At 62.5% G+C, this 57213-nt stretch carries 52 protein-coding genes (2 of these 52 only partly in view); 16 read left to right on the plus strand and 36 right to left on the minus strand.

The window, feature by feature from the left end:
- The 8 genes in view from cptA to AC07W0_RS12250 are tightly spaced (at most 32 nt apart) and all read right to left on the minus strand, a layout consistent with a single transcriptional unit that may run on beyond the window.
- A protein-coding gene (cptA, locus tag AC07W0_RS12215; RefSeq protein WP_017845650.1) for a phosphoethanolamine transferase CptA crosses the window boundary here: on the minus strand, nt 1-1646 show its 5' portion. The gene continues 88 nt to the left of window position 1, outside the view; the window shows 1646 of its 1734 coding nt (coding positions 1-1646); its start codon is at nt 1644-1646; the stop codon falls past the left edge of the window.
- Nucleotides 1647-1650: 4 nt separating this feature from the next.
- On the minus strand, nt 1651-2394 hold the full coding sequence (locus AC07W0_RS12220; protein ID WP_017845649.1) for a nucleoside/nucleotide kinase family protein: 744 nt from the start codon (nt 2392-2394) through the stop codon (nt 1651-1653).
- Nucleotides 2394-3128, minus strand: coding sequence for a nucleoside/nucleotide kinase family protein (locus AC07W0_RS12225; protein ID WP_026139859.1), 735 nt, complete (start codon nt 3126-3128; stop codon nt 2394-2396). Before AC07W0_RS12225 ends, AC07W0_RS12220 begins: the two co-directional genes overlap by 1 nt.
- Before the next feature lies 1 nt (nt 3129).
- Nucleotides 3130-4869: an ABC transporter ATP-binding protein gene (locus AC07W0_RS12230; protein WP_102617488.1), complete on the minus strand. Its 1740-nt coding sequence runs from the start codon at nt 4867-4869 to the stop codon at nt 3130-3132.
- Nucleotides 4866-6065, minus strand: coding sequence for a serine palmitoyltransferase (spt, locus tag AC07W0_RS12235; protein ID WP_046383325.1), 1200 nt, complete (start codon nt 6063-6065; stop codon nt 4866-4868). Before spt ends, AC07W0_RS12230 begins: the two co-directional genes overlap by 4 nt.
- Nucleotides 6052-6315, minus strand: coding sequence for an acyl carrier protein (locus AC07W0_RS12240; RefSeq protein ID WP_017845645.1), 264 nt, complete (start codon nt 6313-6315; stop codon nt 6052-6054). Before AC07W0_RS12240 ends, spt begins: the two co-directional genes overlap by 14 nt.
- Before the next feature lie 32 nt (nt 6316-6347).
- Nucleotides 6348-7256 carry an NAD-dependent epimerase/dehydratase family protein gene (locus tag AC07W0_RS12245; protein WP_017845644.1) on the minus strand — a complete coding sequence of 303 codons (909 nt, stop codon included), beginning with the start codon at nt 7254-7256 and terminating at the stop codon, nt 6348-6350.
- Nucleotides 7256-9046 carry a fatty acyl-AMP ligase gene (locus AC07W0_RS12250; protein WP_307847414.1) on the minus strand — a complete coding sequence of 597 codons (1791 nt, stop codon included), beginning with the start codon at nt 9044-9046 and terminating at the stop codon, nt 7256-7258. Before AC07W0_RS12250 ends, AC07W0_RS12245 begins: the two co-directional genes overlap by 1 nt.
- A gap of 312 nt (nt 9047-9358) precedes the next feature.
- Between AC07W0_RS12250 and AC07W0_RS12255 the strand changes: the two genes are divergently transcribed.
- The 7 genes from AC07W0_RS12255 (at nt 9359) to AC07W0_RS12285 (ending at nt 16256) form a co-directional block, all read left to right on the plus strand.
- Entirely contained in the window at nt 9359-10483 is a 1125-nt protein-coding gene (locus AC07W0_RS12255; protein WP_017845642.1) for a hypothetical protein, read from the plus strand.
- Complete coding sequence (locus AC07W0_RS12260) at nt 10467-11297, plus strand: nucleotidyltransferase family protein (RefSeq protein ID WP_046383321.1); 831 nt, start codon at nt 10467-10469, stop codon at nt 11295-11297. Before AC07W0_RS12255 ends, AC07W0_RS12260 begins: the two co-directional genes overlap by 17 nt.
- A 67-nt stretch (nt 11298-11364) precedes the next feature.
- The gene (gene lptF, locus AC07W0_RS12265; protein ID WP_017845640.1) at nt 11365-12438 is read left to right on the plus strand and encodes an LPS export ABC transporter permease LptF; all 1074 of its coding nucleotides are present in this window, start codon (nt 11365-11367) and stop codon (nt 12436-12438) included.
- On the plus strand, nt 12435-13514 hold the full coding sequence (lptG, locus tag AC07W0_RS12270) for an LPS export ABC transporter permease LptG (protein ID WP_046484133.1): 1080 nt from the start codon (nt 12435-12437) through the stop codon (nt 13512-13514). Before lptF ends, lptG begins: the two co-directional genes overlap by 4 nt.
- 56 nt (nt 13515-13570) lie before the next feature.
- Nucleotides 13571-14500: a diacylglycerol/lipid kinase family protein gene (locus AC07W0_RS12275; RefSeq protein ID WP_158243610.1), complete on the plus strand. Its 930-nt coding sequence runs from the start codon at nt 13571-13573 to the stop codon at nt 14498-14500.
- A gap of 9 nt (nt 14501-14509) precedes the next feature.
- A complete protein-coding gene (locus AC07W0_RS12280) occupies nt 14510-15475 on the plus strand; it encodes a hypothetical protein (RefSeq protein ID WP_102617490.1) in 966 nt (321 codons plus the stop codon).
- A 19-nt stretch (nt 15476-15494) separates the two neighbouring features.
- Nucleotides 15495-16256: an aspartyl/asparaginyl beta-hydroxylase domain-containing protein gene (locus AC07W0_RS12285; RefSeq protein WP_017845636.1), complete on the plus strand. Its 762-nt coding sequence runs from the start codon at nt 15495-15497 to the stop codon at nt 16254-16256.
- A 51-nt stretch (nt 16257-16307) separates the two neighbouring features.
- On the opposite strand, the gene AC07W0_RS12290 is transcribed toward AC07W0_RS12285, so the two are convergent.
- Nucleotides 16308-16802 carry a putative ATP-dependent zinc protease gene (locus AC07W0_RS12290; RefSeq protein ID WP_026139856.1) on the minus strand — a complete coding sequence of 165 codons (495 nt, stop codon included), beginning with the start codon at nt 16800-16802 and terminating at the stop codon, nt 16308-16310.
- 300 nt (nt 16803-17102) lie between these two features.
- Here AC07W0_RS12290 and AC07W0_RS12295 point away from each other — a divergent pair, with 300 nt between their 5' ends.
- Entirely contained in the window at nt 17103-17594 is a 492-nt protein-coding gene (locus AC07W0_RS12295; protein WP_017845634.1) for an acyl-CoA thioesterase, read from the plus strand.
- 315 nt (nt 17595-17909) lie between these two features.
- Nucleotides 17910-22559: a hypothetical protein gene (locus AC07W0_RS12300; RefSeq protein WP_256580855.1), complete on the plus strand. Its 4650-nt coding sequence runs from the start codon at nt 17910-17912 to the stop codon at nt 22557-22559.
- A 166-nt stretch (nt 22560-22725) separates the two neighbouring features.
- Here the strand turns inward: AC07W0_RS12300 and hypE are convergent, their stop codons facing one another.
- The 26 genes from hypE to AC07W0_RS12430 all read right to left on the minus strand — a co-directional run bounded on the left by hypE (nt 22726) and on the right by AC07W0_RS12430 (nt 48226).
- The gene (gene hypE / locus AC07W0_RS12305) at nt 22726-23793 is read right to left on the minus strand and encodes a hydrogenase expression/formation protein HypE (protein WP_046484092.1); all 1068 of its coding nucleotides are present in this window, start codon (nt 23791-23793) and stop codon (nt 22726-22728) included.
- On the minus strand, nt 23790-24926 hold the full coding sequence (hypD, locus tag AC07W0_RS12310) for a hydrogenase formation protein HypD (protein ID WP_079443710.1): 1137 nt from the start codon (nt 24924-24926) through the stop codon (nt 23790-23792). Before hypD ends, hypE begins: the two co-directional genes overlap by 4 nt.
- The gene (locus AC07W0_RS12315; RefSeq protein ID WP_017845603.1) at nt 24923-25156 is read right to left on the minus strand and encodes a HypC/HybG/HupF family hydrogenase formation chaperone; all 234 of its coding nucleotides are present in this window, start codon (nt 25154-25156) and stop codon (nt 24923-24925) included. Before AC07W0_RS12315 ends, hypD begins: the two co-directional genes overlap by 4 nt.
- On the minus strand, nt 25147-26310 hold the full coding sequence (locus AC07W0_RS12320) for a Kae1-like domain-containing protein (protein WP_017845602.1): 1164 nt from the start codon (nt 26308-26310) through the stop codon (nt 25147-25149). The genes AC07W0_RS12315 and AC07W0_RS12320 overlap by 10 nt, the downstream gene beginning before the upstream one ends.
- A complete protein-coding gene (gene hypB / locus AC07W0_RS12325; protein ID WP_046383286.1) occupies nt 26303-27316 on the minus strand; it encodes a hydrogenase nickel incorporation protein HypB in 1014 nt (337 codons plus the stop codon). Before hypB ends, AC07W0_RS12320 begins: the two co-directional genes overlap by 8 nt.
- Before the next feature lie 23 nt (nt 27317-27339).
- A complete protein-coding gene (locus AC07W0_RS12330; RefSeq protein ID WP_046383285.1) occupies nt 27340-27687 on the minus strand; it encodes a hydrogenase maturation nickel metallochaperone HypA/HybF in 348 nt (115 codons plus the stop codon).
- Nucleotides 27680-28762, minus strand: a complete 1083-nt coding sequence (locus AC07W0_RS12335; protein WP_102617491.1) for a HoxV — start codon at nt 28760-28762, stop codon at nt 27680-27682. Before AC07W0_RS12335 ends, AC07W0_RS12330 begins: the two co-directional genes overlap by 8 nt.
- Nucleotides 28759-29262, minus strand: a complete 504-nt coding sequence (hybE, locus tag AC07W0_RS12340; protein ID WP_102617492.1) for a [NiFe]-hydrogenase assembly chaperone HybE — start codon at nt 29260-29262, stop codon at nt 28759-28761. The genes AC07W0_RS12335 and hybE overlap by 4 nt, the downstream gene beginning before the upstream one ends.
- Entirely contained in the window at nt 29249-29479 is a 231-nt protein-coding gene (locus AC07W0_RS12345) for a rubredoxin (RefSeq protein ID WP_017845597.1), read from the minus strand. The genes hybE and AC07W0_RS12345 overlap by 14 nt, the downstream gene beginning before the upstream one ends.
- A 7-nt stretch (nt 29480-29486) precedes the next feature.
- Nucleotides 29487-30380 carry a hydrogenase expression/formation protein gene (locus AC07W0_RS12350; RefSeq protein WP_052743351.1) on the minus strand — a complete coding sequence of 298 codons (894 nt, stop codon included), beginning with the start codon at nt 30378-30380 and terminating at the stop codon, nt 29487-29489.
- Nucleotides 30377-30859 (minus strand): thioredoxin domain-containing protein, encoded by a 483-nt coding sequence (locus tag AC07W0_RS12355; RefSeq protein WP_017845595.1) that lies wholly within the window; start codon nt 30857-30859, stop codon nt 30377-30379. The genes AC07W0_RS12350 and AC07W0_RS12355 overlap by 4 nt, the downstream gene beginning before the upstream one ends.
- A complete protein-coding gene (locus AC07W0_RS12360) occupies nt 30856-31230 on the minus strand; it encodes a HypC/HybG/HupF family hydrogenase formation chaperone (protein WP_017845594.1) in 375 nt (124 codons plus the stop codon). The genes AC07W0_RS12355 and AC07W0_RS12360 overlap by 4 nt, the downstream gene beginning before the upstream one ends.
- 1 nt (nt 31231) lies before the next feature.
- A complete protein-coding gene (locus tag AC07W0_RS12365; RefSeq protein WP_026139853.1) occupies nt 31232-31867 on the minus strand; it encodes a HyaD/HybD family hydrogenase maturation endopeptidase in 636 nt (211 codons plus the stop codon).
- 20 nt (nt 31868-31887) lie between these two features.
- Nucleotides 31888-32571, minus strand: a complete 684-nt coding sequence (gene cybH, locus AC07W0_RS12370; protein ID WP_017845592.1) for a Ni/Fe-hydrogenase, b-type cytochrome subunit — start codon at nt 32569-32571, stop codon at nt 31888-31890.
- A gap of 61 nt (nt 32572-32632) precedes the next feature.
- Nucleotides 32633-34489, minus strand: a complete 1857-nt coding sequence (locus AC07W0_RS12375) for a nickel-dependent hydrogenase large subunit (RefSeq protein ID WP_017845591.1) — start codon at nt 34487-34489, stop codon at nt 32633-32635.
- 6 nt (nt 34490-34495) lie between these two features.
- The gene (locus tag AC07W0_RS12380) at nt 34496-35596 is read right to left on the minus strand and encodes a hydrogenase small subunit (RefSeq protein WP_102617493.1); all 1101 of its coding nucleotides are present in this window, start codon (nt 35594-35596) and stop codon (nt 34496-34498) included.
- A 435-nt stretch (nt 35597-36031) separates the two neighbouring features.
- A complete protein-coding gene (locus AC07W0_RS12385; RefSeq protein ID WP_017845589.1) occupies nt 36032-37087 on the minus strand; it encodes a HoxN/HupN/NixA family nickel/cobalt transporter in 1056 nt (351 codons plus the stop codon).
- Nucleotides 37088-37277: 190 nt separating this feature from the next.
- Nucleotides 37278-38603: a PAS domain-containing sensor histidine kinase gene (locus AC07W0_RS12390; protein WP_102617494.1), complete on the minus strand. Its 1326-nt coding sequence runs from the start codon at nt 38601-38603 to the stop codon at nt 37278-37280.
- 5 nt (nt 38604-38608) lie between these two features.
- The gene (gene nikR / locus AC07W0_RS12395; RefSeq protein WP_046383278.1) at nt 38609-39064 is read right to left on the minus strand and encodes a nickel-responsive transcriptional regulator NikR; all 456 of its coding nucleotides are present in this window, start codon (nt 39062-39064) and stop codon (nt 38609-38611) included.
- Nucleotides 39065-39076: 12 nt separating this feature from the next.
- Nucleotides 39077-40534 (minus strand): nickel-dependent hydrogenase large subunit, encoded by a 1458-nt coding sequence (locus AC07W0_RS12400; protein ID WP_102617495.1) that lies wholly within the window; start codon nt 40532-40534, stop codon nt 39077-39079.
- Nucleotides 40535-40542: 8 nt separating this feature from the next.
- Nucleotides 40543-41547: an NADH-quinone oxidoreductase subunit B family protein gene (locus tag AC07W0_RS12405; protein WP_017845585.1), complete on the minus strand. Its 1005-nt coding sequence runs from the start codon at nt 41545-41547 to the stop codon at nt 40543-40545.
- On the minus strand, nt 41544-42968 hold the full coding sequence (locus AC07W0_RS12410; RefSeq protein ID WP_226926216.1) for a sigma-54-dependent transcriptional regulator: 1425 nt from the start codon (nt 42966-42968) through the stop codon (nt 41544-41546). The genes AC07W0_RS12405 and AC07W0_RS12410 overlap by 4 nt, the downstream gene beginning before the upstream one ends.
- Nucleotides 42969-43175: 207 nt before the next feature.
- Nucleotides 43176-43724 (minus strand): cupin domain-containing protein, encoded by a 549-nt coding sequence (locus tag AC07W0_RS12415; protein ID WP_046486974.1) that lies wholly within the window; start codon nt 43722-43724, stop codon nt 43176-43178.
- Between the two features lie 261 nt (nt 43725-43985).
- On the minus strand, nt 43986-45266 hold the full coding sequence (locus tag AC07W0_RS12420; protein ID WP_102617496.1) for an NAD(P)/FAD-dependent oxidoreductase: 1281 nt from the start codon (nt 45264-45266) through the stop codon (nt 43986-43988).
- 59 nt (nt 45267-45325) lie between these two features.
- Complete coding sequence (locus AC07W0_RS12425; RefSeq protein WP_102617497.1) at nt 45326-46816, minus strand: aldehyde dehydrogenase; 1491 nt, start codon at nt 46814-46816, stop codon at nt 45326-45328.
- Between the two features lie 33 nt (nt 46817-46849).
- Nucleotides 46850-48226: a glutamine synthetase family protein gene (locus AC07W0_RS12430; RefSeq protein WP_017845581.1), complete on the minus strand. Its 1377-nt coding sequence runs from the start codon at nt 48224-48226 to the stop codon at nt 46850-46852.
- A gap of 265 nt (nt 48227-48491) precedes the next feature.
- Here AC07W0_RS12430 and AC07W0_RS12435 point away from each other — a divergent pair, with 265 nt between their 5' ends.
- The 5 genes from AC07W0_RS12435 to AC07W0_RS12455 all read left to right on the plus strand — a co-directional run bounded on the left by AC07W0_RS12435 (nt 48492) and on the right by AC07W0_RS12455 (nt 54297).
- Entirely contained in the window at nt 48492-49253 is a 762-nt protein-coding gene (locus AC07W0_RS12435; RefSeq protein ID WP_046486965.1) for a gamma-glutamyl-gamma-aminobutyrate hydrolase family protein, read from the plus strand.
- A 245-nt stretch (nt 49254-49498) separates the two neighbouring features.
- Entirely contained in the window at nt 49499-50641 is a 1143-nt protein-coding gene (locus AC07W0_RS12440) for an ABC transporter ATP-binding protein (RefSeq protein ID WP_017845579.1), read from the plus strand.
- Between the two features lie 44 nt (nt 50642-50685).
- Nucleotides 50686-51567, plus strand: a complete 882-nt coding sequence (locus tag AC07W0_RS12445) for an ABC transporter permease subunit (protein WP_162231507.1) — start codon at nt 50686-50688, stop codon at nt 51565-51567.
- On the plus strand, nt 51564-52439 hold the full coding sequence (locus AC07W0_RS12450; RefSeq protein ID WP_017845577.1) for an ABC transporter permease subunit: 876 nt from the start codon (nt 51564-51566) through the stop codon (nt 52437-52439). The genes AC07W0_RS12445 and AC07W0_RS12450 overlap by 4 nt, the downstream gene beginning before the upstream one ends.
- 580 nt (nt 52440-53019) lie before the next feature.
- Complete coding sequence (locus AC07W0_RS12455; RefSeq protein WP_102617498.1) at nt 53020-54297, plus strand: DUF2254 domain-containing protein; 1278 nt, start codon at nt 53020-53022, stop codon at nt 54295-54297.
- A 6-nt stretch (nt 54298-54303) separates the two neighbouring features.
- On the opposite strand, the gene AC07W0_RS12460 is transcribed toward AC07W0_RS12455, so the two are convergent.
- Nucleotides 54304-55626 carry a chloride channel protein gene (locus AC07W0_RS12460; RefSeq protein WP_102617499.1) on the minus strand — a complete coding sequence of 441 codons (1323 nt, stop codon included), beginning with the start codon at nt 55624-55626 and terminating at the stop codon, nt 54304-54306.
- A gap of 241 nt (nt 55627-55867) precedes the next feature.
- Here AC07W0_RS12460 and AC07W0_RS12465 point away from each other — a divergent pair, with 241 nt between their 5' ends.
- Complete coding sequence (locus AC07W0_RS12465) at nt 55868-56821, plus strand: TAXI family TRAP transporter solute-binding subunit (RefSeq protein ID WP_102617500.1); 954 nt, start codon at nt 55868-55870, stop codon at nt 56819-56821.
- Nucleotides 56822-56896: 75 nt separating this feature from the next.
- On the plus strand, nt 56897-57213 hold the start of the coding sequence (locus AC07W0_RS12470; protein WP_046486953.1) for a TRAP transporter permease. Its footprint extends 1711 nt past the window's final position; the window shows 317 of its 2028 coding nt (coding positions 1-317); it begins with the start codon at nt 56897-56899; its stop codon lies beyond the right edge, outside the window.

Genomic DNA, 57213 nt, shown 5'->3' on the forward strand with positions numbered 1-57213 from the left:
GGGTTGACGATGCTTTTCCACGGCTCGAACGTGTCGAAGCGCAGCCCTGCCAGATCCGCCCACGTGTGGATGAAGTGCGACGTGGTCCACTCGCGATGTAATGCATCGCGCAGATCGAGTGGGTTGTCCTCTTTCCAGCTCGGCGAGCGCCATACCAGGAAAGGCACGGTGTACATTGGCCGTGTCGGCGCCTCTTCATTGCGCCCCAGCATGTGCGGGGCCACCGGGTCGTACACCGACTCACCATGATCTGACAGATACACCAGGAAGCCATGCGGGTTGGAGCGCTTGAAGCGATCAATCAACGAGCTGACCACGTAATCGTTGTAGAACACGGCATTGTCATAGTCGTTGTATTTGCGCAGCGTCTTGTCCGTGATATAGCGCGGTACCTCGGCGCTGTCCTGGAACCGCGCGTAGCCGCTGGGAAACCGGTAGCGGTAGTTCATGTGGGTGCCCAGCAGATGCACGACGATCAGCTTTCGCGGCGCCTTGTCCTTGAGAACCTGGCTAAACGGCTCCAGCACGTCTTCGTCGTATTGGCTGGTGGAATTCTGATTCCGGTTGTTGTTCAGGTAGACCTGCTCGTCCGCCTGCTTGGAAAAGGTGGTGAGCATGGTATTGCGCTGGGTCATGGTCTGCTGATTGGTGATCCAGAACGTTTTGTAACCAACCTGCTTCATCATGCTGATCAACGAAGGTGTCGTCAGGTACAGGTCCGGGTGCTCCTGGTCGGCAAAAGTCAACACCTGCTGCAGCACTTCGATGGTATACGGCCGCGGCGCCACTACCTGATCAAACACGTCGAGTTCGGGCCGCAAGGCATCCAGCTGTGGCGTGGTCTGGCGAGTGTAGCCGTACAGACTCATGCGCTGGCGATCAGTCGACTCGCCGATAACCAACACCATTGTCGCTGGCTGCCCGGCATGGGCATCCACTTGATGCTGCAAGGGCGCAATGGCTTTCCAGCCCTCGAACATATTCGCCATATCGGCCAATTGCTGACGGTACTGCGTGTAGCCAATGACCATCTGCCAAGGCGATGCCGACTGCAGATTCTGCTGAAACTTACCGATGCGCATGTCCAGGTCGCCACGCTTGCGGTACTCATGGAGGGCTGAGTAGCCCACCGATGCAAAGGCAATCAGCAGGCACAACACCACCTTGGCACGCCCCGAGAACGCAACGGGGCGAACCCTGAACCATAACCCCAGCGCGATGACGGTATAGGCCACCAGCACGGCCAATTTAGACCAGGAGAAATACTGGGAAATATACTCACTGGACTCACTCATGTTGGACTCGAACATGATAAAGATCGCGCTTTGCGAAAACTCCTGGCCATAGATCAGGAAGTAAGCCAGCGCAGTCAGCGAGCACATCCACAACACCAGCCCTATCAACCCGACGATGGGCCGCGTCCAGCGCGGAAACAGCAATGGTGGGATCAGCCACAGCAGGCTTGCCGCGCTGGCTTGCCAGAAGCCGTCAAGGCCGGCGACATCGGCATGGTAGATCAACCATTGCAGGGGGCCGGAAAAATACCAGAAAAACAGGTACATGACGGCCAGCGAGCGGGCACTGGAACGGCGCAGGAGCGGCGTGCCAGAGGCATTCGCAAAGGGCTGGGCGCCGAGATGGGGCATAGATTTATTCAACGCGTGTAACCTGCGGTTCAAGAGATGAGGAAAAGCCCGGGGTCTCACTGACCAGTGTTTCGATGAGCTGACGGCAAATGGCATGCACCTGGGCCTGCGGCAAGCCCGCATCGACCTCGACCACCCGCGCCCCGGGGAACGTCAAGGCCGCGGTGGCGGCCACCTTGCGCTCGATCAGGGCTAGGTCATGGTCGGGCTTGCGCGCCCAGGCCGTGTGGGCGTCCACATTGAGCCGGATGACCAGCGTGGGCGGTATCTGGGCCATCTCGATGTAGAGGTCGCGCTCACGCCGGGCCAGCAACGCGGTTAACCAACCAGTGGCATGGGCGGCCGACAAGCCAGGGCCATCGTTGAGCCCGGCGATCTGCGCCTGCGGGTAGCGGTCACAGATCACCAGCCGCCCGCTCTCGCGCACGTGCAGCATGTGCAGGAAACGACGCCAGCGCAGCCTGCCGAACAGGTAGATGACCGCAGCCGTGACAGGCCCGGGAATACGCTCGCCGGGCGTTCGAGCCCGACTGGCCTTGGCGGACAGATGCCGCTCCAGCATCGCGCCTATCCACGGCAACTGCCGAATCTTCAACCCCAGCGCCCCGGAGCCCAGCCCCAGGTAGGCATATTGGCTATTGGCAATGACGGAGCACAGGTAGTGCGCCGTGGTGGTCTTCCCGGCACCGTCCGGGCCGATGATGGCGACCAACGGCGCCAGGCGCCGGAAGGCGCTACGGCTGGCCATTACACGGCGCGCTGGCGGGCCAGGCATGCGTTGATGGCATGCTTGGCCTGGTCGATGACGGTATCCAGGGGCTGGGTACTGTCCAGATCAATGATCGGACTGCCCTGGTATTCCAGCTGCGGCACCAACGCGATTTTGGTGGCCAACGACGCGTAGCGGTGGTCCGGTTTGCGCTTGTAGGCCGTTTCCAGATCGACATTGAGCCGAATCACCACGTCAGGGCGATAGCTCACCATGTAGCAGTACAGCAAGCGCTCGCAACGTGCCAGGCAGCGCACCAGCGCATTGCGATGCGGTACGCCACTGAGGCCCGGGCCATCGATCTTCATTTTGGCCACGGCAATTTGCGGAAAGCGATCGGCGATCACCGCAACACCCTGGCGTCGCAGCGACATCATCTTCTGATAGCGCCGCCAACGCCGTACGGACAGCAGAAAAATCGCGGCCGCCGCCAGGGTACTCGGCGCCTCGATCGAGGTTCGCGACGCTTCGCCTGGCGAGACTGTTTTCGGCGAGTTTTTGGCAATCAGACGCTTGAGTACGCCCCCCACCATCGGCAAGCCCACCAGTTTCTCGCCCAAGGCCTTGGATTGGATGCCCAGATGGCAGCTTTCAACCTGTCCGGACTCGCGCATCCACGCCAGGATAGCGTCGGAAACAGTGGTCTTGCCCGCACCATCGCAGCCTACAAAGGCGATCACCGGTGCTAGTTCGTTCTCATGGTTCATCGACATCTCAGCGGCCTCCCGTGCCATGGCTCAGAGCGGGACGCGGCAGCGGCGCATGCCCACCTGTCACGACCTTGAATTTACCCTCGACCAACTCGACAACCTTGTCCGCCACCTCGATCAGGCGCGGACGGTGCGACACGGCGATAATGGTGATGTTCGGCGTCAACGCCTTGAGCGTGGCGCAGATGTCGGCTTCGGATTCGGCGTCCAGCGCACTGGTGGCCTCGTCCAGGATCAGCAGGCGGGGCCGGTGCGCGAGCGCGCGGGCGATAATGATTCGCTGGCGCTGACCACCGGACAGTTGGCCGCCCCGCTCCCCAACCCGCGTGTGCAGGCCGTAATCCAGGCCCTGCACGAATTCCCAGGCGCCGGCCTGACGCAACGCATGCTCGGCATCGGCTTCGGTCAATGACGGTTCACCGAGGGTGACGTTGGCCAGCACACTGTCGTGTAGCAGCAGGGTTTCCTGGGTCACGTAGCCGATCATCCGGCGCCAACTGCGCCGTTGCAGATCGCCCAACGCCCGGCCATCCACGCGGATGCTGCCGTCTTGAGCCACCAGCAAAGCGCACAGCAGGTCAAGAACCGTGGTTTTGCCGGTGCCCGACGGGCCAACCAGCGTTGTCATGGTGCCCACCTCGAAACTCACGCTGGCCTCGTCGAGGACGCGTCGACCGCCGTAGGTAAACGAAACCTGATCGAACACAATGTTCCGGGCCAACGTTGGCTGGAGGCTGCCGCCAGCGGGTTCGCGCTGGGCCTCGGCTTCTTCCACCGCCTCGCGCAGGGCCCAGAACGCGCTCTCCTGCCCGACCATGCGGTGATAGCGCTGCTGCGCCTTGTGCATCAGCCCAAGCACGCGCACGACCATGAATATCAGCACCATCACCGAGGACATCGGCAGCTTCCAGATCACCAGGCCGGCGTACAGACCGCCTGCGGCCAGCAGCGCCAGCAGCGGCTCCTGCAGGGCGCGCAGGGTCTCGCGGCTGGTGACTTCCTTTTCCATGGCAATGTTGAGCTCGGTCGCCTGGCTGCGCAGCAGCGAATCGGCGATGTCCTCGCGGGCCATCGCCTTCAGCGGTTTGACCGAACCCAGGGTGTCGCTCAGGTTGATCAGCAGTTCGCGCATCAGCCCGGTCTGGCTTTTGCCGGCCTTGCGCGAGGTTTTCACCAGGCCTCGCAAGGCCAGTAAAATGGTCAGGCCCAGGGCAATACACACCAGGGCGGCCTGCCAGGACACCACGAAGGCAATGATGGCGTAGGCAATGGCCTGAATCGTCAGGGCCACCATGTTGGCGGCGTGCTCGTAGGCCGTCGAGGCACGGAACGCCTCGGTGGCCACGGCGTTGGCCAGGGCCCCGCCCGGCTGACGCAGGTAATGCTCCCATCGGCTGCCCAGCGTGGCATTGATCAGGTCGACACGCAGGTCCGTGGCTACGTGTGCCACGGTGTAGCCCACCTGACGATTGGCCAGCAGAATCAGCAGGCTGGTCAAGGACATGCCGACCACGATGATAATCAACAGTACGGTGATGGAGGGCTCCAGCCCTACACTGTGCAGCACGCCGGCAACATGGCCGGCCACCATGCTTGAGTGGCCGCTGTCACCCAGCATGACCGACACCAGGGGCAGCATGGTGGTCAGGCTCGCGCCCTCCACCACACCGGCGACCACCAGGCTGAGCAGCATCAAGATTGTGCGAAGGGGGTAGGATTTGCCGAATGCCAGGATGATTCTCATGCCACCGACTCCAGGATATCGCTGTCACGCAGGGCGGCGAAGGCCTCCACCATGACGTCGATTTCCTGTTCCGAATGGGCCGCGCTGACACTGCACCGCACCAGCGTGATGCCCGCAGGCGCGGCCGGCGGCAGCACCAGGTTCACATACACCCCGTGCTCGATCAACGCTCGCCAGAAGCGCACGCCCTGCTCCTTGGTGCCGATCATCACCGGCACCACCGGGCTGGCATGCGGGCCCACCTGGTAACCCAATGCTGCCAGGCCGTCATACAGGCGATGGGCGTTTTGCCACAGCTTTTCGCGCAACTCAGGGGCTTGTGCAATGGTCTGCAGCGCCGAACGCACGGAGGCAATGGCCGATGGCGACGGCGAGGCGGTGAAAATATAAGGACGACTGGCATAGCGCAGCACTTCCATGCCGCGGTCATTACCCACCGCGAAGCCGCCAATGGCCGCGAGGCTCTTGCTGAACGTCCCGAGGATGATATCGACGTCCTGCTCCACATCCAGCGCCTGGGCCAGGCCACGGCCAGTCGCGCCCATCACGCCGAAGGAGTGCGCCTCGTCCAGCAGCAGGTAACCACCCAGGCGGCGCTTGATCTCGACGATTTCCTGCAGCGGAGCCACGTCACCGAGCATGCTGTAGATGCCTTCGACGATGATCAGCGCATGCTTGGCCTGTTCGCCGAGGCGCACCATGCGTCGCTCAAGGTCCGCGGCGTCGTTGTGACGAAAACGGATGATCTGCGCCCCTCCCAGGGCGCATGCATCGTAGATACTGGCGTGGCAATCGGCATCGAGCAGCACCACGGCCTTGGGCGTCGCCAGGGCGCTGATGATGCCCAGGTTGGCGACATAACCGGTGGAGAAGACAATGGCGGATGGCCGCTCGAAGAACGCCGCCAACTCCTGCTCCAGTGCCACGTGCCCGCCGTAACTGCCGTTGGCCATGCGCGAACCGGTAGTGCCAGTGCCCTGCTCGACCAGGGCAGCCTGGGCGGCGGCAATGGCCTGAGGGTCAAACGTCAGGCCCAGGTAGTTGTTGGTACCGGCCAAAATGACGCGACGATTGCCGATGCGTCCCTGGGTGGCGCAATGGACCTCATCGATGCAGGTGCCAAAAGGGTTGAGGCCGTCGTCCTGGAACGCTTCGCGCTCCTGTGCCAGGCGGGAAAAACTGTCATACAACCCCATGATGCTCCTCCAGGTAGATCATCAGTGCGTCGGTGAGATCGGCGGGTGTGCTGACATCGATCAGGATATTGATTGGGATAGACAGGTCGAACTGGTCTTCCAGCATCATCAGCAAGTCCATGATCTTGATGGACTCAAGGCCCAGGTCTTCGATCAGGTTGCTGTGCAGGCCTACTGGCCGTTGCTTGTCGGCGGTCAAGCCGCTCAGGCATTCCAGGATGTAGTCGGTGACGACTTCGCGCTTCAACATAAAAAGAGTCTGATATCTGTATGAAAGTGGGATCAAAACAACCGTTCACGCAACGCGTGTTCAAGCTCGATGGCCGGGTACCAGCCCAGGTCCTTCGAGATAAGGCGGTTGCTGGATGACCAGTCGGGATGGATAAGCTCGTTGACCTTGCTCGGCGTCAGCATGGGCTCGCCACCTGCCAGGCGATGCCAGGCCAGGTTCAGGCGTGACAGCTGCAAGAGTAAGGCTGTGGGAACACCGATCAGACGCACCGGCCCGCCGCGTATCAGCGCCCCCATGGCGGCCAGTTGCTTCCAACCGTAGCCATCCTTGGCACCGTCATTGATTTCGTAGCGCACGGCATGAATGGCCTCCACGTCTAGCCAGCGCAGGGTGGCCTGGACCAGGTCTTCCACATGCAGAAAAGACAGCCGTGCATCGGCATGGCCAAGCCGGGGCAGCCAGCCACGCAGCAGTGCCGACAGTACCGGCTGCAATTCGCTGTCGCCTGGCCCATAGACGGCCGTAGGCCGGAAAATGCTGATGGGCATGTCGGCGGCCGCCTGGAGGGCAGCGACTTCGGCATCGAACTTGGACTCGGCGTACCACGACAGGTGCGGGTACCTGGCAGCCAGCGAAGAAAACAACAGGAAACGCTCGCAACCGGCAGCCTTGGCTGCCTGCACCAGGCGCCGGGTGCCCTCGACGTTACAGCGCTGAAACACTACGCGGCTGCGACCACGCACCTGGCCAGCACAATGGATGACTGCACTGGCGCCGCTGACCAGCCTGGCCAGCGATGCCTCATCTTCCAGCGACCCGCGCACCCACGTCACGGCGTCCAGGCTCGCCACCGATCGGCGGGTCAACGCACGCACGGCGATACCGCGCGCCAACAGGGCCTGCAGAATGCGCCGGCCGATAAAGCCGGTGGCCCCCGTGATTGCCACGGTCAGGCTCATCAGGCGATGGCCGCGGCAGGCAACGCAAGAGCGTCGAGCATGCTCAGGTAGCGACGTTTGGCCTCAGCACGTGCCGGTTTGCCGGATGAGGTACGCGGAATGCTTTGCGGCGGTACCAACTGAATGTCGACGCTGACGCCGAACTCACTCTGGATGCGCCCCGACAGCGAGCGGACCATTTGCTCGCGCGATGCGGGCGAGGCCACCCGGCACTGGATCTGCATCACCACCACTGACTCATCACCGCGCGACGTCACGAAGGCGATCGCATCGCCCGGCCGCACGCCAGGCTCGCCCTCGGCCACGTGCTCGATATCCTGAGGCCAGATGTTGCGCCCGCGAATGATAATGAGGTCTTTCTTGCGGCCGGTGACATGTAGATTGCCCTCGAACAAATAACCCAGGTCGCCGGTGCCCAGCCATTGGGAGGCCTGCAGTTGCGAGTCAGGGTCGCGGAAATAGCCACTCATCAGGCTGGGGCCGGCAATGAAGATCTGCCCCACCTCGCGCTCACCGAGCACCTCACCCTGGGCGTTGCGAATTTCCAGCCGGTGCCCGGGCAGGACCGCCCCGCAGTTCACGAACGTGCTGACGGCACGTGTGCGTGACGTGGGCGGTACGGCCTTGCCGCTGTGCTCCAGTACATCGCGATCGATCACATCGGCCCGCAGGCCTTTGGGGGTGTCGGCAAAGCTGACCGCCAGGGTGCTTTCCGCCAGACCGAAGCACGGCATGAACGCCTCTGTCGCGAAACCTGTTGCCGCAAAACGTTCGGCAAATTGCGTCAGTGCCTCGAACGGGACCGGCTCTGCGCCCACACCAGCAACCCGCCAACTTCTCAGGTCAAGCTCGGCCAGGTCCTTGTCACTGCAACGCCGCAGGCACAGGTTGTAACCGAACGGTGGCGCCACGGACACCGTGCCACGATTGCGGCTGATCAGCTTCAACCATTGCAAGGGGCGCATGGCGAAGTCCTGCGTGCGCAGGTAGTCGACCGACAGTTGAGTGGCGACGGGTGTGAGGACGAACCCCACCAGGCCCATGTCGTGATAGAAAGGCAGCCATGAAACGCAGCGGTCGCCTTCGCGCAGCTTGATGCCGTCACGACTGATAACCTGCAAGTTGGCCATGACCGCGCGCTGGGTAATCACCACGCCTCGAGGAAAGCGGGTGCTGCCCGAGGTGTACTGAAGGTACGCCACATCGTCCGCGCCAGGCGCCTGCAATTCGACCTCGGCCTCTGGCAGCGCGTCGATGTCGACACCACTGAGCAAGGGCATCGGCGGCATATCGGCAGCGGCCTCTCGCACCAGCGGCAGCCATTCCTCGCCACCGCACACCGCAGCCGGGCTGCAACTGTTCAGCAACCCACGCAGCTTGTCCACGTAGGATGAATGCTGGCCAACCCCCATGGGAATGGGCAACGGCACGGGGATCAGCCCCGCGTATTGGCAGGCGAAGAACACTTCGACGAACGTGGCATTGGTGTCGGCGATCAGTGCCACCCGGTCGCCCCGCACCAGCCCCAAGCCGAGCAGGCGACGTGCGCCCATCAGGGCGCGCCGTTTCAGCATGCGGTACTCGAACGAACTGACCAACTGACTGCGTCGGTCATAGAAGTTCATGCCGGTTTGACCGGTGGCGGCATAATCCAATGCCTCTACCAGACTTTCAAAGTCTGCGTGACGCATGGGTATGGAATGATTTGAGCTTGTTTCTGACATATACAGCACAGCCATTAGATGAGAACCTTCGGCCTGATCGCATGACGGCAAATCCACCCGCAACATTTCATTTGGCCGATGCATTTATCAGGCGACAATAAGATAGGAAACAGCGCATCTGCGCCGCAGCCAGCAAGCGATTGTTACCTGCGCAGTGTTCAAATTCTGATTGAATCAAATTCGGCGCGAAGATTAACAGGAGTTGTTTTCTGAACGACTATTCATTTATCAGATACCCGCCATCTGAAACAGCGATGAAGATTTTATATACAAACTTAGTTAATAGCGGTTTCATTTACGCCGCATTTGCGGTGATCAACCGTGCGTTACGTTAATTAAGTTAACACCCCCTCGAAGTTAGTTGGATTTAGGTCAGCCATGATTTCCATAGAACAGGTCAGCGACAAGGCTGGTTTAAAAGCCTTCATCTCCCTGCCCTCCCACTTGTACGCAGACGATCCCCACTGGGTCCAACCCCTGCATGTGGAACGTATCGAGCATCTGTCGGCGAAGAACCCGGCATCGGACCATATTCACTGGCAGGCCTGGATTGCGCGACGCGGCGGTGAAGTGGTGGGCCGCATTACCGCTCAGGTGGATTCACTGCATCGTGATCTGCACGGCATGGACACCGGCCATTTCGGCATGCTCGACGCCATCGATGACGAGGCAGTGTTCAGCCTGTTGACTCATACGGCGGAGACCTGGCTGCGCAAACAGGGCGCCCACCGAATCACCGGCCCGTTTGGCTTGAACATCAATCAGGAAAGCGGCCTGCTGGTCGACGGGTTCGATACACCGCCGTCGGCGCTGATGGAGCATGGCAAGCCCTACTACGCCGCGCGCCTGGAGCAGCAGGGCTACGCCAAGGGCATGGACCTGCTGGCTTACTGGATGCGACGCACCGACCTGTCCTTCACCCCGGCGCTGACATCACTGATGGACTGCATGCGCGGTAGAGTCACCATCCGGCAGCTTGACCGCAAGCATTTCGCACGGGAAATGCAGGTACTACGCGCCGTGTTCAACGATGCCTGGCAGAAAAACTGGGGGTTTGTACCGTTCACCGAACGTGAGTTCGACGAGATGGGCGCGCAACTGAAATTCCTGGTGCCCGAAGACATGATCTATATCGCCGAGGTCGACGGTGAGCCCTGTGCCTTCATCGTTGCCCTGCCCAACATCAACGAAGCCATCGCCGACCTGGATGGGCGCCTGCTGCCATTGGGCTGGGCCAAATTATTGTGGCGTCTGAAAGTCAGTGGCGTACGCACCGCGCGGGTACCGCTGATGGGTGTGCGACAGCAGTACCAGTTCAGCCGAATGGGGCCGATCATCGCACTGTTGCTGATCGAAGCCTTGAAGGCGCCGTTCGAGAAACGTGACATCGAAGCACTGGAAATGTCCTGGATCCTGGAAACCAACACCGGTATGCGGACGATTCTGGATCGCATCGGTGCCGCCCCCTACAAACGGTATCGCCTGTATGAAAAAGCAATTTGAACCACCGCGTTTCGACGCGCTGGTGCTGGGTGCGGATCGCCATGGCCATGACCCGGTGGCTGCGCTGGGCTCGGCGGGTTGCAAGGCGCTGACGCCAATCGCAGGGGTGCCGATGCTGCACCGTGTGCTGGGCGCTTTGCACGACAGCGCCCAGGTTGGCCGGGTAACGTTGATCGGGCCTTCGCTGGCGCTGCTGGAGAAGGACCTCCATGTACGGTCGATGATCCTCAGCGAGCAGTTGAGCTTTCTGCAACCCCAGGCAACCCCGGCTGCAAGCGTCGCCCATGGCCTGGCCAGGCGACAACACTGGCCATTGTTGGTGACGACCGCCGACCATGCCTTGCTGCGCGGCGACATGGTCGACTACTTCCTCACCCAGGCAGCCGCCCTGGATTGTGACGTGGCGGTTGCCGTGACGCCCCTGGAGACAGTGCTGCAACGATTCCCCGGCACGGCCAGAACGGCCATCCGGCTCAAGGGTGGCCCGTATTGCGGCAGCAACCTGTTCGCCTTCCTCACCCCACAGGGTGCCAAGGTGGCGCAGTACTGGCGTGGCATGGAAGAAGCGCGCAAGCGTCCCCGACAAGTTGTGGCCCGTGCGCTGGGCCCGCTGGCTACCGTGCGCTACCTGCTGGGCGAACTGTCCCTCAAGCATGCGCTGAACCAGCTTTCCCGGGTGCTCGGCGCACGCGTGGGTGCTGTGGTCATGCCCTTCCCGGAAGCGGCGGTGGATGTGGATTCAGCCAACGACTTCGCGCTGGTGGAACGCACCCTGCGCGAGATGGCCAAGGACCACGGGCGCCCAGCGGCCTGACCGACTCACCCGCTTCATTCCCCTTTTTACTGTGCACGGCTGATGCCGCGTTGAAGGCTTGCGGTACATGCTTACGATCGAGCGCTACATCATTTCCGAAGTACGCCGTCCTGTGACGATGATGGTTGGCTTCCTGACCTTTGTTTTCGCCAGTTACTCGGCCGAACGCTACCTGACGGAGGCCGCCAACGGCACCCTGGCGCTGGGGGTGGTCCTCGACATCGTTTTCTACAAAGTGCTGATCGCGCTGGAGATGCTGCTGCCCGTCGGGCTGTATGCCTCGGTGGCCATCGCGCTGGGTCGGCTATACAACGACTCGGAAATCACCGCCATCCTGGCGTCCGGTGCCAGCCCGTTGCGTATCTACCGGGCCATTCTGATCATCGCCACACCGCTGGCCCTGGCGGTGGCTGCGCTGTCGTTCTACGGCCGGCCCTGGGCCTATACGCAAACCTATCAACTGGAACAGCAATCGCGCTCCGACCTCGACGTCAGTCACCTGCAGGCCCAACGCTTCAACCTCAACGATGACAACGGCCGGATGATCCTGGCCCAGCACATCGACCCGGACACCAACCAGCTCACCGACGCGCTGATCTACGACCCGACCGAAGGCAAAAGCCGCGTGCTGCGCGCCAACGTGGCGACCATCACCGATCCCGACCCCACGACGCCGGCGCTGACCCTGCAACAGGGCACCAGTTATACGCTGGAGCATCGCGGCAGCAAGGACAGCACACTGAATTACAAAGCGTTGCTGCTACACCTCAAGCCGGTGGAACCGACCGATGAGTCAAAGCGCAAATCCACCCCCAGCGCGACGCTGGCCATGTCGGCCATGCCCCAGGACAAAGCCGAACTGCAATGGCGTGAAAGCCGCGGCCTGAATGCCATTCTCATGGCCCTGCTGGCCGTGCCGCTGAGCCGGACCGCACCACGCAAAGGCCGGTTCTCAACCCTGCTGCCGATCGCGATCCTGTTTACGGTGATCTTCTATGCCGGCAACCTGTGCCGCACCCTGGTAGCCAATACCGCCCTGCCCCTGATCCCGGGCCTGTGGCTGGTCCCCCTGCTGATGCTGGTTGGTCTGGGGGCCTTGATGGCTCGTGACCTGCGGCTGCTGCCGAGGTTTTCGCGATGAGCCTTTGGGGTCGCTACCTGGTCAGGAACGTGTTCGTGGGTTTCGGTGCTGCCGCTGCGCTGCTGATTCCGTTGTTCACGACTTTTGATCTGATCAGCGAACTCGACAATGTCAGCGCTGGCGGCTACCGCTGGACCCAGGCGGTGGCGGTGGTGCTGATGACGCTGCCCCGTCGCCTGATCGACCTGGGGCCCTTCATCGCCCTGTTGGGCGGCATCGTCGGCCTGGGCCAACTGGCGGTCAGCCAGGAGCTCACGGCCCTGCGCGCCGCTGGTGTGTCCATCGTGCGTATTGCCCTGGCGGCCGTCACCGCAGGCGTGCTGCTGACCGCCAGCCTGGCAGCACTGGATGAATGGGTGGCCTCACCGTTGCAGCAACGCGGCCTGCAGATGCGCAACGCCGCCATCACCAGTTCCGATGAGGCAGTCAATGCCAAGGGGACGCTGTGGGCCAGGCGCGGCAATGAAATCGCCAGGATCGACAGCGTGGCCGCGCACAACCGGCCCATGGGCATCGAGATATTCCACTACAACCCGGACAACACCCTGGTCAGTTACATTCACGCCGACAATGCCAGCGTATCCCAGGACGGCAGCTGGACGCTCAACCAAGTCAACTTCAAGCAATGGAGCAACGGCGAAGAAACGGTCCGCGAGTTGGATAGCCTGCAATGGACGTCGATCTTTTCCAGTATTCATCTCAAGGAGCTGACCCTGCCCAGCGACAGTTTTTCCATCAAGCAGTTGAGCCGCTACATCCACTTTCTCAAGGCCACCGATCAACCGGTCGATCAGTACAGCATCGCCCTGTGGCAGAAGTTCGGCCGGCCGATCCTGACGCTGGCGATGATCCTGCTGGCGGTACCCTTCACCTTCGTGCAACAGCGCGACCCCGGGATGGGCAGCCGCCTGGCGGTGGGCGCTGTCGTCGGTCTGCTGACCTATGTGGGTAATCAGATCATCGTCAACCTGGGGCTGCTGTTTGCCCTGAATCCGCTGTTGACCACCTTGTTGCCACCGCTGTTTATTCTGGGCGCGGCATTGATGCTGGTCTATCGCTTCGACCGAAACGCCTAGGCAACGTCATGAACATCAACCCACCTTCAATTGCTAAGCCACGATGCATCGGCGTTTTGATCAACCCCCTCAGCGGCCGCGTCCGTCGCCAGCAGGCACGCATGTGCCGCCTGATCCATAGATTGCCCCGCGCCCGCGTCGCGCAGGTGCGCACCCCGGCCGAGGTCGAGACTGCCATCGCCAGCTGGGCGCTGATGGAAAACGACTTGTTGGTCGTAGTGGGCGGGGATGGCACGCTGCAGGCGGCGCTCACCAGCCTGCTGCAAACCCCGGGGGCGAAAGTCCCCAAGGTGTTCATCGTCCCCGCAGGCACCACCAACATGAGTGCCAATGCCATCGGGTTGCGTGGCAGCCCACTCAGGGCAATCAAGGCGCTGACGCGCTGGCTGACCCATGACGACCACACCGCGCGGGAGAAACCCACGGCTGTACTGCAAGTGTCTGACTCGCACACCCGGCGAGCACAATGCGGCCTGTTCTTTGGCGCGGGTTCAATCGTCACCGGCGTTCGCTATTTTCATGAACGGGTTCGCCCCACCGGCCTCAAGGGGCTGGCAGGGCCATTGACCGCCTTCGTGCGTATGCTGCTGGCGTTGTTTTCCCGCACGGCCAGCCATCTGCTGCCGACCGTCAACGCCCCTATCACGGTGAACGGCACGACACGCGAGGCGCCATGGCTGCTGGTATTGGCCACCACCCTCGACAAATTGCTGCTGGGCAGCACGCCATTTTGGGGCGCCGAGCACCAGCCCATGCGCCTGACCGCCATTGCCCAGGCCCCTGCCCGCCTGTGCCGGGCCTTGCCCGCCGTACTGCGCGGGCGACCCAGCGCGGCCATGCGCCAGGATCCGGGCTACCTGAGCCACAACGCCCAGCACGCCAGCATTGACCACCTGCACGAATACCTACTGGACGGCGAGATATTCCCGGTGACCGGAACACTGGAAATCAAGGCCAGCCCGCCCGTGCGCTTCATCACCTTGTAAGGACATTCCATGATCGAGATTGAACGGGACCCGACGACACTCCCCCTGTTCGAGTTGGTGAGCCGTGAACTGGCGCGCCCGGTGGACCAAGACCTGCACGCACTGACTGAAGCGCTGATGGCGCGGTTCGGCGCAGGCATCTCGGCGATCCTGTTCTACGGTTCTTGCCTGCGTACACGCACCACCGATGAGGGGTTGATCGACCTGTACGTCCTGGTGGATCACTACCAGGACATCCACACCTCCCGGCTCAGTCAATGGGCCAACGCCCTGCTGCCGCCCACGGTGTTTCTGTTCACGGCCACTGATACCGCTGGCAAAACCCTGCGCGCCAAGTGCGCCATTCTTTCGGTGACCGACTTTGAACAAGGCACCCATAGCTGGTTTCAAAGCTACCTGTGGGCGCGTTTTGCCCAGCCTAGCCGCCTGGTGTTCAGCCGCACGCCCGCCATCCAACGGCGCGTGGAGCGAGCGGTGTGCCGCGCGGCCTTGCGCATGATCAGCGAAACGGTCTCCCTGCAAGCTCCCTTGTTCAACAGCGACACGTTCTGGACCCGCGCTTTGAGCTTTACCTACGGCAGCGAACTGCGGCCCGAAAGCAGCAACCGCCCGGCACTGATTACCCAGCAGAATCAAGGCTACCTCGCCGCCCTCCTGGTCGCGGCCGCCCAGGTCGATGGCGTTGGCTTTGCCGGGTCGATGACCGACGAGCTGTATATCAACCACAGCACCGCTGAACAGCAGCGACGGCAGGCGCGGCACTGGCGGACCCGGCGCATTCAGGGCCGGGCATTGAACCTGGTGCGTCTGATCAAATCGCTGTTTACCGTCAAGGGCGCAGTGGATTACGCCATCTGGAAACTGGAGCGCCATTGGGGCGAGCCGATCAAACAGCCGGAACGGTTGCGCCGCTATCCGCTGGTGTTCTGCTGGCCGCTGCTGTGGAAGCTGTTGAAACAACGACCTCATACATGAAACCGACAGGATATTTCCCATGAGCACCAGGAAGACGGCTTTGACCCCCAAGAAAAAACGCAAACATCGTCCCAGCGTCGCCATCGGCCTGTGGATCATCAAACGCCTTGAAAATCTGATACGGCGCAGCTCTACGGTGGGTAACACGCCGTTCTTTGACCCGGCCATCTTCGCCTGGACCCGGGAGCTGGAATCCCGGTCGGCGGTGATTCGCGCCGAGCTCGATGCCGTGCTGCGCAACAGCGATGCCATTCCCAGTTTTCAGCAGATATCCAAAGACCAGGCCAGACTGACCCAGGACGACCGCTGGAAGACATTCTTCCTCTACGGCTATGGCTACAAGATCGACGGCAATTGCGCCCAGTGCCCACAAACGACCCAGGCCATCGAGGCCATCCCGGGCATGTACACCGCGTTTTTCTCGATTCTCAGCCCCGGCAAGCACATTCCGCCCCACCGCGGGCCTTACAACGGATTGCTGCGGGTGCATCTGGGGTTGATCATCCCGCAACAGGCCGAACAGTGTCGTATAGAGGTGGGTGATGAGGTCCACCATTGGCAGCAGGACAGTTGCCTGGTATTCGACGACACTTACAAGCATCAGGTCTGGAACGACACTGACGAGCGGCGCGTGGTGCTGTTCCTGGATGTGCAGCGGCCCCTGACATTACCAGGCCGCTTGCTGAACCGGGTGGTGCTCAAGCTGATCCAGTGGTCGCCGTTCATACAGGACGCGCGCAGGAATCAGCAGAACTGGGATCGCGGGATCCTCAACCAGTAAATCATCGCCAATCAGGCTCCGGGGCTCCCCCGACGCCTGATTGGCGCGGTATCACGGCTTGCAATCAGGCTTGAGGGTGTCGAATCGCGACGCATCAACCAAGCCCAGGTGCGCAAGCACATCACGCCCCAGCTTGACCGGCGAACCACCTTTGCTGTGGGTTTTCAGCATAAGGTCCTCGGCGTATACCTTGTCACCCAGGCACAGCGACATCCGCACCAACTGATGCTGAGTGCTGCCAAAGGCGCTTTTGGTTTTTTCGGTGCGCAGTACTTTCCTCTCCAGCGTCAAATCGGTCGTGCCCGTCAATGCGTGCATCACCGGTACACTGAAACGCGCCCAATTCTCGCCATTTTTCTGGAATAGAACGAGGTCATGAACTTCAATGGAAGACTTCGGCGAAGTGGGACTAAGTTCGACCTCCACACTCCCTTGCTCAGGTTGAATCAGTGCCTTTTCCTGCCAACCGAAAACGGCGGCCTGGGTCAATTGCGGAATAATCAATGCCAACATAAAGCTGCTTAAAACTGTGGTATAGCGACGCATTATTTCACCCGACGCAAATAGTAATTTCAGATAATGCAACAATAAAGCCCAATAACAGGCGCCCTGTGTTCAGCGCACTTTATCATCCGCTCTTATTTTACAAAATTAAATTATACCTAGCGCTAAAATATACACGCACTGCGGTAAATTATTAACTTATTCGAAATACACTCTTTCACTTCGTTACATAGCTACTTCCATCGGCTGGCTGTTAACGTCATGCGCCCCAGGCAAAGCCTCAAGCGCCAGACCTACATGGCGACAAGGGCCCCTGACAATGCCTACCGTGATGAGGAAACTATGGAACCCGGCAGCTACCAACTGAGCATGAGTGTGCTCATGACCCCCGACAAAGCCAACTTCTCCGGCAACGTGCATGGCGGCGCGTTGTTGAAAATGCTCGACGAAGTGGCGTTCGCCTGCGCCAAGCGCTATGCAGGCCGTTACGTGGTCACCCTTTCGGTTGACCAGGTGATTTTCAAGGAGCCGATCCACGTCGGCGAACTGGTCACCTTCCTGGCGTCAGTCAACTACACCGGACGCACTTCGCTCGAGATCGGCGTGAAGGTCATGACCGAGAATATCCATGAGCGTACCGTGCGCCACACCAACAGTTGCTACTTCACCATGGTCGCCGTCGACGCCGCTGGGCGCCCCAGCCCCGTGCGCCCCTTGCTGCCTGACACGCTGACCGAGCGCCGTCGCTACGCCCAGGGCCAGTTACGCAGGCAACAGCGTCAGGAACTGCAGGCTCGCTACGACGAGATACGCGAACTGGGCACGCCCCGTTAGGCCCTTCGCTCACCCGCAACCCCGCCCGGAACACCAAGGATCAACTATGAAAATATCGCTCCTGAGTCGGAGCGGCCCCGAGATCCTCCAGTCCATGCTGGAAGGTGATGAAGAACACGCAGCGCTCCATCGTCTAACAGCGGGTTAAAACAAGGCGGGTTCCACCGTGCGGCCGAGGGCTGGTCATCGTGCCCGGCACACCAGGTGGCCACCGCGCCGATCAAAACTTTCGACGTGATGCCCATCGGCGCCCAAGGCAAGTCCTTGAGGCGCTTGGTGATCGCCGCCGCCACGGCGTAGAAAAAGGCCGAAGCCATGGCCAGGCAGACGCCGATCAAGTACTCGGCGCCGGTGGCCTGTCCACTGCCCTTGGCGGACACGATCAGCATCAGCCCGCCGAAGTTCGGTTGTCTCAGCCTCACCCAACGGGATGCGTACTGGCTGTATGAGCAGATCCTGCCGCTGTACCGCTTCGCCACACCGTCGCCACTGCCGCGTGTGCTCGGCCTGCCGAGCCCGGACGACGACCCGTATCGCGGCTTCGGCTGGGCCACAAGCCTGCCCTCGGCCCTGGTCGAGCTGAACTTGCAGGACATCTTCGGCAACCAGACCGGCGCCAACCCCGCTGGCCAGGGCCAGGTCAGCCTGCCCAGCGGCTATACCGATCCATTGCTGGGCGTCGGTGACTGGCCGGCGCAGGTCAGTGCCTGGGCGGTCAGCATCAGCGATGCCCAGGTGACCCTGAGCATCAGCCTGGAGGCGCGCCCGGCCACGGTGATGCCGTCGCCAAGCCAGCCCGGCGATGCAGCCGCGCAAACCGCCGAGCGCCAGGCCGAAGCCTACGCCAAGGCCTACTACCAACTCGGCCAGCCGCTGAGCGCGGCGGTGGAAACCAGCCTCGACATCAGCGCCGCCCACGGTATCGACCAGCAACCGCTGTGGCGCTTCGCCGCCGCGTCCCAGGCCTTCAGCGCCAGCGCATCGCGCCTGGGTGCCGCCCGTGCCCCGGCCAATGCCACCCTCGCCTCGCTGGCCGAGGACTACAGCCTGCGCTACGCGGAAATGGCCCTGGCCAACGCGCAAGTGCCAATGCAGGCCCTGTTCGGTGTCGGTGCCCTGCTGAAGGTCCCGGCCTATGCGCTGTTCGCCGAAAACGACACGGCGCAGAGCATCGCCGCTATCACCCGCCCCAGCGGCTGGCCGAGCATCACTGCCGAGGCGTTGCTCGCTGCCCGCGAGAACGGCGAGCTGCCGCTGCGCAGCGGCGCGGTACTCAAGGTGTCGCCCGCACTGACCCGCAATACCGCCGACGGCAGCGCCAACCTGGCGACCCTGGCCAATCTCCTCGGCACCCTGCCGGGGTTGCTGGCCGGGGATAACGCCAGCCTGACCATCCTCACCCCGGGCATCACCTTCTCGGTCGCGGTGTCCGAGGCCGAGCAGGTGTCGGTCACGGTCACCGAGGCCGATGCACCGGCGCCGATCCGCTCGCTGGCGCAGGTCTGCACCACCTTCGCCGCCCTCGGGGTGAATATCAGCGTCACCGACCTGGGCCAGAGCCATCAGGCGCTGCCGGCGATCTTCCAGGCCAACCAGCTGATTTCCAGCACGGTCTGGGTCGCGGGCAACGACGACAGCCTGGGGCGCAACGGCAGCGGTCTGGACCAGGCAGCCCTGGCGGCGCTGAATACCCGCTCGGTCAATCTGTTCGAGATGGGCACGCTGTTGTATCTGGGCGACTTCAACGCCGGTGCGGGGATCAGCGCCGACGGCACACAGACGCTGCACCAGTTCGCCGATGCCCACGCCTGCCCGGCGGAACTGCTGCTGGGTGCCAACCCGGATCTCGCGGTGCCGGCGGACGGCGCCTTCGCCCTGCCAGGCCGGGTGAGCTGGCCGAGCGACGCGGCACAGGTGCGGGTGCCCTACACGATCCAGGGCGGCGACAGCCTCGACACCATCGCCCCGCGTTTCGCCCAGAACACCCTGGACCTGGCCACGGCCAACCTGGAGATGCCAGTGGTCGTGGCCGGTGGCGTGACCCTGAGCATCCGCGTCGGCGGCCAGTCCTACAGCCTGACCACCGCCGCCAGCGGGCAAAGCCTGGCCGTCACCCTGAGCCAGCTGCAACAGCTGGCGCCTGCGGCGACCCTGGCGGATCTGCTGGCAAGCATGGGCGACGATAGCCAGGCGCTGAACCCGGGCGCCCTGCTGATCTGCGCCCCCGCGCAATTCGCCAGCGCCACCGCACCATCGGCGATTGCCGGGCTGCTGGGGGTCAGCGCCGGAGCCTTCGCCCTGGCCAACGTCGGTACGCCAAACCTGATCGCCAGCGGTATCCGCCTGGATGCCCCGCAAGGCCAGGCCAGCGTGGTCACCCAGGCCAACGACTGCCTGAACAGCCTGATCGTGCGCTTCGCCGAAGCCGGGGTGCAGGTCAATGCCCAGGAAATCGTCGAAACCCCGGCGAACGCCGACAAACCGTTGTTCGCCGCCGCGGCACCGGCCCTGGTACCGCCAAGCGGGATGCGTATCCGCCTGCCGATCGGTGCCAGCGGGCCTTATCCGGGGCCGGCCTTCCCGCTCAATGTGAGCCTGACCCTGAGCCGGCCGACGGCGCTGATCAACCCGGACTTCGCCGCCGATAACAGCGCAGGCGTGTCGCGCAGCAGCAGCCCGATCCCGGCGCCGCTAGTACCTGCGGCTGAGGACCAGGGCGGCGGCCTGGCCTTCAATGCCTTTATCGCCGCCATGCGTGCAGCCCTGCCCGACCTGCGTATCGCCACCGGCCGCGCCCTGGAGGACAGCCGCGATCTGTGGGCGGTGAACTTCGGCGACACTGGGATCCGCTCCCTGAGCATCGCCGGGGCCACCACGGTGCCCGGTGCTCCGGGTCCGCAGCCACGCTTCTTTGCCCTGACCCCGCTGTACAAGAGCCTGGTCAGTCGCCAGGGCGTCGGCCTCAACGTTTTGCTGCCCGACGGCACGCTGTCGCAAGCCAGCAGCCAGCACGACTTCCAGGGCATCGACGTGGAGCCCTGGGCGGGGCGTTTCCTCTCGGACATGGACCGCATCCTCGGCGCCAGCAACGTCGCCGCGCTGTACCGTACCCCGGATACCCGTCAGACCCTCAGCGACCTGGTGGCGGTCAAGCGCCAACTGGCCGGAGCTATTCCCGAGGGGCTGGAGCCGGTCCTGGCAATCAGCGACCCGGATGCCGTCGCCGGCCAGGCGGCTGCGGCCACCACCCTGCAACAGCAACTGGGCGTCAACCTGTCCCGGGCCTGGAGTGCCTCGACCCTGGTGCAACTGAACCGCGAGGTCGCGTCGGCCTGGCAAGATCCGCACAGTGCATTGCTGCCAGCGGACATGTACGGCGGCATCGAAGTCACCAGCGGCGGCGAGGAACGCTCCTGGAGCATGAGCGCAGGCAAGTGCTGGCTGACTGACTTCTCGCCGTTCATCACCCTGCTGCTGACCGAGTCCGATCCCGCCAGCCACCGCGCGGTCACCGCCAACATGGCCTTCGGCATCACCGACCTGGAGCGCAATATCACCAGCGCCGGCCTGCCCGACGGCTATGCTGCGTCGCAATGGCTGACCTTCGTCCCGCCGCTGGGCGGCAGCGACCTTCCAGCGGCGTTGAGCGTCGACCTGGGTGAAGTCTCGGTGCCGATTGCGCTGCGGGATTTCCCGGCGCTGCCGGTGATCGTCGAGCAACGCGCCAGTGCCACCGCGCTGAACGCCGAACTGCGCCAGCGCCTGCGCAGCGGCCGCGCCCTCAGTACCCTGCGCGCAGACAGCGAGGTCAGCCTCGCCAGCCTGGCGCTGTGGGACCACCGCTTCACCTACTCCCACGAGCATGCCGAGCAGGACGACGTCAGCCTGACCCTGAGCTACAACCTGCGCCCCGACCCGATGATGCGACTGGCCGTCAGCGACGTGGATCTGTTCGTCGAGTTGGCGCGCTATATCGCTGTGGCCGATGGTCTCTGGGACATCCTCGGCGACCTGCCGCAAAGCGGCGCCCTGACACCGGTGCAGAGCAATGCGGCGAATACGCTACGCGATCTGGCCCGTGCGGTCGCCGGCAGCTGGAACGTGCGCCTGGTCGACAGCCGCCCGGATGCGCGCCTGCAGGCCCCGGAGCCCGATCAGTTCAGCTTCCAGGCGCGGGTCACCGACCGGGGTGGGCCGCAGACCAGTCGCGAAGCCGCCAGTCTCGGCTTGACGGCACTGAGCGCTGGCGTCGGTCCCGACGGGCAATGGCCGCAGGTCTGGGCATTGACCGCAGCGGGCTTGATGGTGCAATTGGAGCGCACAAGCGTCTCGGCCAGCGAGTCCCGTTACGAGGTGGCGCCGGGTGTCCATGTCCCGGCGTCGTGGCCGACCTTCAGCCTGGTCTTCGCGGGGCTCAACGTCGCCCGCTGGCAGAACGCGACGGGCTCGATCCTGGTCCAGCGCAACCAGAAACTGCTGGGTGTCGACGGGCCCTCGACCAATCCGGCGTTCGTGTTCCAGACCGATCGGGTCGAAGCCGCCAGCGTGGCCACCCCACTCAATGCCTGGGACCAGCGTGTGCCGCTGGCGACTGCCCCTACCACGATCAGCGCAGCCCTGCAGTCGGCCTTCGACAGCCTGTTCGGCGACGCTGCGGAAAATGGCGAGCTACGCATCACCGTCGGGGTGGCCTATGCCTACGAGCTGGCCACCGACCCACTCGAACCGAACCATGGATTGGTCGGGGAAACGCCGGTGTATCTGTATCCCAACCAGACGCTCGACAGCAGTACGGCAGGCAATCTGCAAACGGCGGTGGATGCCTGGCGCGAGCAGGCCAATCCGCAGCGGGATGGCGGGGAATGGGTGTTTTCGTTGACCCTGTATTCGTCGCTGGTGGAGGACCGGCGACCGTTGCTGGTGATCGGGAATATGTATCTGCCGATGCTGCTGGAGCAACGTTGACGCCGCTTAGAGGATGATGTGCGGCGTAACGGCCGCACATCCGAGGGGGTTCTCACCGTCCTGCCGTTTGTCAGCCTTACCCCCCTGCCGACTTGGCAGGGTTGCGGAACGCATGGCGGCAACTGGAGGATGCCGCCGTTGGTTGCTGACTCAAGGCTTCAGGGCCTCAGCAGATTCTCGGCAGTTGTTCGCCCGACAACCAGTCCACCACCCTGCGCCCGCCGAATCGGGTCTGCATCTGCACAAAACCGTGAGCATCCTCAAGGACCGTGCCGATACGCACCGCATGTTCGCCCAACGGGTTGAGGCGCATACAGTCGAGCAGCGGCTGGGCGTCTTCTTCGGCGCAGATTGCGATCAGCTTACCCTCGTTGGCGATGTACAGCGGGTCCAGGCCCAACAGTTCGCAGGCGGCTTCAACCTGCGGCAGCACGGGAATCGCCGCTTCGTCCAACAGCATGCCGACTCCGGACTGACCGGCAATTTCGTTCAGCGTGGTCGCCAAACCGCCTCGGGTCGGGTCGCGCAGTACGCGCAGGCCGGGAGCGACCGCGAGCATCTGCGCCACCAAGCCATGCAGCGCCGCACTGTCAGACAGGATTTCGGTCTCGAACGTCAGCCCTTCTCGCTTGGACATGATCGCCACACCGTGTTCGCCGATGCTGCCGGACACCAAAATCGCATCACCGGGGCGTGCGCGATGCCCGCCCGTGTCGACCCCGTTGGGGATAATACCGATGCCGGTGGTGCTGATGAACACGCCGTCGCCACTGCCGCGTTCCACGACTTTGGTGTCGCCGGTGATGATCGGCACCCCGGCATCGCGGGAGGCGCGGCCCATCGACTCAACGATGCGCTTGAGGTCAGCGAGGGCAAAGCCTTCCTCGATGATGAAGCTGGCTGAGAGATAAAGCGGCCGCGCGCCGCCCATGGCGACGTCGTTGAGGGTGCCATGCACAGACAAGCTGCCAATGTCGCCACCGGGGAAAAACAGCGGCGACACCACGTGCGCGTCGGTGGCCATGACCATGCGTTCGCCGGGTTTGAGTTCCGGGCTGAAGGCGGCGCCATCGTTGCCCTGGCGCAACCACGGGTTGTCGAAGGCGGCGACGAATAGCTCTTCGATCAACTGCGCCGAAGCGCGCCCGCCAGCACCGTGGCCCATATCGACCACGCCGTCGCGAAAATTGAGGGGGCGTACATAACCGCGTTTTACGGGGGAACGGCCGGTCATACTGCAACAACCTCGATGTCTTTATAGCGCCCGTAGGCGTAATGAGCGGCGCAGGCGCCTTCGTTGGAGACCATGCACGAGCCCATGGGGTTTTCCGGGGTACATACGCTGCCGAACAGGCGGCAGTCGGTGGGCTTTTTCTGGCCGCGCAGGATCGGCCCGCATTCGCAGGCTTTGTTATCGGCCACGGCGCGGTAATGCAGGTCGAAGCGTTTTTCTGCATCGAAGGCGGCGAATTTCGCGCGAATGCGCAAGGCGCTGAACGGCACCTCGCCAAGCCCGCGCCATTCGAAGCTCTCACGCAGTTCGAAGATCTCGTCCATCAAGGTCTGGGCGGCGCTGTTGCCATTGCGGCCGACGGCGCGGACGAATTCGTTTTCGACCTCGGCGCGCCCGTCGTTGACCTGGCGCACCAGCATCAAAATTGCCTGTATCACGTCCAGCGGTTCGAAACCGGCAATCACCACCGGCTTGCGGTATCGGCGGGCGAACTCGGCGTAGGGTTCGGAGCCAATGATGATGCTCACATGCGCCGGGCCGACGAAGCCATCCAGTTCCACCGCCGCCGGATCTTGCCCGGGGGCGGCAAGGATATGCTCGATGGCCGCCGGGGTCAGGACATGGCAGCACAGCACGCTGAAGTTTTTCAGGCCGCGAGCGGCGGCGTCGCGGATCACCAGGGCAGTCGGCGGCGTGGTGGTTTCGAAGCCAATGGCCAGGAACACCACTTCACGCTCGGGGTTGGCCTCGGCGATTTTCAGCGCATCGCTGGGCGAGTAGATCATGCGGATATCCGCGCCTTGTGCCTTGGCGCGCAGCAGCGAGAGGCCACCGGACGCCGGCACGCGCAGGGTGTCGCCATAGCTGCAGAGGATCGCTCCGTCCTCCAGCGCCAGCTTCACCGCCAGGTCGATACGCCCAATCGGCAAGACACACACCGGACAGCCGGGGCCGTGGATCATGCGGACATTGGCGGGCAGCAAATCGCTCACGCCGTAACGCGATATCGCATGGGTGTGGCCGCCACAGAATTCCATGAAGCGGTATTGGCGTTCCGGCCGGACTTCGTCGCGGATGCGCTCGGCAATGCGTTGTGCCAGTTCGCCGTCGCGGTATTCATCGATGTACTTCATAGGGCTTCCGGTTGCAGGCGGTCCAGCTCTTCGAACATGGCCAGGGTCCGCTGGGCTTCTTCGGGATCGATCAGGCCGAGGGCGTAACCGACGTGGACGATCACGTAGTCGTCGACCTGGGCTTGCGGCACCAGCGCCAGGGAGATTTCCTTGCGGATACCGCCCAAGTCGACGAGTGCGTTATCGCCGGCGCGCAATTCGATCACGCGTGCGGGAATGGCTAGGCACATGCTTGGGATTCCTTCAATGGCAAAGCGGGTTGGCGCTGCGGGTCGCGCCAGTGCGCGGCAACCCAGGCTTGACCCAGGGCCAGCCCGGCATCGCCGCAAGACACAGCCTGCGCGCTGAAAACCGGCAAGCCCCTGGCGCTCAATCGTTGCGTGAGCCGGGCACTGAGCAGGCGATTGGCGAAGCATCCGCCCCCGAGCAGCACCGGCAGCGTGGTGGATTGGTGCTCGACCCAGTCGGCGAGAGCGGCGGCCAGCGTCAGGTGAAACAGCGCCGCGCCTTCTGCGCTGCGTGCGCTGTCGGCGAGTTCGAACAGGCGGGTCAGCAGCGGGAGCAGATCGAGCACGCCGTCAGCGCGGAGGTGCCACAGGCCGTCGATGGCAGGCTCGGCGTGGGTTGCCAGGTATTCAGCGGCCAGACGCTCCAGGGCAATGGCCGCCTCGGCCTCGAATTGTTGACGCACGCTGATGCCGAGAATCCCCGCAGCGGCATCGAACCAACGGCCGGCGCCACTGCTCGGCGGGCAGTTGAGATTGCGCGCGAGCATCTGCGCGACAGTGTTCGCGCTTTGTTCGCCGACCAGCGGCCCGAGCCGCCTGAGGATTTCATCGTCGCGCCCCAGCAGGTGCAGCGCCGCGGCGGCCAGGCGCCAGGGTTCGCGGGCGGCCACATCGCCACCGGGCAGCGGCAGTGGCAATAGATAGCCAAGTCGGCGCCAGGCATCGCTGGCCACCCAGAGCAACTCGCCGCCCCAGGCTGCGCCATCGCTGCCAAGGCCCACGCCGTCCAGCGCCAGGCCGAGTACCGGGCCGTCGAGGCCATGTTCGGCCATCAGCGCGGCAATGTGCGCGTGGTGATGCTGCACGGCTACAGCGGGCACGTTGAGTTTTTCCGCCAGCGTCACCGCCAGTTGCGAGCTATAGAAATCCGGGTGCAAGTCATGGGCGATGGCTTGCGGCGTGACTTCAGCGCACGCCAACAGAGCGTCCAACGACGCCGCCAGGTCCAGGCAGCTTTGCGGGTCGCCCAAGTCACCGTGGAGTGGCGACCACAGCACCTGATCGCCCTGCAACAGGCAGGCGGTGTTCTTCAGCCACGCGCCACAGGCCAGCACCGGCGGCCAGACCTGCGCGCCAGGCAGTTTTTCGCTACGCATGCGGGGCCTCCACCTGAGCTTTGAGACGGGCCAGTTCAGCTTCCAGCTCGGCGATGCGCGCGGCGCGTCGGTCAACCGCGGGGGCGCCGGCCAGCAACCAGTCGAGCCAGGCATCCAGCCCGGTGCCGTCGCGGGCGCTGAGCTGGATGATCTGGATCTGCGGGTTGACCTGTCGCGCATAGTCCAGGCAGCGCTGCACGTCGAAATCCAGGTGCGGCAACAGGTCGATCTTGTTGAGGATCATCAGGCGCGCTGCGGCGAACATGTCCGGGTACTTGAGGGGTTTGTCTTCGCCCTCGGTCACCGACAGGATCGCCACTTTGCCCGCCTCGCCCAGATCCCAGAGCGCGGGGCAGACCAGATTGCCGACGTTCTCGATGAACAGCATGCCGGCCGGCTCACCGCCGTCATGGGCGTGATGGCTGTGTTGATGCTGTTGAGTCTGTACGTGGGCGTGCGGCTGCTGATCAACGTGGCTATGCATAGGCGACTGATGCGTGTGACCGGCCGCGTGCAGCGCGTCGTGCAGCGGCAGGCGGCTGTAGGCTTCGGTGATCATCCGGGCATCGAGGTGGCAGCCTTTGCCGGTGTTGATCTGGATCGCGGGTACGCCGGTTTCGCGGATGCGCTCGGCGTCGTGACGGGTTTGCTGATCGCCCTCGATCACCGCCAGCGGCAAGTCGGCGCGGCGTTGGCGCAGGGCCATGAGGGTGCTGCACAACAGGGTGGTCTTGCCGGAACCGGGGCTGGACACCAGATTGAGGGCCAGTACGCCGTGGGCGGTGAAGTTTTCCCGGTTACGCGCGGCGTGCCGGTCGTTTTCGCCGAGGATGTCTTGCTCCAGGCGGATGGTGCGGGCCTGGCTCATGCCGGGCACTGAAACCCGCGCCTGACCCGCGCCGTAATGCAGGTCGCCGGTAGCGTCGACCTGCACATCGCTATCGGTGGCCGGAGCTTCGGTCTTGTCGTGTGAATGCCCGGTTCCGCAACCGCAGACGACGCACATGGTGTACCTCCAAAATCAAACGATTAATGATCCTCGACCTGCAGGTCGAGGATGCGCAATTCAGTCCCGCCGGTGGGTTGCAGCCAAAAGCCGCCGCATTGCGGGCAGCCGGCACCGCGCTCGATCAGCGGCACGCTGATGGCGCAATCCAGGCACCAGGCCTGGCCCGGGGGTTGTTCAATGTCGATTTGCGCGCCGGCCAGCAAGGTGCCGGGCGCCAGTGCTTCAAGGGCGAAACGCAGCGCCTCGATTTCAACGCCGGCCAGCTTGCCGGCCTCCAGGCGCAGGCGGCTGACCCGCACGAACGGATCGCGCCTGGCCGCCGCCTCGACGGCGCTGAGAATGCCGCCCGCCAGACTCACTTCATGCATGAATAATGTCCTCGCTCGGTACGGCTTCAAGCTCAAGGGTGAAGCCGATGCACGGGTCGAAAGCCGCGATCAACAGCTCAGCGCGACGTCGCGTGGCCGGATCGCCGGCTGACATCGTCGCCAAACCCTGGGCCAGCGCGCCGTGGGGATGAAGGTTCCATTCGGTCGGCGCGATGACCTGATAGTCGCGGATCAACACACCGGCATTCATTCGCTCCAGACAGACCCGGTGCAACAACAGGCCGCGCGACGTTTCGCTCCAGGCCAACGCCTCGTCGGGCCCCAGCGCCAATGCGCCGAGTGCCAAGCCAGCGGGCTGTGGCAGCGAGAGCCGCGCCAGTTCGGCGAGGCGCGCGCCCAGACGCAGCCAGACGCTGGCGTAGCGTTGTGGGTCGGCCTCACGCGCGCGGGTCCAACTGCCCGTCTCACAGGGTAGCCCGAAGGCCACCGGATGCAACGCAAAATCGCTGGCCTCTCGCAGTTGGGCGGCCACCACCTGCAGCGCTTGGGTGTTGCCGGCCAGCGACAGGGCATACACCGGCAGTTGCAGGGCGTGGGCATCCTCGCGGCAATCGGCCAGGGCGTGCGCCAGCCAATGATCGCTGCGCTGGCTCCACTCATCGAGCGCGCTGAACGGCTCGGCGTCCCATCGTTCAAGCCATTGCGCCACCGATTCGCCCAACCAGGCGGACATCGCCTGTTGCGGGGCGTGTTCCCAGGCATGCAGTTGGCTGAGATCGGGGCGCACCGACGGGTTACCCAGCAACCGCGGCCATTCGAGCAGCATACGCCGCACATGCTCGCGGCGGGTTTCGGCCTCCAGCATGCGCTGGGTGTTGGGGTCGATGGGGGTTTCGCCATGCAGTGCGGTGTCGACGGCCAACGCTGCGGTCAAGCGGTGCGCTTGCCCGCACAGGCTATAGAGCAACGGCAAGTGGTGCGCGGCGGTCTGTGGCGGCTGGCCGCGCAACAAGGTGGCGGCCAGCGCCGGACGCCCGCCGACAATGGCGGGCTGCTGGCCGGGACGCACCCGCAATGAGCCGCCGAGCCGTGCCAAGCCTGCCATGGCGATCATTGCGCCCCCCCGGACACGCGTCCGAACAGCAAGCCACGGCGGCTGATGGCCGGGCGTTCCGGTGCGCGTTCGGGCGCGTCCCGCAACAGCGCCAGCACCTGCTCGGCGGTTTGCCGGGCCGCGTCCTGATCGGCGAATTCAAACATCGGTGAAAACAGCGAACAGCTCTCGTAGCCACCGATGCCTTCACCGTCTGCGCCAATGAAGGTCAGGCACTGCCCGCCAAATTGATGTTCGCCTGACGCCCCCTGGGCCAGGAGTGTGCCGCGGTTCTCCGGCAGCCAGATCAGGTTCATGAACCAAGGGGTGATCAGAACACCCAGCACCCCGGTTGCCGCGTTTTCCCCGGCGATTTGCGCGCTGAAGCCCACCGCCTCGACCGCCAGCTGTTGATTGAGAAACGGCAACCCGCGCATGCGTGTCTCGGCGATGCCCTGGAAGTGCGCGCACAGGGTTTGTGCCTGTTGCGCCGGGCCGTCTTGGCGCTCAGACAGGTTCATCGATCACCATGAACTGCTCGGCATCGCCATCGCAATTCGGGCAACGCCAATGCTCCGGCAATGCGGAGAACGGCGTACCCGGCTCAATCTGCCAGACCGGGTCGCCGTCGCGCGGGTCATACACCCACCAGCAGATTTTGCATTCCAGGCGGGTGGCGTCGCTGATCCGGGCGTTGTCGCCACCGTAGCTGCCTTCGAAGCCGGTTTTTTCGTTCATCGTGACCTCACTGCCCTTCAAACCACTGGATAACGTCTTCGAAGCGCTCCAGTGAGTCGGCCAGGTCTTCGGGGGCGGCGCAGATCACTTCCGGCAGGTCGGTGATTTCGATGGTGTCGAGGATTTGCGCATCCTGTGAGTTGAAGTACGTGATGCGCCAGCAGTTCTGTATCCGGGTCGCGCTGATCAGGCAATTGCCATAGCCACGGGCCAAGGCGCGCACCGGGCCGGCGGGCAAGTAGGCGTCGAGGAAGGCGATGTCCTGCTCGGACAACGGCAGCAAGGTCAGGTTGATGACATGCACCTGATCGCCGGGTTGCCAGTGTTGGCTGCGGTCTTGTACCTCGGTCAGGATCGCCGGGGCGTTCATGACGCCAAGCGGCAACGCTGACGACAAGTCGAAATCCGCCGGTCGGGCCGCCGCGCGGGCATTGCCGCGCAGTTGCGAAGGCGCGGCGCCCACTTCGACGTGATCGTAGCCCTGGCCGTAGATGCGCCATACGCCGGCGAAGATCGATTCCTGGATACGCAACGACGGCTGCGCGGCAATGATCGCGCTGACCTCGCCTTCACCCAGCAATTGGTCGAGCAGCTTGCGGTCGCCTGTTTCCAGGCCACTGAGGTCGACGCTTTGCGTGGTCAGGCCGTTATTGCAGTCGCGCAGGCATTGCAGCAACGCTTGCAATGCGTGCCGCGCACCGGGCAGCGCCGCAAGCTCTTCAGGTTCGGGCAGCACCGGAATGCTATGGGTATACATGCCCTGAGGCATGCTGATGTATTCGAGCACGTCCTCATCGTCGGGTTGCGAGCCGGGGCCGATATCCACCACGGGGATGTAGTTCAGCGGATCGAACTCCACGGCGTGGCTTTGTGCATCGCGGTGATTGGCATCGTGGTTCATTGGCAACCTCCGGGGGCGCTGACCGGGGCACCGGCAAGCAATGGAATGCGCGCGTTGCTTTGGCTCACGGCAGCTTCCGCCAGGCGCAGGTATTCGTCCCAGTCGAGCATGCCGCTGAAGGTGCTGACGTAACCCGCATCGCGCAGCCACACCAGCGACGGCCAGCGGCGCACGGCAAAGCGCGCGGCGATGGCTTCTTCATCGGCGCGACCGACCACGCCCAGGCGCAGGCTCAATTGGTGGCGGCGCGCGATTTCCACGCGCAGTTCCGGCAACACCACGGCCACGTCCAGGCATTCGGGATGGCGTACCGGGTCACCGCACAGCAGCAACAGGCAGTCGCCCCCTTCGGCAAGCCAGGCATCGAGGTTGTCGGCGTCGATCCAGGTCGCGTCGAATTGCTCCACCAGCCGGCTGATCAAGGCCGGGATGGCGGGTGTCACGGGAATGGGCGCCATGAAAACAGCGGAGTCGCTCATGTGGGGTCCTTGACTGACGGTTGAGGTGGGGTGAGCGCGGCAGGCGCAAGGGGTGGCGACGCGTGGCCCAACAAGGCCGCCAGTTGCTCGGCGTTCATGGCCGAGGGCAGGCTGAAACCCGGCACGCTGTCGGGCTGCGGGGCCGTGCCGAACAGGGCCGCTTCGAGCAGGCGCAGGGTGGAGTCGATTTCGCTGGCGCGTTGGGCGTCGAGGCGTTCACGGGCGGCGTCGAGAAAGATCAACAGCCAGTCGCCGACCGCACACGGGCCGACCAGTGACAGGTCGATACGGCGCTCTTCGCCGTGGCGGTCGCGGCAGCGGGCGAAGCCCAACTCGGCCGCGATCACTTGCATGGGCAATCCGATGCACATATCAGGCGCGCCTGGCGAGGATGCGTTCGTCGCCGATCCGGCAGGCTTGCTGTTCGGACGGGCGTTCGTTTTCGTAGCGTTGCAGTTCGAGGTGCGGCAGGGTCACCGCCTCTTCACCCGCGAGTGGCGAGGCGCGCTTGTGCGGTGCCGCGCCCCAACTTTCGAGCACACGCAGCGCCTCATCCAGCGCACCTTCCATGGCGGCCCTGACGCTGGGGCGCAGGCTGCCGCCGTAGTCCATCATGTTTTCCGGCTGGCAACCGATCAACAGCACGCGTGTCGGGTAATGGCCGGTCAGTTGCGCGAGCATCAGCACCTCCTGAAAGCCGGTCTGGTGCAGGCTGAGCTTTTTGATGCCGAGGAATTTGGGGACATCGTCGTCGGCGATGAACTTCAGTTCGCCAGGCGCGAGGTTGTAATCCACGGCGTCGAAAATCAGCAGGTAATCGGCTTGCTGAACATGCTGGATCAAGTACAGGCCTTGCGTGCCGCCATCGATCAGCGCCACGTTGTCGGCGAACTCATAACGCTGTTGCAAGGCTTCGACGCAACGAACGCCGAAGCCTTCGTCGGCCCACAGGAGATTGCCGATACCCAGCACAGTGATCTGCGGCAGTGTCGGTTGGAGAGGACTCATGGCGGTTTCTACCAATGTGGTCATTTTTTAAAGGTCTTGTAGCCGGAAATCATTGCCCCGACCAAGCTCAGGCGCCCGTTGATTTCTTCGCGCACGGCGGCATAGATGTGGAACATGACGAATAGCACAATCACCCACATGCCCAAGTGATGCAGGACATGCACATTGTTGGATTGCCCCAGCAGCGGCAGTACCCAACCGAAGGTGCGTTCCTGCCAGGAGCCCATTTGCGCGCCTTCGCCATACAGCGCGAAGCCGGTCAGGATCATGAACAGCGAGGACAGCAAGAAGATGAAAAACATCGCGAAACGCGACAGCGGGTTGTGGCCGAACATCGGTTTTGGCGTCGGCCCGATGAACAGGTAGTAGCGCACCCAAGCGAGCATGTCGGCCCAGTAGACCTTGCTGGTCAGCGGCACCGAGAACAGTTCGCGGGCGTGATGATTGCCCACCAGCGCCCAATAGGCGCGCCCGATCATGGCGATGGTGAAAATGTACGCCGCGCTGAAATGCGCAAAGCGGATGTAGCCCATCACGAAATGGTCGCTGGCTTCGCCCGGTTGGGTCGCCAGCGGCGAACCGATCAGGTAGCCGGTGATGGCCAGCACCACAATGCAGGCGGCATTGATCCAGTGCCACAGGCGCACGGGCGCCTCGTACACGTATTCCGACGCGTCGAGGGGACTTTGAGTAGGTTGAGTCATAGCGTCACCTTTGGATGGGCAGGCGCCGTGGCGCCTGCCGAATGCAGCGTTGAACAATCGATCAACTGACCTTGACTGTGCTCAGCTCAGCGCCGTCCTCGCTCATCACGTGGGTGGCGCAGGCCATGCAAGGGTCGAAGGAATGCAGCGTGCGCAGGATTTCCACGGGCTGATCGGGGACGGCCACCGGCGTGTTCATCAGCGCGGCCTCGAAAGCACCGATCTGACCCTTGGCGTCACGCGGGCTGCCGTTCCAGGTGCTGGGCACGACGCACTGGTAGTTCTCGATCTTGCCGTTCTTGATCCGGATCCAGTGGCCGAGTGCGCCGCGTGGCGCGGCAACGATGCCGACCCCTTTGGCCTCGGCAGGCCAGGTGGACGGGTCCCATTTTTCGACGTTGGCGGTGGCACGGTCGCCGTTGCGGATGTTGGTCATCAACTCGTTCCAGTCGTCGACCATCATTTCTGCGCAGTACTCGGCTTCCAGGGCGCGGGTCAGCGTTCGGCCGATCGTGCTGGGCAACAGTTGCTTGGCGCTGAGGTTGGTTTCTGCCAGGCCCAGGGCTTTTGGCAAGTCGAGGTTGACGGCTCGCAGCGAACCTTCCAGTTGTTCCTTGACCCGCTGGCAATGCGGGTTGCCTTTGAGGGCATGGGCATAGCCCAGGATGTAACGCGCCAACGGCCCGACTTCCATGGCGTGGCCGCGCCAGCGCGGCGATTTGACCCACGAATATTTGGCGCTTTCGTCGACTTCTTCGATGTTGGTGCGGGTGCCCTTGGTCTTGGCGCCCAGCTCGTAGTTCGGCTCGGTGATGCCGTCCCACGGGTGCAGGCCCTTGTCGTTGTCCGGGTAGTTGTACCAGGAGTGGGTCACGAACTCTTGCACTTGCTCGGGATCACGCGCGTCGACAGGCAGGATTTCGTCCCAGTTACCGTTGAGGATCGCCCCGCCCGGCAATTGGTTGGTGCTGTCGTCGTAATTGACCTTGGCGTAGGTGCCGTAATCCATCACGTTGGTCGCCGACAAACCACCGCCGTGCAGCCAGCCTTTTTGCTTGTAGATAGTGCCAATGGCCAGCACGTCCGGCACATACACGTTGCGGCAGAAGGTCAGCGCTTCGTCGATGCGCGCCCGCACGAAGTTCAGGCGTTCCATATTCAACGGCGCACCGGCGGCCAGGTCGCCATCGATATTGATCGCGCAGGGCACGCCGCCGACCAGGTAGTTGGGGTGCGGGTTCTTGCCACCGAAGATGGTATGGATCTTCACCCACTCTTTCTGCAGGTCGAGGGCTTCAAGGTAATGGGTCACGGCCATCAGGTTGGCTTCAGGCGGCAGTTGGTAAGCCGGGTTGCCCCAGTAACCATTCATGAACGGCCCGAGCTGACCGCTTTCGACGAACTTCTTCAGACGGTTTTGCACGTCGCGGAAATAACCCGGTGAAGACAACGGGTGAGCCGGCGAAACGGTCTGCTGCAATTCCGAGGTGCGCTTGGGGTCAGCCTTGAGCGCAGACACCACGTCCACCCAGTCCAGTGCGTGCAGGTGATAGAAATGCACGGCGTGGTCATGGACTTGCAGGGTCTTGGCCATCATCTCGCGAATCAAGTGCGCGTTCGGCGGGATGCGAATGCCCAGCGCGTCCTCTACCGAGCGCACCGAGGCCAGCGCGTGGCAACCGGTGCAGACGCCGCAGATGCGCTCCACGAATGCCCAGGCGTCACGTGGGTCGCGGCCCTTGAGGATGACTTCGAGGCCGCGCCACATGGTGCCGGTGGAAACGGCGTTGCGGATAACGTTGTTGGCATCGAGGTTGACCTCGACGCGCATGTGGCCTTCGATACGGGTCACAGGGTCGACAACGATACGTCGGCCTGTGTTGTTGAGGTCGAAACCCTGAGTCGAATAGGTGCTCATTGGTGCTTATTCCTGTCTTGTCGCTGGGGCGTCGGGCGAGGTAGTGGGCGCTTTGCCGTTGCTGGCGCGTTTGAGGGCGGTGACGGCGGCGTGAGCAGTGATCGCTGCGCCGACGGTGACGCCGGCAACCAGGCCGATTTCGTCCGCGTTCGCTTCAACGCCAAACTGGTTGATACCGGTCAGGTGCTGATAGAACGAGCCCTTGTCCCAGAACCCCTCCTCCGAACAACCGATGCAGCCGTGGCCGGACTGAATCGGGAAGCTGGTGCCGCCATTCCAACGCACGGTCGAGCAGGCGTTGTAGGTGGTCGGGCCTTTGCAGCCGACTTTGTAAAGGCAGTAGCCCTTGCGCGCCGCGTCGTCGTCCCAGGACTCGACGAACTGACCGGCGTCGAAGTTCGGACGGCGGTAGCACTTGTCGTGAATGCGCTGGCTGTAGAACATTTTCGGCCGGCCCTGACGGTCCAGCTCAGGAATGCGGTCGAAGGTCAGCATGTAGGTGATCACCCCGGTCATGACTTCGGCGATCGGCGGGCAGCCCGGCACTTTGATGATCGGTTTGTCGGTGATGACCTTGTGAATCGGCACCGCCTGGGTCGGGTTCGGCTTGGCGGCCTGTACGCAGCCCCAACTGGCGCAGGAGCCCCAGGAAATGATCGCCTTGGCATCGCGTGAAACGCGCTTCAACTGCTCGACGAAGGGCTTGCCGCCAATGATGCAACTCATACCGTCCTGGTTCAGTGGCGGGTTGCCTTCGACGGCCAGGATGTAGTTGCCCTTGTACTTGGTCATGACCTCGTCAAGGATCGCCTCGGCCTGATGCCCGGCGGCGGCCATCAAGGTGTCGTCGTAATCCAGGGAGATCATCGACAGCACCACGTCCTTGGCCAGCGGATGCGCGGAGCGGATGAATGACTCCGAGCAACAGGTGCATTCCAGGCCGTGCAGCCAGAGGACTGGCGTGCGTGGCTTGTTCTCCATGGCCCAGGCGATTTTGGGCATGAATGCCGGGCCCAGCCCCAGCGACGTTGCGGTCAAGGAACAAAATTTGAGAAAGCTGCGGCGCGAGATGCCTTGTCTGCGCATCACCTCGTAAAACGTTTCCATTACTTTATTTCTCCTCCCCGAGAAGGTGCTTCAACGGGGGCTGCACTCGGTGTGTTGGAAATCTGTGCCCGACCAGGTGAGTCAGGCGCCATGCCGTCGGCTACAAAGGCCATCAGTTCTATGGGATGTTGAGGCTGCAGCCTGGGCATGATTGCGACGGCTGCTGGAAACATGCGGGTAACCCATGACGTTCAGTTATCTGGTAAGTACAAGACCTGTGCCATTTCGCCGCGGTGTAGATAAATTGCTTACTAATTAATTTATCTATCTGTTTTTAAAGGACTTTTACTTTTTTACCGAGCGCATTGAGACACCTTGTAACAAACCTCAACTGGAATGTTTGTTTCCACTATTTATGCAGCCTGGAAACCATATGTCCGGCTTGGCAAGTGGCTGGCGAGAGAACCTCGCCAGGCGCTGAAAGGAAGAGAAGGCTCAGGCGGGCGTCGCGTCCAGGCGGTCGTAGCCCTTGAAGCGGTAGAACAACACGGAAACGGCCCAGGTCAGGATGAATATCCCGACGATCAGGTAGCCGATCATGCCGAAGTTGTCGGTCAGCGCAGTGATGAAATCCCACACACCGCCGTGCAGATCCCAGCGCGCCGCGACCAGCCCGAGCACTTCCACCCCGCCCACCAGCAATGCCACCAACACCGACATGGACGTGATGGTCAGGTTGTAATAGAGCTTGCGTGCCGGGTTGACCAGTGCCCAGTGGTAAGCACCGGTCATCATCACGCTGTCGGCGGTGTCGACCAGCGCCATGCCGGCCGTGAAGAGCGCCGGGAACACCAGAATCGACCAGATCGGCAGGCTCTGCGAGGCTTGCACCGCAGCGATCCCCAGCAGGCCGATTTCCGTGGCGGTATCAAACCCCAGGCCGAACAGCAGGCCCAGCGGATACAGGTGCCAGGGACGGCTGATCAGGCGGAACAGCGGGCGCAACAGTCGGGCGATGGGGCCACCGCCGGTGAGTATCGCGTTCATTTCTTGCTCGCCGATCCGTTCGCCGCGCCGCACGCGGCCAAACGCCTGGTATACCGAGCGCAGGATGAGCAGGTTGATCAACGCCACCAGCAACAGGAAGGCGGCAGACACCGAGGTGCCAATCAGCCCGCCGAGGCCGTGAAAGGCTTCGATTTCGCTTTTGAACGCCGTGGCCGTCAGTGCGATGCCGAGCGAAGCCAGGATCACCACGGTGCTGTGCCCGAGCGAGAAAAACAGGCCGACACTCGCGGTTTGCCGGCCTTCCTGGATCAGCTTGCGGGTGGCGTTGTCGATGGCGGCGATGTGATCGGCATCCACGGCATGGCGCAGGCCGAAGCTGTAGGCCAGAAAGGCGGTGCCGAGCAACAGCGGATAGTCATGGAAGGCCGTGAAAGCCCAGGCCCAGGCCAGCAGGTTGGCAGCGACCAGGCCGGCAAAAATGGCCAGGACGCGATGTTTGAACGTCAAAGGCGCACGAGTCGGTGAAACAGGATGCAAGGGCATGCGAACTCCAGAAAGATGGGTTCAAGTATGAAGAAACGAAAAAACCTCATACAAACCCTGTGCCAGTTTGCGTGCCGAGTGCCATTCAGGCGTGGTCAGGCGCTCGCAGAACATGGCGGCTGGACAATGACTGTCCAGCCGAGCCGGTAACTGGACAATGAGCTTCCAGCGCCGCTGCCGGATTATCGGCTCAGGCGGGCCCGGCTTCGGGCAGCGTCACGGTGAACTGCGCACCGCCCTCGGGGTGATTGGCGGCCACCATCCGACCGCCACAGCGTTCGATGATGCCGTAGCTGATCGACAGGCCCAGGCCCGTGCCTTTGCCCACGGACTTGGTGCTGAAGAACGGGTCGAACACCTGGCTCAGGTGTTTCTCTGCGATGCCCGCACCGTTGTCGCGTAAACGCAGGGTGACCCAGCCCGGCTCCTGGGTCACCTCGATCCAGACTGTCGGCAAGGCCTGGTTGGCCGCTTGCGCCGCATCGTAGGCGTTCTGCATCAGGTTCATCAGCACTTGCAGCAATTGCCCGGCATTGCCGCGCACCGGCGGTGTGTCAACGGCCTGCCAATGCACCTGCAGATCGGGCGCGACGCCACGGCAGACCCAGTGGATGGCGCGCTCGATGACGTCATTGAGGTCGACCTCGCCCAGCGCTTCACGATCCACCGCCGAGAAGCGCTTCAGGGCGCTGACGATGTCGGCGGTGCGTTGCGCGCCTTCCATGCTGCCCTCGATCAACGACGGCAAATCGCTCAGCAGCGGATCGATGCGTAGCTGTTGGCGCAAGGCTTGAAGACTGGCGTGCGACTCGCCGCCGTGGACCGCTTGCAGGTACTGCTGCAGGCGTTTGCCATAGCTGTCGAGCACATGCGCGTTGGCCAGCACGAAGCTGATGGGGTTGTTCAGTTCGTGGGCGACACCAGCCACCAGGCGCCCCAGCGAGGCCATTTTTTCCGCGTGCAACAGTTGCTGTTGAGTGCGCTTGAGCGCCTCGTGGGCCTCGTGCAGTTGGCGATACGCGTGCTGGAGTTCGCCCAGCGGTCGCCCCACCAGCACGTGCCCGATAAAGCGTCCATTGCCCGTGCTGCGCACGGTGCAACTGACGTCCACGGGCACCGGCGCGCCGTGGACATCCTTGAAGTTGACCTCCAGCGAGGCGCTGGCGTTGGGATGGCGCAGGCTGGCGAGGGTCTGGCGCAACTGGGTTTCACTGTGGGGGTCGGCCAACAAGACATAGGCCGGGCTGCCGGACAATGACTGTTCATCACGGCCGACCAGCGTGCGCAGCGCGCTGTTGCTCTCCTCGATGCGCCCTTGCGGGTCGCAGGCCAGCAACACGTCGGACATCGACGACAGCAACCCGGCGATAAACTGCTGCGACTGCTCCAGTTCGACGTTCTTCTCTTCCAGGGCGATTTCGTCTTGCACCAGCTTGGAATAGACCTCGTCCATCCTCGCGATGACTTCGATCCAGGCGTCTTCGTCGAGGCTGCCGGGTGGCGGTTTACGGGCCATGGTCGTCAGCTTTTAGGGTGCAGATGCAGGTGACTGTGGGCCTGCTCGTGGCTCGCACCCTGCTCCACCGGGATCAGGTTCAGCGAGCCATGACGCACGCCGCGTTCGGCGCACACGCGATGGGCAAAATCGCGCACTTCATCGGACGAGCCCTTGAGCATCAGGCTTTCCAGGCAGTTGTCGTGATCCAGATGCACATGCTGGCTGGCAATGGTCAGGTGATGATGCGCGTGCTGCAGGTCCATCACCCGTTCGGTGAGGGTGCGCGAATGGTGATCGTAAACGAAGCTCAGGTTGGCCACGCAATGCGGCGCCTGGCCTTGTTCCAGGCGCGCCTGTTCGATATGCCGCCGCAAAATGTCGCGCATGGCCTCGGAACGGTTGTGGTAACCCTGGTCGCGAATCAGCGCGTCCAGTTCCTCAGCGAGGCCACGGTCCAGGGAAATGGTCAGGCGTTCCATGGGATTTCCTTTTCAATGCACCGTGCAAACCATGCACGGGTCAAAAGAACGAACGATATGTTGCACCGCTACCGGGCTTTTTTCGCCGGGTAACACGGGAGCACCCTGCAAGGCTTGTTCCAATGCCCCGGGCTGGCCCTGGGCATCGCGTGGCGAGAAGTTCCAGGTGGTCGGGGCGATGATCTGGTAGCGGGAGATTTTCCCGTGCTCCACCTCCAGCCAATGCCCCAGTGCGCCACGCGCCGCTTCGGTCAGGCCGACCGCGCGGCCTTTGTCGGGTAATGCTGCGGCGCGGTAATACGGCTCGCCGGGGCGCAGGGCGATCAACCAGCTTTCCATCAGCGGCACCACCTGCGCCAACTCCAGCAAACGCGCGAGCAGGCGGGTATAAACCGTTGCCGAACAGCGTGCCACGGCATCGCGCAGCAGCGCTTGGCCGGCAATCAACTGGCGTGCAATGGCGCCGGTTTCCAGCACCGCGCCGGCCAGGCGCGGGGCTTTGTTCCAGGTATACGCGTCGGGTTTTTCCATCAACGGCTGGGTTTGCCCATCGGCCGGGTGGCGCGGGCCGCCAGCGTCGTCGAGCCAGGCATGCGCGCTGTCTTCGCGGATATCGTCCAGGTCCAGCGCTTGTACACACTGGGTGACGCCATTCCACAGGCCGCGCGGGAACACCATCGAGCCATCGGCTCGCGGATACGCCCCGTAGGAAAGATACAGCCCCGGCCCCGGCCCCAGATGCTCAAGCCCGGTGTCCAGGGCGATCTGCAGAAATTGGCGGAAATCGCCCTGCCCCGGCGCTTCGGCGTGCCATGCCCATAGCTGGTTTTCGCTGGTGAAACCATTGATACGCTCCAGCGGCGCGGCGAACAGCTCGCTTTCCAGAAACTGCCGGAACTCGCGAACGCGGGTCAGCAGGCGCAGGCGCTCGGCGGCATCGATGGCGCGGGTCGAGCCACCCGGTTGGATCGAGCCGGTGTGCGGCCACTTGCCGCCCAGTGTGCCGATCAAATCCAGCCAGCGTTTACGCGCAGAAATGGCCAGGCGCTGCTGGCTGCCCTGAAGCGGGGTAAAGCGCGCCACCGCGTCTGGATACCAAGGGCGCTCGGCGTACACCGGGCGCACGAAATCCGGCATGAAAAACAGGTAGAAATGGCTCAAGTGATCGGCGAGGTTTTCGGTGGCGGCCATCAGGTTGATTGCCAGCAGGCCGTTGTCCGGCGGCTGTACGCCGGCCAGCCCGGCCAGGGCGCGGGCGGCGGCGATCGATTGCGACACCGAGCAGATTCCGCAGATGCGTGGCGCGTAGGTCAGCGCATCGAGCGGTGCGTGTTGCAGCAGGATTTGCTCGAAGCCACGGTACATGGTGGCGTTGACCCGTGCCGAACGCACATGGCCATCTTCCACGTCCAGCTGTACTTCCAGATCGCCTTCAACCCGATTGAATGGGCCGACCACCAAACGTGACATGCAAACTCCTAACGGCGGGGGGTGCGTACCGACGGCGCGATCAGCGGGTGATCGGACGTCGCATTCTGTTTGACGCGCTTGGGGGTGGCGGACTTGGACAGCGCCGACAGGGCGACGAACCAGGCCTTGGGCATGTCGATGGGCAAACCGATGGGAATGCCCGCCAGCTTCGGCGTGCGCTGAAAGGCGTGCCCCGGTTCTTCGAAGCCCGGGGCGGTGCAGTTGATGCAGGCAAACCCGCCACGGGTACACGAGCCCTCGCCGTTCCACAGGCGGGTATTGCAGTCGCCGTGGGCCTGGGTGCCTTTGCAGCCGAGGTTTTCCATCATGCAGCCCAGGTCCGAGGGCTTTTCCGCACTGGCTTTGTATTCGTAGAACTCATTGCGCGTGCAGCCCTGATGCACCAGTTGGTCGGCGTAGAAACGCGGACGCCCGATGACGTCCAGATCGGCCTCGGCGAACAGCCCGGCGGCCAGCGCCATCAAGGTGTCGGTCACCCAGCCGGGGTGCGTCGGGCAACCGGCCACGTTGATCACCGGCAAGCCGCGCAACGACCGATAATCGGCACCCAGCAGGCCGCCGCGATGCTCACCGTCAAATTGCAGGCCGCAGGCGTCGGTCGGGTTGCTGCCCGCAGCGGTGATGCCTCCGTAGGCCGCACAAGTGCCGATGCCCAAGGTGTATTGGGCCACCGCCGCGAGTTTGCGCACCCAGTCGATCATCGGCGCATCGGTGCCCGCCAGCATGTGAAAGCGCCCGGTGCCGTGCGGGCCGCGCAGCAATGAGCCTTCGATGCACAAGGCATCGAGCCGGGTGCGACCTTGCAGGCAGTCCTCCAGGATATCCAGCACCTGATCACCGCTTTCAAGGGACAGCGATGGATGCCAGAGCAACTCAATCCCCGCACTGCGCCACATCGCGAAAAAATCCTGGGTATCGGCGCACAGCAAGGACATGTTGCAACCGCCGCAACCGCCCGATTGCAGCCACAGCACTCGGAAGGGGGTGTTCATCGGGCTTCCTCCAGGCCAAGACGGCGCAATTTCTGGCGCAGGCCCACGCGCGACAAGCCCAGTTCACGGGCCGCATGGGTTTTGTTCCAGCGGTGACGCAGCAGCGATTCCTTGAGTATGGTCGCTTCGATAGCGTCCAGTTGTTCTTGCAACGTGCCCGTGGGAGGCGACAGGCGTATGTCGTTGGTGTTGCGTCCCTGGCCCTGCATGACGCGCCAGGAAAACGAATGAGCACCGATTTGCGAGCCTTCCGACAACGCAGCGGCGCGGTAGATTTCGTTGCGCAACTCGCGAATATTACCGGGCCATGGGTAACCGATCAGGCTCGCCAGGGCGTCGTCGGCGAAGTGCAGGTTTGGCAGGTCCAGCTCCAGGCGGGCATCGTCGAGCAGCTTTTTGGCGATGGGCATCAGGTCGGCGGTGCGCTCGCGCAACGGCGGCAAGCCCAGGCTGACCGTGGACAGCCGGTAATAAAGGTCGCTGCGAAAACGTCCGGTGGCGACATCTTGCTCCAGGTCGCGATGGGTCGCCGCGATCACCCGCACATCGACCCGCACCGTGCTCGAGGCGCCGACCGGGCGCAGTTCGCCCTCTTGCAAGACGCGCAACAACTTGACCTGAAAAGCCGGCGAGGTGTCGCCGATTTCATCGAGTAGCAAGGTGCCGCCATTAGCACGCTGGAACAGCCCGATGTGATCCTGATGCGCGCCGGTGAAGGCGCCGCGCTTGTGCCCGAACAGCTCGGACTCCAGCAAGGTATCGGGCAGCGCCGCGCAGTTCTCCATGACAAAGGCATTACTCGCACGCGGGCTGGCGTAATGGATGGCGCGGGCCAGCAACTCTTTGCCCGTGCCCGATTCGCCCAGCAGCAGCACCGACAAATCATAGCGGGCGACCCGTGCGGCCAACTCACAGACCGCATCCAGCGGGCCGCCGGGGCTGCGCACGATGCGCGAGAAATCGAAGGTATCGCGTACCCGCTCCAGGGTTTCGCGGCTGCGGCGACGCAGCGCTGGCGTACCGGCGCGCAGTTCCAGGTCCAGTCGCTGCATATGGTTTTGCAACGATTGGCTCTCGACCGCATTGCGCACGGTGTTGAGCAGGTTTTCAGGCAGCCAGGGCTTGAGCAGGTACTGATAGATACCGGCCTGATTGACGCCCGCGATGATGTCTTCCGAATCGGTGTAGCCCGACAGCACGATGCGGACCACCCCCGGCCAGCGCTCGCGCACTTCCTTGAGAAATTCGATACCGCTGACATGGGGCATGCGCTGGTCGCAGAGGATCACCGCGACCACATGCTGTTCCAGCAGTTCGCGTGCTTGCCCGGCCGACTCGGCCAGCAGCACCTGGAATTCCTGATCGAGTACCCGGCGTAACGATTCGCGCGAACGCAGCTCATCGTCCACTACCAGGATCATGGGCAAGTCGGATTGCGAGTCGAATGGGGAGGTCATGAGTCAGCGAAAGGCCGATTATTGAAGTTCATTGCAACATTATGTTGCTGCAAGTCATGGCGTCGATGGTAGCACGGTGCCAAAAGCAGACGAGGGTTTTCCTTCGGGGGAGGCCGCTACGGGATGTGTTTTAAACAGCGTCTTGCTCCGCCGGGTTATGCCGCCCCCGGCCTAGAAGTTCGCCGGCGTATTCGCGCTGATGATTTCCGCCTCATCCTGCCCGATATTGCGGAACCTGTGGGGCAAGGTGGTGGGGAAGTAATAACCATCCCCCGGGTTCAATACGCTGACCTGGCCATCGACAGTGAGTTCGACGGTGCCACGGGTGACGAGGCCGCACTCCTCGCCTTCGACATGCACGATCGGCTCTTCGCCAGAACTGGCGCCGGGTGCGTACTGCTCGCGCAGAAAGCGCATCTGGCGACTGGGGATCGGCGCGCCCACCAGCAGCAGGCGCAGGCCGTCGCGACCCAGGTCGGGCTGTTCGTTGGCGCGGAAGACGTATTGGTGTTCGCGTGGCGGCTGGTCGAAGGTGAAAAAGTCCGCCAGGGACATGGGGATGCTTTCCAGCAGCTTTTTCAGGGAACTGACGGAGGGACTGACGCGATTCTGTTCGATCAGGGAAATGGTGGCGTTGGTCACGCCGCTACGACGGGCCAGCTCGCGCTGGGAGAGTTTGTAGCTTTCGCGAACGAGTTTGAGTCGGGTGCCCGTGTCCATAGCTGCCTTATATAAGGGGGGATTGTCGTGATGTTTATTGGTTGCGATAGCGCTGCAGGAGCTGGGGCGAGCGCGGGCAGGCAATGTTGCGAAATTCGCCGATTACCCGACCCGGAAACCTGAAAGGCGGCTATTAAATCACGTTTGCGGGTGGAGCTGTAGCGCTGCTGAATATGCCTGCATGCGCAAAAAAAGCAAGCCCGCGGCCGCGGCCGAAGGCGGCGTGGGCCGGGGGCTCGCGGCGTGCGTGTGGCTGACCGGTCAAATACCGAGTCGGTCGCGCAGGGCGTAGTAGGCGGCGCCCATGGCCGTCAGCGGGGCCTGGAAGGTGCGGCCGCCGAACATCGGCATGTGCGGCAGCGAGGCGAAGGCGTCGAAGCGTTCGGCGTCACCGCGGATCACTTCGCTGATCAGCTTGCCCGCGAGGTGCGAACAGGTGACGCCGTGGCCGCTATACCCTTGCATGTAGTAGGCGTTCTTTTCGATACGGCCGAATTGCGGCATGCGCGACATCGTCAGCAGGAAGTTGCCGGTCCAGCGGTAGTCGATCTTGACGTTTTTCAACTGCGGGAAGGTCTTGAGGATCTTCGGCCGGATCAGTTGTTCGATGTCGTCCGGCTCGCGGGCGCCGTAGACCACGCCGCCGCCGTACAGCAAACGGTTGTCAGCGGTCAGACGGTAATAGTCGAGCAGGTAGTTGCAGTCTTCGACGCAGTAATTGTGGGTAATCAGGCTGCGTGCCACTGCCTCCGACAGCGGCTCGGTGACCACGATCTGCGAGCCGCAGGGCATGCTTTTGCGCGTCACCCGAGGGTCGAGATTCTGCGGCAGGTAGGCGTTGCCGGCGATCAGCAGGTACTTGGCGCGAACCACACCCTTGGCTGTGCGTACCACGTTGGGTTCGCCGTAGGTGATTTCCTCGGCCGCCGATTGTTCGAAGATCTTGCCGCCCAGGCCGATAATCGCGCTGGCTTCGCCCAGGGCCAGGTTCAGCGGATGGACGTGGCCGCCCTGCTTGTCCAGCAGGCCGCCGATGTAATTTTCACAGCCCACTTCGTTTGCCATGTCTTTGGCGTCGAGCAGTTGCAGGTTGCGGTTGCCATAGCGCTCCCAACTGCTTTTCTGTTCGACCAGGCCCTTGAGCTGTTTTTTGTTCAACGCGGCGAAGATCCCGCCCGGGCGGTAGTCGCACTGGATGTCGTAGTGCTGGATGCGCTGGCGAATGATCTCGGCGCCTTCGAACATCATGCTGCCGAGGATTTCGGCGCTCTTTTCGCCGTAGCGCTGCTCGATGACATCCACATCACGGCTGTAGGAATTGACCAGTTGCCCGCCGTTGCGCCCGCTGGCGCCAAAGCCGACCTTGGCCGCTTCGAGCACGGTGACGCTGTAGCCGGCTTCCGCCAGGAACAGCGCCGACGACAGGCCAGTGTAGCCGGCGCCGATGACACAGACATCACACTCGACCAACTCTTCAAGCACAGGGAAGTCGCCGGTGTGGTTGCGGGTCGCGGCGTAATAGCTGTTTACATGGGGTTGCATGGTTAGGACTCCCTGGCGACTGGCCGGCACGCGCCGGCAATCGCCGTTGTTATTTGGGCTTAGAGCTTGATCCAGGTGGCTTTGAGCTCGGTGTACTTGTCAAAGGCGTGCAGCGACTTGTCGCGGCCATTGCCCGACTGTTTAAAGCCGCCGAACGGCGCGGTCATGTCGCCGCCGTCGTACTGGTTGACCCACACGCTGCCGGCACGCAGGCCCCGGGCAAAGCGGTGGGCGCGGCTGAGGTCGGCGGTCCACACTGCGGCGGCCAGGCCGAAGATGCTGTCGTTGGCGATCGACAGCGCTTCTTCTTCGGTGTCGAAGCTGATCAGCGACAACACCGGGCCGAAGATTTCTTCGCGGGCGATGGTCATGGCATTGGTCACGCCGTCGAAAACCGTCGGCTCCACGTACTGGCCACCGGTGTCTTGCAGGGTGCGCTGGCCGCCAACCAAGAGTTGGGCGCCCTGCTCCTTGCCGATCTCGATGTAGCGCAACACGTTGTCCAGTTGCCGCTGATCGACCACTGCACCGACCTTGGTCGCCGGGTCCAGTGGATGCCCCGGCTTCCAGGCCTGGAACGCCTCCACCAGCAGCGCAATGAAGGGCTCGCGGATCGACCGTTGCACCAGCAGGCGCGACCCGGCCACGCAGACTTCGCCCTGGTTGAAGGCAATCGCTGCAGCCGCAGCGGCGGCGGCAGCGCGCAAGTCCGGGGCATCGGCGAACACCACATTGGGGCTCTTGCCACCGGCCTCCAGCCACACCCGTTTCATATTGCTCTGGCCGGAATACACCAGCAGTTGCTTGGCCACCGCGGTAGAACCGGTAAAGGCCAGCACATCCACATCCCTATGCAAGGCCAGCGCCTTGCCGACGGTGTGACCGTAGCCCGGCAGCACGTTGAACACGCCTGCGGGAATGCCGGCTTCGAGGGCCAGCTGGGCCAGGCGAATGGCGGTCAGCGGCGACTTTTCCGAAGGTTTAAGGATGAACGAGTTACCCGCCGCCAGGGCCGGCGCGAACTTCCAACTGGCCATGATCATCGGGAAGTTCCACGGCACGATGGCCGCGACCACGCCGCAGGGTTCGCGGGTGATCAGGCCCAACTGGTCGTGGGGCGTGGGCGCCACTTCGTCGTAGAGCTTGTCGATGGCCTCGGCACTCCAGCGGATCGCGTTGGCGGTGGCCGGTACGTCGATGGCCATGGAGTCGCCGATCGGCTTGCCCATGTCGAGGGTTTCCAGGAGCGCCAGTTCTTCCTGGTGTTCGAGGACCAGATCGGCGAAACGGATCAGCACGCGCTTGCGCGCCGCCGGGGCCTGCAAGCGCCAGATCCCGGACTCGAACGCCCGGCGTGCAGCGATTACCGCGGCGTCGGCGTCGGCCTCATCGGTGCTGGCGACCGTGGCCAGAAAACGCCCGTCCACCGGGCTGATGCTGTCAAAGGTTTCGCCGCTGGCGGCCCAACGGTATTCGCCGTCGATAAAGGCCCGGCCTTCAAGGTTCAGGGACTGGAAGTACTGCTCCCAGTCGTTGCGATGCTTGGTCATAGGGTGTGCTCAACGCAAAAAGTGGGAGGGCCGTCAGACCGTGTGCAGGTACCAGTTGTACTCAAGGTCGGAGATCGAGTTTTCGAACTCGGCCAGTTCGCTTTCCTTGCACGCGACAAACACGTCGATGTACAGCGGGTCGATGTACCGGGCCATGACCTCGCTGTCGTCCAGCTCGCGCAGGGCGTCGCGCAGGTTGTTGGGCAGGCTCTGTTCGTTCTGCTCGTAGGAGTTGCCTTCGACCGGCGCCCCCGGCTCGATCTTGTTGGTCAGGCCGTGGTGGATACCAGCCAATACCGAGGCCATCAGCAGATAAGGGTTGGCGTCGGCACCGGCCACCCGGTGCTCGATACGCACGGCATCCGCCGCGCCGGTCGGCACGCGCACGGCCACGGTGCGGTTGTCGATGCCCCAGCTCGGCGAGTTCGGCACATAGAACTGCGCACCGAAGCGGCGGTAGGAGTTGACGTTCGGGCAGAGGAACGCCATCTGCGCCGGCAGGGTTTCCAGCACACCGCCGATGGCGTGACGCAGGGCGTCGTTGGTCTCGGGGTCTTCGCTGGCGAAGATGTTGTTGCCCTGCTTGTCGAGGATCGAGATGTGTACATGCAAGCCATTACCGGCCTGGCCCGGGTAGGGCTTGGCCATAAAGGTGGTGTCCATCTCGTGGTCGTAGGCGATGTTTTTCACCAGGCGCTTGAGCAGTACCGCGTAGTCGCAGGCTTTGATCGGGTCGCTGACATGGTGCAGGTTGACCTCGAACTGCGCCGGGGCGCTTTCCTTGACGATGGCGTCGGCAGGGATGCCCTGCTCTTTCGCGCCTTCGAGGATGTCCTGCAGGCAATCGACGTATTCGTCGAGGTCATCGATCAGGTAGACCTGGGTCGAATGCGGGCGCTTGCCGGAGATTGGCGAGCGCGGCGCTTGCGGACGGCCGTTCACGTTGTCCTGGTCGATCAGGTAGAACTCCAGCTCGAACGCGGCGCAAATGGTCAGGCCCAATTCGTCGAACTTGCTCACCACCTGGCGCAGCACTTCCCGTGGGTCGGCGAAGAACGGCTGGCCCTCGAGTTCATGCATGGTCATCAACAGCTGCGCGGTGGGACGCTTCTGCCAGGGCTCGATGCTCAGGGTGTCGGGGATCGGGTAGCAGATGCGGTCGGAGTCGCCGATATCCAGGCCCAGGCCAGTGCTTTCCACGGTGGAGCCATTGATGTCCAGGGCAAACAACGACGCGGGGAGGTTGATGCCTTTTTCATACACCTTATGCAAGGCGGTGCGTTCGATACGCTTGCCGCGCACCACGCCATTCATGTCTGCAATCAGCAGATCGACGTACAGGACCTCCGGGTGTTTTTTCAGAAAGGCGTTGGCTTCGTTGAGCTGAACGGTACGCAGTGGGACCGACATGATGCACCTATGTGTTAATTATTATGTTCAAAGCTGTTTCGTAGCAGCAGTCAATCCGAAAGCCAAAGTGAAGTCAATAGCGAGAACAGGCACCACACGTTAATTATATTGGTAGCTATAGCACCAAAACTGGGCGCCAACCCAACCAATCAACACAAACATACTCACGAGCGTTTAGAATTTTTTACATTGAAGTTGTTAATTAAAATCAACAGAGATAAGCTCTGGAAAAACTCGTTCCAGCGTGAATTTCGAGGTGATAAAAATGGCACTCAAGCCATTGATCGGTGTTACAGCGTGCGTCAAAGAGATTGGCTTGCACCCCTACCATGTCAGCGGCGACAAGTATTTGCGTGCTGTCAGCGTCGCGGCCCTCGGGCTGCCGGTGATCATTCCTGCCCTGGCGGACCTCTGCGAGATCAAGGACCTGCTGCACTACGTCGACGGCCTGCTGTTCACCGGCTCGCCGTCCAATGTCGAACCCTTCCACTATCAAGGCGCTCCCAGCGCGCCGGGCACCGCCCATGACCCGCAACGCGACGCCACCACCCTGCCCCTGTTGCGGGCTGCGGTGGCGGCCGGCGTGCCAGTCCTCGGCATCTGCCGCGGCTTCCAGGAAATGAACGTGGCCTTTGGCGGCAGCCTGCACCAGAAGGTGCATGAACTGCCGGGCTTTATGGACCACCGCGAAGCCGACGACCCGCGCCTCGACGTCCAGTACGCCCCGGCGCACCCGGTGGCGATCCAGCCCGGCGGCGTGTTCGAGGCCATGGGCCTGGCCGGCGAGATCCAGGTCAACTCGATCCACAGTCAGGGCATCGACCGCCTGGGTGACGGCCTGCGGGTCGAGGCCCTGGCCCCGGATGGCCTGATCGAAGCCGTTTCCGTGGAGCACAGCCGGGCGTTTGCCTTTGGCGTGCAGTGGCACCCGGAATGGCAGGTCCTGTCGAACCCGGCCTACCTGAGTATTTTCCAGGCCTTTGGCGATGCCTGCCGGCAACGTGCCGCGCAGCGTCAGCGCCTTTGACACCAGGCGGCCCGCGCCGGGCCGCCAGCACTCGCTTTACCGATTGACACGCCCTGCCCACGCGGCGCGCGCACCTGTGTGCGCCTGCCGTGCGGCGTGAACGGCAATACCCGAACAACAACAAGCAAGGCCAGGCAGCCAGGACGGCGGTGCCGAATAAACCTGCATTGCACTGAGGGTGCAGGTTTGCAATCAACCTTATTACGTCAGGCCGTATTGGCCCGACGACCTGTTGGGAGTTTCACATGGCAAACGCCTCCAGCATTTATCGCAAGGCACTGGAAGGTCATCAGCAACCGCAAAAGGTGCTGGTGAAGATCGACCGCGTGACCAAGAAGTTCGACGAAACCGTGGCCGTGGACGATGTGTCCCTGGAGATCCACCAGGGCGAGATCTTCGCCCTGCTCGGCGGTTCGGGCTCGGGCAAATCCACCCTGCTGCGCATGCTCGCCGGTTTCGAACGGCCCACCGAAGGCCGCATCCTGCTGGATGGCGTGGACATCACCGAGATGCCGCCCTATGAGCGGCCGATCAACATGATGTTCCAGTCCTATGCCCTGTTCCCGCACATGACCGTGGCCCAGAACATCGCCTTCGGCCTCAAGCAGGACCGCCTGCCAGCCAGCGAGATCGAGGCGCGGGTCGAGGAAATGCTCAAGCTGGTCCACATGACCCAATACGCCCGGCGCAAACCCCACCAGCTCTCCGGCGGCCAGCGCCAGCGCGTGGCCCTCGCCCGTTCCCTGGCCAAACGCCCGAAACTGCTGTTGCTCGACGAACCCATGGGCGCCCTGGATAAAAAGCTGCGCTCGCAGATGCAACTGGAACTGGTGGAGATCATCGAACGCGTCGGCGTGACCTGCGTGATGGTGACCCACGACCAGGAAGAAGCCATGACCATGGCCCAGCGCATCGCCATCATGCACTTGGGCTGGATCGCCCAGATCGGCAGCCCGGTGGACGTTTACGAAGCGCCGGTGAGCCGCCTGGTCTGCGAGTTCGTCGGCAACGTCAACATCTTCGACACCCAGGTGGTCGACGACGCCGAAGGCCACGCGGTGCTCAAGTGCGCGGACCTGGATCGCAATATCTACGTCGGCTACGGCATCGCCACTTCGGTGGAAGACAAGTCGGTGACCTACGCCATCCGCCCGGAAAAGCTGCTGGTCACCACCCAAATGCCGACCTGCGCGCACAACTGGTCCAGCGGCAAGGTCCACGACATCGCCTACCTCGGCGGGCACTCAGTGTTTTACGTCGAGCTGCCCAGCGGCAAGATCGTCCAGTCGTTCATGGCCAACGCCGAACGCCGTGGCTCCCGACCGTCCTGGGGCGACACCGTGTACGTGTGGTGGGAAGACGACAGCGGCGTGGTACTGCGGGCATGAGTACATCGACCATGAGCACTTTCCATCAAGCGTTGATCCGTGTGCTGCCCAGCGGTCGCAAGCTGGTGATCGGCATTCCCTTCCTCTGGCTGTTCCTGTTTTTCATGCTGCCGTTTTTCCTGGTGATGAAGATCAGCTTCTCCGAAGCGACCGTCTCGATTCCGCCGTATTCGCAGATCTACGGCTTCGTCGACCAGAAACTCCAGGTGCTGCTGAACCTGGGTAACTACAGCCTACTGGGCGCCGACGAGTTGTACATCTCGGCCTACCTGGGCTCGCTGAAGATCGCCCTGCTCAGCACGCTGATGTGCCTGCTGATCGGTTTTCCCATGGCCTATGGGATTTCCAAGACCCGCAAGGAAATGCAAAACGTATTACTGCTGCTGATCATGATGCCGACCTGGACCGCGATCCTGATCCGCGTCTATGCCTGGATGGGCATCCTCAGCAATAACGGCCTGCTCAATGCGTTCCTGATGGGGTGCGGCCTGATATCGAGCCCGATTGAAATCCTCAACACCAACACGGCGGTCTACATCGGCGTGGTCTACGCCTACCTGCCGTTCATGGTGCTGCCGCTCTACGCCAACCTGGTCAAGCACGACCAGAGCCTGCTGGAAGCCGCCTCGGACCTGGGTTCGAGCAACTTCAACAACTTCTGGAAAATCACCGTGCCGCTGGCCAAGAACGGCATCGTCGCCGGCTGCATGCTGGTGTTCATTCCGGTGGTCGGCGAGTTCGTGATCCCGGAACTGCTGGGCGGCCCGGAGACCCTGATGATCGGCCGCGTGCTGTGGCAGGAGTTCTTCAACAACCGCGACTGGCCGGTGGCGTCCGCCCTGGCGGTGGTGATGCTGGCGATCCTGATTATTCCCATCGTGCTGTTCAACCGCAGCCAGGCCAAAGAAATGGAGGCACGGGCATGAAGCGTTTCAGTTTTTCGACCCTGATGCTGGTGCTCGGCTTGTTGTTCATCTACCTGCCGATGCTGATTCTGGTGATCTATTCGTTCAACGCCTCCAAGCTGGTGACGGTCTGGGGCGGCTGGTCGCTCAAGTGGTACCTGGGGCTGTTGGACAACACCCAACTGATGGGTTCGGTGGCCCGTTCCCTGGAGATTGCCTGCTACACCGCCGTGGCCGCCGTGGCCCTGGGCACCCTGGCCGCGTTCGTGCTGACCCGGGTCACCCGCTTCAAGGGCCGGACCCTGTTCGGTGGCCTGGTGACCGCGCCCCTGGTGATGCCGGAAGTGATCACCGGGCTGTCGCTGCTGCTGCTGTTCGTGGCGATGGCGCAGATGATCGGCTGGCCCATGGAACGCGGCCTGGTGACGATCTGGATCGCCCACACCACGTTCTGCGCCGCGTATGTCGCGGTGGTCGTCTCGGCACGCCTGCGCGAGCTGGACCTGTCCATAGAAGAAGCCGCCATGGACCTCGGCGCGCGGCCACTCAAGGTGTTTTTCCTGATCACCATCCCGATGATCGCGCCGTCGTTGGCAGCGGGCGGCATGATGTCGTTCGCCTTGTCCCTGGATGACTTGGTGCTCGCCAGTTTCGTCTCCGGGCCCGGCTCCACCACCCTGCCGATGGAGGTGTTCTCTGCCGTGCGCCTGGGGGTCAAGCCGGAGATCAACGCCGTGGCCAGCCTGATCCTGATGGCGGTGTCGCTGATGACGTTCATGGTCTGGTATTTCAGCCGCAAGGCCGAAGCCAACCGCAAGCGGGCGATCCAGGAAGCCATGGACCAGACCACCAGCGAAACCTGGCAGCCGCAACGCACGCCCGCGACGGCCTAGGCCGTCGTGTGTTACCCCAAATGAACCCCTGCGCACCTTCACTCGGCGCGCCCCGCTTCCGTTCCCGTCGCGCCTTACCACCGCGACCATTGCTGTGAACGGCTTCACCCGGCTCCCTCGGTCAGGGTGAACCCCTTGGCGCCTCCGGGCGCCTTTTTTGCGGCCCGAAAGAGTGCGCGGCACCTCGTGGGACCCGAATAAAAACGCGCTACCTACGATTAATGGCCTCCTGATGGGCATATTGCTGACGTTGTTATCGCGATTGCTGACTGTAGGGGTTCCAATCGCGGTATTGGGTCAACGCTTGCGCCTACCAGAAGGTGCTTGGAGCGTGCTCATCTGGGGCGGCCCGCGATGTGGTGGTTTCCCTGACGTATCTGGTGGTGGTTTTTTCTGTCCTGATCCAGGGCATGTCCATCGGTAAATGGGTCAAGCGAGTGATCCCATGTGCCGCAAGCAGAGACGCTGAATGAACCTTCGGCCATACAAAAGACTCCTTTAGGGATAATCAGCTCACCGCCTTTGTTTCCCTGAACCCTGGGGCCAGGGCCCTGCGTATTACTCACACAAGGTATAAAAAATGCTCGCACGCTGGCGCTGGGTGTTACATCAACTGACCAAACGGCTGTGGTTCAGGGCAAGCCTGTTTTCCTTGCTCGGCATTGCAACCGCGTTACTCGCCGTTGTCTTCAAGGACTACATTCCCGAATCATTGCCCGCCCGTATAGGCGCCGACGCCGTCGACAAGATCTTGGGCATCATTGCCTCAAGCATGCTCGCCGTGACCACCTTTTCGTTAAGCACGATGGTGACTGCCTACGGTGCGGCCAGCAGCGGCGTGACGCCTCGCGCCACCACGCTGGTGATGGAAGACACCACGACACAAAATGCCCTGGCCACCTTTATCGGCTCGTTCCTGTTCAGCCTGGTTGGAATTATTGCGCTGAGCACCGGCGCTTACGGTACACAAGGAAGGGTTTTGCTATTTGCGGTGACCCTCGCCGTGGTGATGCTGATTGTCTACACCCTTTTGCGCTGGATCGATCATTTGTCCAAGCTTGGCCGGGTGGGAGAAACCATTGACCGTGTCGAACAGGCGACCATTGACGCCATAACCAATCGACTCCAATGGCCGCATTTGGGTGCAGCCGCCTACCCTGGCGACTCGATGGTCCCGAACTCTGCGCTGATCATCACAAGTCTCCACACAGGGTATGTCCAGCACATCGACGTTCAGGCGTTAGGCGCCATCGCCAAAGCAGACGAGACACGCATTTTTCTGGAGGTCCTGCCAGGTAGCTTCGTGCATGTCGGCATGCCGCTCGCCCGAATCGTCAGTCTGAGCAAGCCGCGCGAGGGCGAACAGCAGTCGAGTAGCGAAAAAATCATCTCTACCCTGACTATCGGTGTACGTCGCACGTTTGAACACGACCCCCGGTTCGGCTTGTCGGTGCTGTCAGAGATTGCCTCCCGCGCCTTGTCGCCGGCCGTCAATGACCCCGGCACTGCCATTGACGTCATTGGGCGCGGCATCAGAAGCCTGACATGCTGGGGTAAACCCAAAGCACCCGCCGCGAAAATCGACACCGATTGCCAGCAGGTTTACCTGCGCGCATTGACAGTAGATGACCTGTTCGATGACTTCTTCGCACCGATTGCCAGGGATGGCGCGGGTTTGGTGGAAGTCGACCTGCGCATGATGAAGGCACTTGTGTGCCTCGCACAGATAAACCCGGCGATGTTCAGCAGCGCCTGTGCCAGGCACGCGGGCCTGCTGCTCAAGCACGCGAACAATGCGCTTGTGCTGGAAGAAGACCGGCACAAGCTCAGCGCGGTGGCGCGACCACTGCTGCGCTGACCCAGCCTATGGTTTGGCTTTTTGCGTGGCGGCGTCACTGCCCTCCGACTGCAAAAAGCCACGCGCCAACTGTTGATAGAGCTCAGGCCCCATCCTGGCACTGACTGCTTTGGCAATCAGCGCAACGGCCATCAGACTGATCACCATGCCATGGCTGTCGATCATCTCCATCACGATGATCGCGGACGTGATCGGCGATTGCGTGACAGCCGCCAGAAAGCCAACCATGCACAAGGCAATGATGGGCTGTGCCGCCAGAGCGAAGAACTCAGCGACGTTGGCTCCTACCGCAGCCCCTACCGCCAGAGACGGGGCAAAAATACCGCCCGGGATACCGGAAAAATAAGTCACTACCGTCGCGAGAAAACGCGTGATCGGCGCGTGCCAGGGCAGACCGATATCGGACACGATGATCTGGGATGTGATCCCGTAACCGCTGCCAAAGGACATCCCGCCACTGAGCCAACCGAGAATAGCCACGATCATCCCGCAGCCACCTGCGAACCAGACAGGGTGCATGCGGCGCCATTCCCAGACGAAAAATCGGCGATACCTCTGCGGCCACAGGAGCATCCGACTGAATAACCCTCCCATAAGGCCGCAGCCAATACCAATCGCCAGCACCGGGACAATGATATCGAGATTGACCTCTTGCACGTCGAAATGCCCGAAGTAGTTGTAGTTGCCCTGCAAAGCAATTGCGACTATCCCCGACAAGATGATCGTACTGAGCAAAACCCCGCTGGTACGGGTTTCCAACTTGCGCCCCAACTCCTCCACCGCAAAAGCCACGCCGGCCAAAGGCGTGTTGAACGCGGCGGCAATACCCGCTGCACCACCGGCCAGAATAAGATCTTCGGGGCGGATGATTCGAGCGTTAGGCAGATAACGGTGGAAGAAATGCATGATCGAGGCGGCGACTTGAACTGACGGGCCTTCACGCCCTGCTGAAAAACCACCGGTCAATGCCAGGGTACCTAGCCCTATCTTGGCAACAGCAAGGCGCAAGGACACCAACTTATCCACGGGCTTACCTTGGTGGGCCAACCGCGTAGCCGCAATGACCTGAGGAATACCGCTGCCTTGTGCCCCGACAAAAAAACGGGTGGTCATCCATACGACGAACATGCCGATCAAAGGCGTGTAGATAAACGGCAGCCAAGGCCGGTCGGCGGTTTGTTGAACGAACTGCATCAGCGCCAGGTCGGCCAGCCGGGCGAATAGCACAACCAGTAACCCGGCGAAGGTAGCAGCAGCCCAGAGCGTCACACGAGTACGCCATCGGATCGAGGCAAAGCGACGACGTATGAGTAATATCGGTTTGATCACCCGAGCGGATTCCCGTTGTCGAGGTTAATAAACCCCACAAAACAAGACTACCGGGTTAAACGGTCAGGTCCAGCCAGCAGAGACTAAAGGATTATAACCATCATCTTCTCCTGCGACCCACTCCACGTGCAGTTACCTTGGCAATCTGATGCAGGGTAGGACTGTCCGCTCGCCACTGTGCTGATCAATCAACTACAGTTGAATCGCTCTGAATAAAAACAAACAAAACGGAGAGATTCCCATGCGCGTAAAGAACCGCTTCACCTTGCTGGCCGCCGCCACAACCCTGGCACTCACCTGCACGGCCCAGGCGGCACCTGTGTTCATCAACATACTGACCGGAGGCACCAGCGGGGTGTATTACCCGATTGGGGTTGGCCTGTCGCAGATCTACAGTGAAGGCATACCCGACGTGAAGACCTCGGTGCAGGCCACTAAAGCGTCCGTGGAGAACCTGAACCTGCTGCAGTCCGGTCGAGGCGAGTTGGCACTGGCGCTGGGCGACTCTGTGGCGGATGCAAAGAACGGCGTCGAGGAAGCTGGCTTCAACGCACCGCTGACCAAATTGCGCGCGATTGCCGGAGCGTATCCCAACTACATTCAAATCGTCGCCAGCAAAGAGTCGGGAATCAAGACGCTCGCGGACCTTAAAGGCAAAACCCTCTCGGTCGGCGCACCGAAATCGGGCACCGAGTTGAACGCGCGAGCGATTTTAAAGGCGGCAGGCCTGACCTATGCAGACATGGGCAAGGTGCAATACCTGCCCTTTGCCGAGTCTGTCGAGTTAATCAAGAACCGGCAATTGGATGCGACGTTACAGTCGTCAGGACTGGGCATGGCGGCCATTCGCGACTTGTCATCGGTGATGCCGCTGAACTATGTCGCCATCCCCCCGGAAGTCGTGGCAAAAATCGACAACCCGGCCTATCACAGCGCGATGATTCCGGCCAATACGTATGACGGCCAGCCTGAAGCGGTGCCAACGGTTGCTATCGTCAACATTCTGGTGACCCGCTCGGATGTACCCGATGAGTTGGCGTACCAGATGACAAAACTGCTGTTCGAAAACTTGCCGCGCCTGGGTAACGCTCATTCGGCCGCCAAGGACATCACACTGGAAAACGCCACCAGGAACCTGCCGATTGCGCTTCATCCGGGCGCCGAACGCTACTACACCGAAAAAGGCGCGCTCTAGCGACGCAAGGCGCAGCGGCACAGTATCGCCGCGCCAACAGCCCGCCCTTTTTCCATGCAGTGAGGCAGGTAACTAATGAGTGAAGATCATCACGACATCTCTGCGAACCCGCGAGACTGGCCAAAAACGCTGTTTTACGTAGCGTTGTTATTTTCGATTTTTCAGATCGTCACGGCAGCGTTTTCTCCCTTTTCGAGCCAGGTATTGCGCGCGATACACGTCGGTTTCCTGCTGTGGGTGGTCTACCTCAGCTATCCGGCCTATGGCAACAAACGCCCTTGGCAGCCCTTGGCCTGGATACTCAGCCTCGCCGCCATTGCCACCGCCCTGTATCAATGGAGGTATGAGGCTGACCTGATCCAGCGTTCCGGGGATCTGACAACGGCGGACAT

The organism is Pseudomonas sp. GW704-F2, assembly GCF_059423025.1.

Excerpts from the sequence above, each read along its gene's own strand:
- AC07W0_RS12405 (WP_017845585.1), bottom strand. The coding sequence starts at position 41,547 with ATGAACACCCCCTTCCGAGTGCTGTGGCTGCAATCGGGCGGTTGCGGC.
- spt (WP_046383325.1), bottom strand. The coding sequence starts at position 6,065 with ATGGGGTTGTATGACAGTTTTTCCCGCCTGGCACAGGAGCGCGAAGCG.
- AC07W0_RS12345 (WP_017845597.1), bottom strand. The coding sequence starts at position 29,479 with ATGAACGAAAAAACCGGCTTCGAAGGCAGCTACGGTGGCGACAACGCC.
- AC07W0_RS12255 (WP_017845642.1), top strand. The coding sequence starts at position 9,359 with ATGATTTCCATAGAACAGGTCAGCGACAAGGCTGGTTTAAAAGCCTTC.
- lptG (WP_046484133.1), top strand. The coding sequence starts at position 12,435 with ATGAGCCTTTGGGGTCGCTACCTGGTCAGGAACGTGTTCGTGGGTTTC.
- AC07W0_RS12350 (WP_052743351.1), bottom strand. The coding sequence starts at position 30,380 with ATGAACCACGATGCCAATCACCGCGATGCACAAAGCCACGCCGTGGAG.
- AC07W0_RS12300 (WP_256580855.1), top strand. The coding sequence starts at position 17,910 with ATGGCCAGGCAGACGCCGATCAAGTACTCGGCGCCGGTGGCCTGTCCA.
- hypD (WP_079443710.1), bottom strand. The coding sequence starts at position 24,926 with ATGAAGTACATCGATGAATACCGCGACGGCGAACTGGCACAACGCATT.
- AC07W0_RS12410 (WP_226926216.1), bottom strand. The coding sequence starts at position 42,968 with ATGATCCTGGTAGTGGACGATGAGCTGCGTTCGCGCGAATCGTTACGC.
- AC07W0_RS12285 (WP_017845636.1), top strand. The coding sequence starts at position 15,495 with ATGAGCACCAGGAAGACGGCTTTGACCCCCAAGAAAAAACGCAAACAT.
- AC07W0_RS12260 (WP_046383321.1), top strand. The coding sequence starts at position 10,467 with ATGAAAAAGCAATTTGAACCACCGCGTTTCGACGCGCTGGTGCTGGGT.
- AC07W0_RS12430 (WP_017845581.1), bottom strand. The coding sequence starts at position 48,226 with ATGTCGGTCCCACTGCGTACCGTTCAGCTCAACGAAGCCAACGCCTTT.
- hypB (WP_046383286.1), bottom strand. The coding sequence starts at position 27,316 with ATGTGCGTCGTCTGCGGTTGCGGAACCGGGCATTCACACGACAAGACC.
- AC07W0_RS12230 (WP_102617488.1), bottom strand. The coding sequence starts at position 4,869 with ATGAGAATCATCCTGGCATTCGGCAAATCCTACCCCCTTCGCACAATC.
- AC07W0_RS12365 (WP_026139853.1), bottom strand. The coding sequence starts at position 31,867 with ATGAGTCCTCTCCAACCGACACTGCCGCAGATCACTGTGCTGGGTATC.
- nikR (WP_046383278.1), bottom strand. The coding sequence starts at position 39,064 with ATGGAACGCCTGACCATTTCCCTGGACCGTGGCCTCGCTGAGGAACTG.
- AC07W0_RS12220 (WP_017845649.1), bottom strand. The coding sequence starts at position 2,394 with ATGGCCAGCCGTAGCGCCTTCCGGCGCCTGGCGCCGTTGGTCGCCATC.
- AC07W0_RS12240 (WP_017845645.1), bottom strand. The coding sequence starts at position 6,315 with ATGTTGAAGCGCGAAGTCGTCACCGACTACATCCTGGAATGCCTGAGC.
- AC07W0_RS12425 (WP_102617497.1), bottom strand. The coding sequence starts at position 46,816 with ATGACCAAGCATCGCAACGACTGGGAGCAGTACTTCCAGTCCCTGAAC.
- AC07W0_RS12415 (WP_046486974.1), bottom strand. The coding sequence starts at position 43,724 with ATGGACACGGGCACCCGACTCAAACTCGTTCGCGAAAGCTACAAACTC.
- hypE (WP_046484092.1), bottom strand. The coding sequence starts at position 23,793 with ATGACCGGCCGTTCCCCCGTAAAACGCGGTTATGTACGCCCCCTCAAT.
- AC07W0_RS12450 (WP_017845577.1), top strand. The coding sequence starts at position 51,564 with ATGAAGCGTTTCAGTTTTTCGACCCTGATGCTGGTGCTCGGCTTGTTG.
- AC07W0_RS12380 (WP_102617493.1), bottom strand. The coding sequence starts at position 35,596 with ATGGAAACGTTTTACGAGGTGATGCGCAGACAAGGCATCTCGCGCCGC.
- AC07W0_RS12375 (WP_017845591.1), bottom strand. The coding sequence starts at position 34,489 with ATGAGCACCTATTCGACTCAGGGTTTCGACCTCAACAACACAGGCCGA.
- AC07W0_RS12420 (WP_102617496.1), bottom strand. The coding sequence starts at position 45,266 with ATGCAACCCCATGTAAACAGCTATTACGCCGCGACCCGCAACCACACC.
- AC07W0_RS12315 (WP_017845603.1), bottom strand. The coding sequence starts at position 25,156 with ATGTGCCTAGCCATTCCCGCACGCGTGATCGAATTGCGCGCCGGCGAT.
- AC07W0_RS12330 (WP_046383285.1), bottom strand. The coding sequence starts at position 27,687 with ATGCATGAAGTGAGTCTGGCGGGCGGCATTCTCAGCGCCGTCGAGGCG.
- AC07W0_RS12335 (WP_102617491.1), bottom strand. The coding sequence starts at position 28,762 with ATGATCGCCATGGCAGGCTTGGCACGGCTCGGCGGCTCATTGCGGGTG.
- hybE (WP_102617492.1), bottom strand. The coding sequence starts at position 29,262 with ATGAACCTGTCTGAGCGCCAAGACGGCCCGGCGCAACAGGCACAAACC.
- AC07W0_RS12295 (WP_017845634.1), top strand. The coding sequence starts at position 17,103 with ATGGAACCCGGCAGCTACCAACTGAGCATGAGTGTGCTCATGACCCCC.
- AC07W0_RS12440 (WP_017845579.1), top strand. The coding sequence starts at position 49,499 with ATGGCAAACGCCTCCAGCATTTATCGCAAGGCACTGGAAGGTCATCAG.
- AC07W0_RS12400 (WP_102617495.1), bottom strand. The coding sequence starts at position 40,534 with ATGTCACGTTTGGTGGTCGGCCCATTCAATCGGGTTGAAGGCGATCTG.
- AC07W0_RS12435 (WP_046486965.1), top strand. The coding sequence starts at position 48,492 with ATGGCACTCAAGCCATTGATCGGTGTTACAGCGTGCGTCAAAGAGATT.
- lptF (WP_017845640.1), top strand. The coding sequence starts at position 11,365 with ATGCTTACGATCGAGCGCTACATCATTTCCGAAGTACGCCGTCCTGTG.
- AC07W0_RS12465 (WP_102617500.1), top strand. The coding sequence starts at position 55,868 with ATGCGCGTAAAGAACCGCTTCACCTTGCTGGCCGCCGCCACAACCCTG.
- AC07W0_RS12245 (WP_017845644.1), bottom strand. The coding sequence starts at position 7,256 with ATGAGCCTGACCGTGGCAATCACGGGGGCCACCGGCTTTATCGGCCGG.
- AC07W0_RS12385 (WP_017845589.1), bottom strand. The coding sequence starts at position 37,087 with ATGCCCTTGCATCCTGTTTCACCGACTCGTGCGCCTTTGACGTTCAAA.
- AC07W0_RS12360 (WP_017845594.1), bottom strand. The coding sequence starts at position 31,230 with ATGTGCATCGGATTGCCCATGCAAGTGATCGCGGCCGAGTTGGGCTTC.
- AC07W0_RS12390 (WP_102617494.1), bottom strand. The coding sequence starts at position 38,603 with ATGGCCCGTAAACCGCCACCCGGCAGCCTCGACGAAGACGCCTGGATC.
- AC07W0_RS12225 (WP_026139859.1), bottom strand. The coding sequence starts at position 3,128 with ATGTCGATGAACCATGAGAACGAACTAGCACCGGTGATCGCCTTTGTA.
- AC07W0_RS12250 (WP_307847414.1), bottom strand. The coding sequence starts at position 9,046 with ATGTTGCGGGTGGATTTGCCGTCATGCGATCAGGCCGAAGGTTCTCAT.
- AC07W0_RS12455 (WP_102617498.1), top strand. The coding sequence starts at position 53,020 with ATGCTCGCACGCTGGCGCTGGGTGTTACATCAACTGACCAAACGGCTG.
- AC07W0_RS12280 (WP_102617490.1), top strand. The coding sequence starts at position 14,510 with ATGATCGAGATTGAACGGGACCCGACGACACTCCCCCTGTTCGAGTTG.
- AC07W0_RS12290 (WP_026139856.1), bottom strand. The coding sequence starts at position 16,802 with ATGCGTCGCTATACCACAGTTTTAAGCAGCTTTATGTTGGCATTGATT.
- cybH (WP_017845592.1), bottom strand. The coding sequence starts at position 32,571 with ATGACTCAACCTACTCAAAGTCCCCTCGACGCGTCGGAATACGTGTAC.
- AC07W0_RS12320 (WP_017845602.1), bottom strand. The coding sequence starts at position 26,310 with ATGCGTAGCGAAAAACTGCCTGGCGCGCAGGTCTGGCCGCCGGTGCTG.
- AC07W0_RS12355 (WP_017845595.1), bottom strand. The coding sequence starts at position 30,859 with ATGAGCGACTCCGCTGTTTTCATGGCGCCCATTCCCGTGACACCCGCC.